Genomic DNA, 57,671 nt, shown 5'->3' with positions numbered 1-57,671 from the left:
ACAAGACCGCCGAGACCGTCGACGCCGACGGCTGGCTGCACACCGGCGATATCGGCGAGCTCGACGCCGAGGGCTTCCTCAAGATCGTCGATCGCAAGAAGGAACTGATCATCAACGCGGCCGGCAAGAACATGTCGCCGACCAATATCGAGAACACCGTCACCGAGAACACCCCGCTGGCGGGCACGGTGGTCGCCATCGGCGAGGGCCGCGCCTACAACACCGCGCTCATCTGCCTGGACCCCGACCTGGCCGCCGCCTTCGCCGAGCGCCACCAGCTAACCGACCGGAGCATTTCCGCCCTGGCGCAGGATCCGGCGGTGCTGAAATCCCTGCAGGAGGGCGTGGACGCGGCCAATGCCAAGCTCTCACGGGTCGAGCAGATCAAGAAGTTCGCGGTGCTGCCGGATGTGTGGCTCCCGGGCAGCGATAACCTGACGGCCACCGGAAAACTCAAGCGCAAACCGATAGCTACCAACTACGCCGCTACTATCGAGTCGCTGTACGGGTAGTAGGAGATTTTGATGCACGCGCGATTGCGGGACCGAGCGCTCGAGGAGCTGTACCGGCGCGCGGTCGTGGCGCGCGAGGACGTCCCGGCGTCCGTGCCGCCCTACCGCACCCTGCCGGAACCGCTGGTGGCCAGCGGTTTCGAACGCGGCACCAAGCTGAATGTGGATCTGTTCTTCGACTTCGTGCGCTCGGGCCGCCCGCCCTCGGCCGAGGACACCCACGAGGTGGTGCAGATCGCGCTGAGCCGGGTGCGCGACGGCGAATCCCTCGAGGATGTGCTAGGCCGCTACAGCCTGGGCGCGGAGTACATCTGGTCGCGGCTCAAGGACACCGCCACCGAGCCGGAACGCGATCTGCTCAATGACGCGGCGGTGTCGCTGCTGCAGTACGTCACGCTGCTCACCACCCGCATCGCCACCGCCTGCGTGGCGCGGGCCCACGATCCGCGCTGGGAGTTGATGGAACGCCGCCGCGCGATCGCCGACGCGCTGCTGACCGGCCGCGATCCCATCGAGTGGGCCGAGGAACCGGCGATCGCGGTCCCGGATGCCTTCCTGTTGGCCGTATTCCGGCTCGGGAGCACCCGCGGCGCGGACACCAGCGAACTGCGGCATCGCGTCGAGGCCATCCCGGGTGTGTTCCTGCGGCTCGACAGTGGCGGCTGGACCGCACTGCTGCCCCTGCAACCCGGTGACGACGGCACCGCGACGCTGGCCGCGCTCTCGGCCCGGCTGCCCGCGCACGGTCAGCTCGCCACCTTCTGGGTCGGCGTGGCCACCGCGGCCTCGCGCGCCGAGGTGCCCGCGGTGTTCGCCGAGGCCCGGGTGCTCGCCGAACTGGGCCGCTGTCTGGATCGCCCGCGGGCGGTGTGCCGGCGCGCGGACCTCATGTTCGAATACACCGTCGCGGCGGGCGGTCCGGCACGCGACGGTCTGGCGGCGGTGCTCGCACCGCTGGACGCGCAGCCGCTGCTGGCCGAGACCCTGGAAGTGTTCGTGGACACCGGGTTCAACCAGCTGGCCACGGCCCGGCTGCTCAATATCCACCGCAATACCGTCACCTACCGGCTGGCCCGCGTGCACGAGCTGACCGGCCTGGATCCGCATCGCCCGACCGACGCCATGACGCTGTCCGCGGCCCGCATCGCCCGCCGCCTCGAGTCCGCGTCGTTCGCACCGTAATCCACCGCGCCCGCCCGCGCGGTCGACCGCACGCCCGGTCGATCGCGCCACCGCTCGATTCCGCCCCGCCTGGTCGAATGCACAATCGCGCGCGTCGCGTTCTTGGCGATTGCCGGTAGCGACGCGCGGGGGCTGTGCGGTGTGCTCAACCCCGACGACGAGGTCGTGCGGTCCGCCACATCGGTGGTGCACACGCAGCGGCCTCCCTACATCCGCAGAGGTAGATCGTTGAGTAGCACCTTCCGTCCGCGTCGCTGCCGTCTGGCGCCGTGGGCCGTCGCCGGTTTCTCGGTGCTGGCCATGACCGTCACGTCCACCACGCCCGCCGGGGCCGCGCCCGTCTTCGGGCCGGTGCCGAACGCGCCCGCGAACTTCGGGCTGCCGTCCGGATACCAGCAGACCCCGGACCGGTACGGCGTGGGTTATCAACTGGGACAGATCGTTCCGCTCTCCGACGGCAACCAGTTGCAGGCCGAGATCCGCTATCCCACCGATCCGGTGACCGGGCAGCGGGCCGAGGGCGAGTTCCCGGTGATCGTCAACTTCACCACCTACGGCGCGGTGACCAGCGCGCTCACCGCGGCCATCACCGGGGTCATCGACGATCTGCGCATTCCGCTGCCGGATCAGCTCAGGGATGTGCGCCGCATCATCAACCAGGCGACCTCCATGCAGGACGTGCTGGTGCGCCACGGCTATATCGAGGTGACCGCGGATGTGCGCGGCACCGGCGGTTCGACCGGCGCGTGGAGCCCGGCCTCCAAGCAGGACGGCAAGGACGGCGCGGAGCTGGTGGACTGGGCCGCCAAGCTGCCCGGATCCAACGGCAAGGTCGGCATGTACGGCTACTCGTTCCCGGGCCTGTCGGCCATGCGGACCGCCGAGACCGTCGGCCCGGATTCGCCGTTGAAGGCGATCGTGCCGTTCGCGGTGCCCAACAACATCTTCGACGAGGTGCTCAATCACGACGGCATGATGAGCCCGCTGCTGCTGACGGTCATCTCCCTCATGGTCCCGTACCTGAGCCTGATCGGCCCGTTCCTGAGCGCGGTGGTGTCGCCCCAGCAGTTCCTGCGCTCGCTCGGCGATCACCTGAACGCCCTGGTGGGCGCGGACACCAGCACCGTGAAGCTGCTGTTCGAGGCCTACACCGGCGGCTCCACCGCCTACGACAACTCCTGGTGGCAGGACCGGCGTTTCGAGACCGACCTGCACAACCTGGTGGACAACGGCATCGCCATGTACCAGGTGGACGGCTGGTGGGATCTCTACCAGGAGGGCGCGGTGCGCAATTACGCGCAGCTGCAGAACCTTTCGGCCGGACGCGATCAGTTCGCGCCGATGGATCCGAACCAGAAGGCCGACGGTCGCTACCAATTGCTCATGGGCCCTTGGTATCACGTCGGCCTGGGCCTGGGCCCGGGCTCGCGCATGGACACCGATATGGTCACCCTCGCGTGGTTCGACCGGTGGCTCAAGGACATTCACAACGGCGTGGACGAGACCTCCACCCCGCTGCACGTCATCGACGCGATGAATACAGCCGCCGATACCGCCCGCTACCCGTTCGAGCAGGCCGCGGTCGCCCGCCGCTATTTCGACGGTGACCGCCTGGTGGCCGACAAGCCCGCTGCCACCGATGCCTCAGATCACTTGGACTACACCGGGATCGACAACATCTGCAATCGCGAGTCGCTGGGCCAGTACACCGCGGGTCTGCTCGATTTCGTCTTCCGCGTCTTCACCGTCTCCAACCCGTGCACCGAGTGGGTGCAGAACCCGACCGCGGGCCCGCGCTACACCATGGACCCGGTGACCGAGCCGACCGTGCTGGCCGGGCCGTCGAGCGTCACCCTGTACGCGTCCTCCACCGGCACCGATGCCGCCTTCCAGGTGTGGCTCGACGATGTCGCGCCCGACGGGAGCGCGGTGAACATCACCGGCGGTTCGCAATTGGCGAGCCAGCGCACCCTGGACCCCGGCAAGACCTGGAGCGCCGCCGACGGCACCGTGTACGCGCCCGAGCACACCGTGCTGAAGGAGAACGAGCAGCTGCTCGCGCCGGGTGACGTGGTGCGGATGGAGATCAAGATCCGCCCCGCCTTCCACCGCCTCGAGCCCGGTCATGCCCTGCGCCTGCGGATCACCTCGGGCACCTTCCCGTCGACGATTCCGAATCCCGCGGATCTGGGCCGCGTGCTGGGGACGTCGCAGCAGATCCAGCGCAATGCCGTCTATCCGTCGGCACTGGTAGCACCCCTGGCACCGGCGGATTCGTTCCGGCACTGATTGTCCGAGCCGGACTTTCCGGTTCGGCTCGAACAGGTTCGCGCGCCATCGACTCCAATTCCCGGACAGCTCGAGCTGAGTCTCGTCCAACCGTCCGGGACGCGGGAACCGCCTACCACGGCACCCGGCGCGCTGCCACCGAGCCTCGTGTGTCTCGGCATCGCCCGAGCGAGCCCGGCGCGCCGACCCCGTCCGGCCGCGGCGTCCCCGCCTACGCCGCGGCCGGTCCCCGTTCCCCGCGTGCGCGAGCCCCCAGCGCCCGCGCGGCGAGTTCCCTGTGGTGCGGGCGGATCCGGTCGGGCGGCGAGCCACAGCGGCCGACATGCACCTCTCGGGGTGCGGGACCAGCGTGCCCACTCACTCGTTCGTGATCGTCGCTCCTTTGCGCCGCCAACAGTCTGAGACAGACTTTTGGCAAAGTCCAGACGTCGTCGCGACCTACCCACGAAGATCGACGCCGTGACACACTGAGACACCCGAAATTTCGGAGGTCCTCCATGCTCGAACCGCGCCAGGGTGGATTGCGGCGATCGCGCCGCCGCACGTCCGAGCCGGACGATCGGCTGCCGACCCGCTCCGCCGTCCGCACCGCCAAGATCACCGCGCTGCCGGTGGCGTACGCGGCGCGCCGGGTGGGGGGTCTGGGACGACGGGCCGCCGGAACCCCTGCGCGCGAGGTCGAGCTCGATATCCAGGCGCGCACCGCGCAGCACATGTTCGAGGTGCTCGGGGAGCTCAAGGGCTGTGCGGCCAAGCTGGGGCAGCTGCTGGCACTCTACGCATTGGCGCTGCCGCCGGAATTGGGCGAGCCGTACCGCGAGGCGCTGACGCGGCTGCAGGATTCGGTGCCGGCCATGCTGCCGGCCGCGGTCGGGGATGCCATGGCCGCTTCTCTCGGCACGGAGTGGCGAGACCGGTTCGCCGAGTTCGAGCTCCGCGCCGCCGCGGCCGCATCGGTGGGCCAGGTGCACCGCGCGGTGTGGCCCGACGGCCGTCGGGTGGCGGTCAAGCTCATGTATCCCGGCGCACGCGCCGCGGTCACCTCGGATCTACGGCAGCTGCGCCGGCTCGCGCCACTGGCAACGGTTTTCGCGCCGGACACGGATATGCGGGCGCTGGCCGACGCCTTCGCCGAGTGCATCAGCGACGAGCTCGACTATGTGAAAGAGGCTGCGACGCAGCGGATCTTCGCCGCCGCCTTCGCCGACGACCCGGAGTTCGTCATCCCCGAGGTCGTGCACCAGGAGGGTGATGTCCTGGTCACCGAGTGGCTGGACGGCATCCCGCTGCACCGCGTCATCGCCTCGGGCGACCCGGCCGAACGCGATCGGTCGGGGCTGCTGGTGACCCGGTTCGTCATGTCGAGCTTCGCCCGGACGGGCCTGGTCTACACCGATCCGCATCCGGGCAATTTCCGGGTGCTGCGCGACGGCCGCCTCGGCGTACTCGACTTCGGCGCGTGCACGCCGTTCCCGGCCCGGTTCCCCGCCCTGTCCGGCGATATCGGCGACGCCGCGCTCAACGGCACCGACGCAGATCTGGAGGCGGCGCTGCGCAGGCACGGATTCGTGCGCCCCGAACGGGAATTCGACATCGCGGCCCTGATCGCCCTGATCGCCCCGATCCGAGATCTGTTCACGCAGCGCGAGATCCACCTGACCACGCCCTGGCTGCGCAGGCAGGTGCGCCGCACCACCGACCCGAGCCTGTCGAACGTGGCCCGCCACCTCACCATGCCCGCGGAGTACACGCCCATCGGCCGCACCATCCTCGCCGGGGCAGGACTGCTGTGCCAGCTCGGGGTGCGGGGTCCGCTGCGCGACGAATTCACCCGGCCGCTACCGGAATTGGCCGCCGCCGTGGAGCGCTTCCACCTCGGCCAGGGCCCGGCCGACGCGGGCCGCCCGTCCATCGTGGTGCCGCTGCGGCCTACAGGTGCATCCAGTTCGGCCACACCTGTGACCACGGTTTCTTCCGGCCCGAGCACACCCAGATGGTGACGTCCTGGGTGTTGCCCTTGAATCCGAGCCGGGTGTCGATCTTGCCGACCGGCGCGACGTGGTCGAACTGGCTGCGCAGCACCGCCTCGTAACCGCCGACCGCGATGACCGCCGAGGCGTCGTCGGGCGGGGTGCCGACATAGCCGAAGCCGCGGCTGGGACTGTAGATCGGCGGTAGCTCCGACCGGCCCAGTTCGTCGAGAGCGCCGGCCTGCCAATAGGTGTCGGTGATGATGACGGCGTGCTCGCGTTGCGGCGGCGGCAGTTCGCCGTAGGCGCGGATCACCTCGTCGGTGAGCTCGTGCCAGCCGAAGGATCCGTACACGCCGATATTGATGGCCGCCTCGGCGTCGTCCTTGGGTGGGCGCACCTGGTCCGCGGGCCGCCAGGGCGTCGAGTACAACGTGAAAGCCGTTGCGCCCACGGCCAATACGGCCACGAAGCCCAGCAGCACCCGCCGCCACACCGGTTTCAGCCGTTCGGCCGTCCCGGCCACGCCCACCGCGCCCGCCGCGATCATGACCGCGTACATGCCCGCCGCGTAGTAGATGCGCCCGCCCGTGATCAGGAACGCCGCGTACAACAGCAGCAAGGTGACACCGACAAATCGATACGGCCGCAACGTATCCCAGCGCAGCAGCACCCACAGTCCCCACAACAGCAGCAGCGCGCCGAGATACCCGGCCAGGCTCACCGACATCGGCACGAACAGCAGCCGCCCGCCCAGGATTCCCTGTTCGGCCCCGATCACCCCGCCCATCTTCAGCTGCGGCCAGGAATGCCGTGCCTGCCACAGCAGTTCGGGCACGGTCGCGATCACCACGATCGTCCCGCCCGCCCACAGCAGCGGCCGCCGCACCAGCTCGCGCGGCCCGCACAGCAGGCTGCTCGCCGCAACCGCGATCCAGAAGAACGGGATCAGCCACTTGACCTGCATGTCCACCGCGGTCAGCAGTGCGGCCGCGAGCAGCAGCCGGTCGTCGCGGGTGCGCACCCAGCGCACGATGAGCCAGGTGATGATCACCCACAGCGCGGTGTCCACGGCGTTGGTGGTGAGCATCGCGCCCTGCAACAGCAGAAACGGTGAGCTGGCGTAGCCGAGGGCGGCCAGCGCCTGCGCCCGGCGTCCGCCCTCGAATTCGCGGGCCAGCATGGCGCACAGCACGATCGCGGTCACCGTCAGCGCCACCGCGGGCAGGCGCAGCACCAGGAACGATCCGGGTGCGATGGTGTCCATCAGCCGGGCCAGCAGCGGCAGCACCGGACCCTGGTCGGCGTACCCGAACGAGGGCCGCCGCCCGGCCGCCAGGAAATACAGCTCGTCACCGAAGTACCCGTAGCGCGACGCCGACCCCACCAGCACCATCGCGGCCGGAACCGCGACCGCCGCCACCGTCCACCACGCCATGGGCGGCCGCTCCAAGGCCTTGGCATGGCGCCCCGGGCCGTTGGGCCGGGCCGGGCGATCCACCACATCGGTCACTGGGGCGCTCCTCGACGGCGGGTCATGGTGCGGACACACCAGAATCTACAGCGTATTTCCAGCAAATCCGGTACCCGGCGCAACTCCCGTGCCGGTGCGTATCCGGGCCTATACTCGATCCCGGGATGACTGCCGCGCAACGCGTTTGAGCGAAGGAGGCCGGCATGACCGAGCAAACCCCGGGCGCCAATCCCTACGGCACCCCGACCACCACCGGGCCGGAACCGATCCGCTCGTACCAGAACATCGTCAATTCCATCATCCGCAGCCTGCTGAAGGTGCCGCTGCTGGCACCGCAGGTCGGCAAGCGCCTGTGTGTGCTGCACGTCGTCGGACGCAAGTCCGGCAAGGTGTACGACGTACCCGTCGCCTACACCCGTCACGACGGCGATCTGCTCATCGGCACCGCGAAGCACCCGTGGGTGAGCAATATCCGCAAGGGCACCCCGATGCAGGTGTCCTTCGGTGGCCCGAAGCGCACCGCCGATGCCGAGGTGCTCACCGATGCCGAATCGGTGGTGCGCCTCGCCGAGGCCATCGCCCGCGACAACAGGCATTGGGCCGAGTTCAACGGCATGGGCATCGACGCCGACGGCAATCCGAGCAAGGCCGACGCCTACCAGAGCTGGCAGCAGGGCACCGTGATCATCCGGCTGACGGTGCGCTGAGCGCCGCACCGAGCGCGTGGCCGGGTCAGTCGACGCGGCGGGCCTGCACGTAGTCCTCGGCGTTCAGGCCCACCAGCACCTGCCGCACCAGCGGCGGGGCCCAGGAGGCGGAGGCGTCGTGCCCGAGCACCGGATCGGTGAGCACCACGGTGCGCCCGCGGGTCTCGAACTCGAAGGTGCCCGCGGCGCGAATGTTCTTCAGCCAGTCCACGTCCCGCCCGTAGGTCAGGGCGATGCGGTACCCGCCGTCGCGCTCGAACACCATGACCGGGGACCGGTACACCCGCCCGGATTTGCGGCCGCGATGGATCACGATGCCGAAGAACGGGGCGACCCGGGCCAGCACGCCCAGGATCGGGTTGCTGATCTTCCGGTTGATCCGGGCCAGAGCCTGCGGCAGCGGCATGGATTCGTCCTCCCTGACGAAAACGTTTGCGCCCCTGAGGCTACGCCGCCGCCGGTCCCGGCGCTGGGCATCGCTAGGGTGACGTTCGGGGCGCCGGATGGCACGGCGCGGCGGCGAGGAGAGCGATGTCGGAGATGATCGCGGTGTACGACGCGACCGGTCGTGAGATCGGCGCGCAGGAGCGCGCGGTGGTGTACGCCGAGGGCCTCTGGCACGCCAGCGCGGGCGTGCTGGTGCGCTCGCTCGACGGGTCGAAGGTGTACGTGCACAAGCGGACCGATACCAAGGCGGTCTTCGCGGGCATGCACGACTGCCTGGCGGGCGGGGTGCTGGGACCGGGCGAGGATCCGGCGGCGGCCGCGGTCCGCGAGCTGGGCGAGGAACTCGGCATCGAGGTGGGGCCGCACGAGGACGGTCCGCTGCCGCTGGCCGGCGCGTCCTGGGACGGCGAGTGGGCCGGGCGGCCGATGCGCTGCCATCTGTTCGCCTACGAGCTGCGCTACGACGGGCCGATCCGGCATCAGCCCGAGGAGATCGCGGACGGCTGGTGGTGGACCGACGACGAACTGCGCTCGCATCTCGAGGACCCGGCCTGGCCGTTCGTGCCCGACACCCGGGTGCTCATCCCGGATCTGCTGCGCTGAATCCGGCATCCGCACAGCCGATCCCGGACGAACGCCGACGGCCCATCGAACCCGCGCGATTCGATGGGCCGTCGTGCTACTGCGGCGCAGGCGTCAGTGCGCGCCCGTGCTGCCCGTGAACAGACCCTGGATGGTCTTGATCAGAACCGTTGCCAGGAAATCCGAAGCGGAACCGGACACGTGCTTCTCCTCATCTTTCGAACGACATGTCGAGCATGTGAATCATGCACGGTTCACATTCGCGAGGAGACTGTTTCCGCAGGAAATTTTTCCCCGGCCCGACCGGAGCTACACGGTAGAACGGGTTCCATCAGCAATTATATCGGTTTGATAAATATATGACTTAGATCACAGGACTATCCGGACGAAGCACTCGAACCGACCCAGGACGCGAACGCGCCGGGGTTGCGGGTCTGGAGCAGCACCCGGCCGGGACCGGTGAAATCGAACACCAGACCCTCCCCGGATTTCAGCGACTGGAGCGAACGGCCCGACACCGCGCGGCGGATGGTGAAGTTCATGGCGAGGTCGTAGGCGACCACGTGCCCGGTATCGATGGTGACCGGCTCCCCCGGCCCCAGGTCGATGACATCGATGGCCCCGAACACCCCCAGCACCACCTCGCCCTGTCCCTGCGCGCGCAAGCCGAATCCGCCCTCCCCGCCGAACAGATTGGCCAGCCCGCCCCACTTGGCCTCCACGGTCACACCGTGCGAGTTGGCGATCCAGCCGCCGCGGCTGATGAAGAAGGGCCGGTCCGGGGTGATCGACAGGGCGAGCATGTCGCCGGGCAGTGCCGGGGCCACGTCGACCCACCCGCCCTGTGCCGGCGCGGTGAAGGTGGACACGAAGAACAACTCCCCGGCCAGCACCGAGCGCTTGAGCCCGGCCAGGATACCGCCTTCGGCCTTGGCGGCCAAGGTGACTCCCGCCGAGTGGGCCACCATGGCCCCGCTCTCCACGCGCATGGGTTCGCCCCCGGCCAGGAAGCAGCGGGCAATGGTCGAGGACGGATTGTGCCGCAATTCCACCTTCATGCCGCGACCATAACAGTGCCGACCGACGCGGGGGCGAACCTCACGAATGCGCTATTTGCCGCCCTCGGTGAGCGCGACCGGCTGTGCGGCGTGAGACCTTCCGGTCACGTCGACGCCCTGGGACTTCAGCAGATCCAGTGCCTTGGTGACGTATTCGACGCTGTAGGCCGAGGCGTCGGGATCCTTGGTGAGGACGGTCTTGCCCTCCTGGTTGCGGGTGGTCTCGGCGATGGCGACGGTGCGGTCCCAGGCGCTCTTGTCGATCATCCCGATCCCGTTGGGGGACGGCCAGATCAGCTTGTTCACCTCGGTGATCTGCCACTGCTGGTGACTCGCGCCGAGGGTCGATCCGGCGGCGACGGTGAGGTCGCGGCACTTGTCGACATTGTCGCGGCAGTACGCCCACCCCTTCAGGGAGGCGGCGATGAATTTCACCGTCTGGTCGGAGTATTTGGTGTCCTTCAGCTTCTCGGTATTGGCCCAGATGGCGTCCTGGAGCATGGCCACGCCCTGGTCGTTCCAGTCCAGGGTGGCGAAATCGGCTGCGGTGTAGAGCTTTCCGGTGGCCGGGTTCTTGACCTCGAGCAGCTGCGCGTACTCGTTGTAGGACATGGCCTGGGCGGCGTCGATGTCGTGGGCGAGGAAGGCGTTCATATCGAACTGCTGCTGCACCAGGGTGACGTCCTTGGCCGGGTCCAGGCCCGCCTTGGTCATGCCCGCGAAGAGCTCGAACTCATTGCCGTAGCCCCAGTTTCCGACCTTCTTGCCCTTCAGGTCGGCCGGGCCGTTGATGCCCGCGCTCTTGAACGACACCTGTTTGGTGCCCGAGCGCTGGAAGATCTGGGCGACGTCGGTGATGCCCGCGCCCGCCTCGCGGGAGGCCAGGGCCTTGGGCACCCAGGCGATGGCGTAGTCGGCCTGGCCCTGGGCGAGCACGGTCTGCGGGACGATATCGGTTCCGCCGTCGAGGATCTGGACGTCGAGGCCCTGTTCCTTGTAGAAGCCCTGGGAGACTGCGGCCAGGTAGCCCGCGAACTGGCCCTGCTTGAACCACTGCAGTTGCAGCTTGACCTTGGTGAGTCCGTCGGCGGTGGTGGAGTTGTCGGTGGTGCTGCATCCGGACAGCGCGGCGATGGCCAGGGTGGCGGCGGCCAGTACTGCCCGGACCCGGAATCTACGGCTGGTACTTCTCATTTCGTTCTCCCAAGGATGGTGCGGGGTCTGCGGGTGAGTTGTTCGAGGAACAGCACGGCGGCCAGGAACACCAGGCCGAGGATCATGGCGGCGACCACGTAGGCCCAGGCGCGCGGGTAGGCGGTATTGGCGGCCGCGGAGGTGATGCGGCTGCCCAGCCCGTGCTGCAGGCCGCCGAAGTACTCGGCGATGATGGCCGCGATCACCGCACCGGGCGCGGCGATGCGCAGGCCGGTGAACAGGTGCGGCAGCGCGGCGGGCAGTCGCACGGTGCGGGTGATCTGCCAGCCGGTGGCGGCGTAGGCATGCATGAGGTCGGCGTGCACGGCCGACACCTGACGCAATCCCCGTGCGGCGCTGACGAAGACGGGGAAGAAGACCACGATGGTGGCGACCAGGCGACGCGGCAGGTCGGTGGTGGTGGAGTACATGGAGTTCAGCAGCGGGGCCAGCGCCACGATGGGCACCGCGGCCGCGCCCGCCGCGAGTGCCCCCAGCACGCCGTCGACCACCCGGAACCGGACGGCCACGATGGCCGCGGCGATGCCGAGCACCGCGCCCGCCAGCAGACCGGCCAGCGCGTTCTTGCCGGTGGCGAGGGCCGCCTCGAGGATGGCGTGGTGATTGTCGCCGAAGGCTTTCGCGATGGCGCTGGGCGCGGGCAGCAGGAACGACGGGACGCCCGCCGCGACGGTCAGCACCTGCCACAGCACGAGCAGGACGACGCCGAAAAGCACTGGCGGCAACCAGGTTCTGAGGACGCGGGTCATCGCATGTCCCGTCCTGCGGTGCTTTTCGGCGTGCCTGCGCCGCCGTGCCCCTCATGCAGGGCGGCGCGGACCGCGGCCACGGCGGAGAAGAACTCCTCGCCCGACCGCACATCGTCTTCGCTGTCGCGGTCCCAGCCACCGGTGGCCAGTACCTCGGTGATGCGGCCGGGGCGCGGGGACATGACCACCACGCGGCCGGAGAGGAACACCGCCTCGGGGATGGAGTGCGTCACGAAAAGCACCGCCGCCCCGGTCTCTTCGGCAATGCGCAGCAGTTCGCCCTGCATGCGTTCGCGGGTCATCTCGTCGAGGGCACCGAAGGGTTCGTCCATGAGCAGCAGCGGTGGCTTGCGGGCCAGGGCGCGGGCGATGGCGACGCGCTGCTGCATGCCGCCGGAGAGCTCGGCGGGAAAGCGGCGCGCGAAATCTCCGAGCCCGGTGATCTCGAGCAATTCCGCGCTGCGGGCGCGCCTTTCCTTCTTCCCGACCCCGTGCAGTTGCAGCGGCAGTTCGACGTTCTCCTGCACGGTCCGCCAATCCAGCAGTCCGGCCTGCTGGAACGCGATGCCGTAATCCTGGTCCAGGCGGGCCTGCCGGGCCGTCTTCCCGTGCACCACAACGGTTCCCGAGCTGGGCTGCTCCAGGTCGGCGACGATGCGCAGCAGGGTGGACTTGCCGCAGCCCGACGGGCCGATGAGGGAGACGAACTCCCCGGCGGCGACGGTGAGGCGCACGTCCTCCAGGGCGGTCACCGCGCCTGCGGTGAAGATCTTTCCGACGTCGCGCAATTCGACGGCGGGCACGGCCTGCGCCGTAGCCGGATCCGGGGTGGACACGGATGCCTCCACGGTCACGAGGTACCTCCGGGTAGCAGAGCGGTGTTCAACGCGCGGCCCCCGCCGGGTGGCCGGGCCGGGCGTAGCGGCGCAGCAGCAGTTCGACCAGCGAGACCAGTGCCGTGAGCACCACTCCCAGCAGGGCCGCCGCGATCACCGCGGCATAGAGCCGCGCGGCATTGCCGGTGGACTGCTGGGAGAACACGATGATCTGGCGGCCGATGCCGCCCGCGGTGCCGGTCGAGATCTCGGCCACCACACTGCCGATCACCGCCGCCGCGGCACCGAGTCGCAGCGCGGGCAGCAGGTGCGGCACCGCCGCCGGGAAACGCAGATGCAGCAGCGTCGACCACCATCCGGCGGCGCAGCTGTGCAGCAACTCCACCGAAGCCCGTGCCGGAGCCTGCAATCCGCGCAGGGTGCCGATCGCGACCGGGAAGAACACCAGGTAGGACGCGATCACCACGATGCTCATCCACGGCTGCCAGGGCTGCCCGCCGATATTGATCTTCCCGCCCCACCCGGCCACCAGCGGAGCCAGCGCGATCAGCGGAACGGTCTGGGAGACAATGACATACGGCAGCAGTCCGCGCTCGACGAAGGCGAATCGCTGCATGAGCACCGCCAGCGCGATGCCCACCACCGTCCCCAATCCCAGTGCCAGCAGGGCGAGTTCGAGGGTGAATCCCGCCGTCCGCGCCAGCGTCGCCCCGACGGTGCCCTTCCCGTCCCGCTCCCCCAGCACGGTCAGCACCGCCCAGGCGTGCGGCAGTGCCGCGTCGGTGGTGCGCGGCAGCACCCGCTGGTTCCCGATGCTCACCCCGTTGGCCGGGACCAGCGCCTTCACCAGTTCCCACACGCCGATCACCAGAACGAACGCCGCGATCGGGTACAGCAGCCGCCACCCGGGCATCCCTCGCCAGTGGAATCGGCGTGCCGCCGCACCTGCCTGTGGCCCAGCGTCTTCCGCGGCCCCGGCCACCGTCGGGGCCGTCATCGCACACCTCTCACGAGCCGGTCACCGTCGCTTCGATCGGGTGGGCCAGGCGGGGCAGCACGGATTCGCCGTAGGCCTCGAGGGTCGAGGTCTTGGCGTCGTGCTGGAGGTAGACGGCGAACTGGTCGACGCCCATGGCCTCGAGTTCGCGCAGGCGGGTCAGGTGGTCGTCGGGGGTGCCGAGCAGGCAGAAGCGGTCCACGATCTCGTCCGGGACGAATTCGGCGTGGGTGTTCCCGGCGCGGCCGTGCTCGTTGTAGTCGTAGCCGCGGCGGCCCGCGATGTAGTCGGTGAGCGCCTTGGGAACGTCGGAGTCCGAGCCGTAGCGGGCGACGATGTCTGCGACATGGTTGCCGACCATGCCACCGAACCAACGGCATTGCTCGCGAGCGTGTTCGAGCGCGCCGATGGTGCCGTCGGTGATGTAGGCCGGGGCGGCCACGCAGATGCTGACCGCGCCCGGGTCGCGGCCGGCGCGCTCGGCGGCGGCGCGCACGCGGGCGATGGTCCAGGCGGTGATGTCCGGGTCGGCGAGTTGCAGGATGAAGCCGTCGGCGACCTCACCGGTGAGATCCAGTGCGCGCGGCCCGTATCCGGCCACCCACACCGGCAGCCGCGAGGCGGCTGCCCACGGGAAGCGCACGGTGGTGTCACCCACCTTCGCGCTGCGGCCGTTGCCCAATTCCTGGATGACGGCAATGGATTCGCGCAGAGTCGCCAGGTTGGCGGGCCGCCCGCCCAGGGTGCGGACGGCCGAGTCGCCCCGGCCGATGCCGCAGATGGTGCGGTTGCCGAACATGTCGTTGAGGGTCGCGAAGGTGGAGGCGGTGACCGTCCAGTCCCGGGTGGACGGGTTGGTCACCATCGGCCCCACCACGACTTTCCTTGTCGCGGCCAGGATTTGGCTGTAGATGACGTAGGGCTCCTGCCACAGCAGGTGCGAGTCGAATGTCCACACGTGCGAGAACCCGTGCGTCTCCGCGATTCTCGCCAGTTCCACCACCCGGGACGCGGGCGGCGTGCACTGCAGCACCACACCGATATCCATGCGGCACTCTCCCCTCGTTGTCCGGATGTGTCAGATGAGGTTCTGGGACAGCCCGCGTTTGAGGAACCGGCCGTGGCCGGCGCTGCCCAGGTACTGCCCGGCGTCGACGATGACCCGCCCGCGTGAGAGCACGGTGTCGACGTGGCCGGCGATCTCGAAGCCCTCGTAGGCCGAGTGATCCATGTTCATGTGATGGGTCTTGCCCAGCCCGATGCTGGTGTGGCCGTTGGGGTCGTAGATGACCACGTCGGCGTCCGCGCCCGGGCTGATGATGCCCTTGCGCGGGTACATCCCGAACATGCGCGCCGGTGCGGTGCAGCACACCTCCACCCATTTCTCGAGGGAGATGCGGCCGTCCTCGACGCCCTGGAACATCAGGTCCATGCGATGCTCGACCCCGCCGATACCGTTGGGGATCTTGCTGAAATCGCCGAGCCCGAGTTCCTTCTGGTCCTTCATGCAGAACGGGCAGTGGTCGGTGGCCACACTGGTGACGTCGCCGGTGCGGATGTAGCGCCACAGCTCGTCCTGATGCCCTTCGGCGCGGGCCCGCAGCGGCGTCGAGCACACCCATTTCGCGCCCTCGAAACCCGGTGCGCCCAGGTTCTCCTCGAGCGACAGGTAGAGGTACTGCGGGCAGGTCTCGCCGAAGACGTTCTGTCCCTTGCCTCGTGCCTGCGCGATCTGCTCGAGGGCCTGCTTGGCCGAGACGTGCACGATGTAGAGCGGGGCACCGGTCAGCTGCGCGAGCATGATCGCGCGGTGGGTGGCCTCTTCCTCCATCTGCCACGGCCGCGTGACGCCGTGGTAGTAGGGCGCGGTCTCACCGCGTGAAATCGCCTGCTCCACAAGCACATCGATGGCGATTCCGTTCTCGGCGTGCATCATCAGCACCGCCCCGAGATCGCCCGCGGTCTGCATGGCGCGCAGGATCTGGCCGTCGTCGGAGTAGAAGACGCCCGGGTAGGCCATGAACAGTTTGAAGCTGGTGACGCCCTCGGACACCAATTCGCTCATGCCCTTGAGGGATTCGGCGTCCACCGATCCGACGATCTGATGGAAGCCGGAGTCGATCGCGCACTTCCCGGCGGCCTTCTCGTGCCACAGGGCGAGGCTGTCCTGCACCCGCTCCCCCGGCTTCTGCACCGCGAAGTCCACGATGGTGGTGGTGCCGCCCCAGGCGGCCGCGCGGGTGCCGGTCTCGAAGGTGTCGCTGGCCTCGGTGCCGCCGAAGGGCAGCTGCATGTGGGTGTGGCCGTCGACGCCGCCCGGGATCACGTACTTGCCGGTGGCGTCGATGACCGTGTCGGCGGTGGCGGCGAGGTCACTGCCGAGCGCGGTGGATCCCGGTTGCACCACGGCCGCAATGGTTTCGCCGTCGATCAGGACGTCGAGTGGCTGAGATCCATTGGCGGACACCACGATTCCGCCGTGAATGAACGCAGTGCTCACGGCTCGACCAGCTTCCCGTAGGCATCCGGCCGCCGGTCCCGGTAGAAGGCCCACCGGTCGCGCACCACCTTGATCAGGTCCATGTCCAGATCCCGCACCACCAGCTCGGGCGCGGTGTCGGAGGCGACCTCACCCACGAACTTGCCCTCCGGGTCCACGAAGTAGCTGGTCCCGTAGAAATCGTCGTCCCCGTACTCCTCGATCCCCACCCGGTTGATGGCCCCGATGTAGTACTCGTTGGCCACCGCCGAGGCGGGCTGCTCCAGCTTCCACAGATAGCTCGACAGCCCCCGCGAGGTGGCCGAGGGATTGAACACGATCTCGGCCCCCGCCAGCCCCAGCGCGCGCCAGCCCTCCGGGAAATGCCGGTCGTAGCAGATGTAGACCCCGACCTTGCCGACCGCGGTGTCGAACACCGGCCACCCGAGGTTGCCCGGCCGGAAGTAGAACTTCTCCCAGAACCCGTTGACGTGCGGAATGTGATGCTTGCGGTACTTCCCCAGGTACGTCCCATCGGCATCGATCACCGCCGCGGTGTTGTACAGCAGACCGGGCTGCTCCTGCTCGTACACCGGCAGCACCATCACCATGCCCAACTCGCGCGCCAGCGCCGCGAACCGCTCGGTGGTGGGCCCCGGCACCGACTCCGCGTAGTCATAGAACTTCGTGTCCTGCAACTGGCAGAAATACGGCCCGTAGAACAGCTCCTGAAAACAGATCACCTTGGCCCCGGCCGCAGCCGCCTGCCGCGCATAGTCCTCATGCGCCTTGATCATGGACTCTTTATCGCCGGTCCAGTTCGTCTGCACCAGCGCCGCTCGAACAATCGCCATGCCTTGTGATACTGCACCTGAATCGAATCCGCTTGTGTTACAAGTTGATGGAAACAGTTTCGTGACCGTAAATCCTCCGGCTCCCCCCTCGGAGCCCTCCGACCTGGCACGCAGAATCGCACTGTGACAACCGAACTCGGACCATCGCACGCGCCCGGGAACGATGACACCGCGGGCGCAACCTCCGACCCCGGCGCGACAGACACCGCCGCCGCGCTGGTGGCCGACGCCCACGACCGCACCGCCGCCGGTATCGCCGCCGCGGTCAGCCACCGGATCCGCTCCGGCGCGCTGGCCCCCGGCACCCGGCTGCCCACCGTGCGCGAGGTCGCCCGCGAATTGAAGGTCTCCCCCGCCACCGTCAACCAGGCCTGGCGGGCCCTGGCCGCCGCGGGCGCCATCATCGCGCGCGGCCGCGCGGGCACCTTCGTCGAGCAGACCCCGCACCCGCCGCACAGCCCGGCCGTCGGCCGCTATCAGCGCCTGCATCCCCAGACCGACAGCACCTTCCGCATCGACCTGTCGCGCGGCACGCCCGACCCGGCCCTGCTCCCCGACCTGACCGCCGCCCTGCGCGCCCTGGGCGACGACGGCCGCATCGACGATCTCTCGGCCACCTACCTCGGCGACGCCGTCCTCCCGGAACTCGAGGCCGCCGTCCGCGCCGACTGGCCCGCCCGCGCCGAACGCTTCACCGTGCTCGACGGCGCACTCGACGCCATCGACCGGCTGCTGACCGCCCACATCCGTCTCGGCGACCCGGTGGCGGTCGAGAATCCCTGCTTCCCGCCGTTCCTGGACATGCTGGCCCAACTCGGCGCCCGCCCGATACCCGTCGACCTCGACGAATCCGGCATGCGCCCCGACAGCCTGGCCACCTGCCTGTCCACCCGTCACCCGGTCCTGGTGCTGCTGCAACCCCGCGCCCAGAACCCCACCGGCGCCTCACTTTCCGCGCGCCGCGTCCGCGAACTGGCCGACTTCCTGGCCGACGCGGCCGTGATCGCGGGCGGCACCCCGATCATCGTCGAGGACGACCACAGCTCCGGCATCACCCACACCCCCCTCCGTTCCCTGGCCACCCGCCTCCCCACCCGCACCGTCCACATCCGCTCCTACTCCAAATCCCACGGCGCCGACCTCCGCCTGGCCGCCGTCGGCGGCCCCGCGAACCTCCTCGACCCCGTCATCGAACGCCGCATGCTGGGCCCCGGCTGGTCCAGCCACCTCCTCCAACGCGTCCTGCTCCACATGCTCACCGACGACACCGCCCACGCCACCGTCACCACCGCCCGCACCACCTACCGCACCCGCTCCGAAGCCCTCCGAAAATCCCTCTCCCACCACAACATCCACCTCCCCCTCGGCGACGGCATCAACCTCTGGTTCCCGGTGGCCGACGAAAGCGCCGCCATGATCTCCCTGGCCGCCGCCGGCATCAAAGCCGCCCCGGGCACCCCCTTCGAAGTCACCGACCACCCCCGCACCGACCACCTCCGCCTCACCGTCGCCGCCCTGCCCGACGCCGAAATCCCGGACGTGGCACGCCATCTCGCCACCGCCGCGACGGCCGCACCCACCTACCGCCGCATCCGGCGTGGCTGACGCCGCTCCCACCCAGCGCGGGGGCGAGGCGCTGAGGGGCCGCCATGGTATTTGTCGTGCACATCCGCTATCGGCCACTCACCACTGCCAGCCCCAGGTGACCACGGTCCAGGTCTGCAGGGTGAACGGGAGATCGCAGTTGGCCTGGGAATGGGTTGGGCCCCAGGCCACATTGCCCCAGCGGTCGTAGCTGGACCACCAGTTCCACCACGACCAGCAGGTGATGTGGACCTGATGCCAGACCCCGAGGCCGCACTGGGAGTATGCGCTGGTGCCCCAGACCGGGGTCACCGAGCAGTATCCCGGCGGCTGGGCCTGTGCCGTCTGCGCCCCCATCAGGCCCCCGGAGGCGACCAATGTCGCCGCGGCAATCCCGACCATCGTGCGCTTCATCGCGTTCATGACAACCTCCACTGGGCGTGGGGCTCGATTCGCCCCGACCCGTGCAGGTCCCACGCAGATTTCCGACTCCGATGACCGCCGGGCGGCAGCCATTCCTTGTGTGATGCCCATCACTGCAACCGCACGGTCCGTTACAGTCGCGCCGAGCCCGCCGATGCCCCCACCGATGATCGACATCGAACGACGTTCCAAGGAGGGGTACATGCGCACCATCACCCGAAGCGTCACCCGAGTGGCCACCGCCGCCGCCATCGCCACCGCGGCCCTCGCGGTCACCACGGGCACCGCGGCCGCCGACGAATGGCCCGTCCAGCAACCCAACAGCCCGATCTACGTTTTCGAGGCGCACGACTTCCTCACCCCGTCGGATCTCGACTACTGGAACCCCCTCGTGGACCGCTCCCGCCTGACCTCCCCCTTCGGGAACAGCACCCGCATCGTCTGCACCGGCTTCCACGGCGTCACCACCAGCTGCTTCCAGGCCGACGCCGACGGCAACCCCCACCAGCTCAAGGCCCTCCCGATGAACTTCCCCAACTTCACCGGCTACGTCGCCCCCGGCGGCGGCGTGAAGCACTGGGTCTACCCGGGGTTCGTCCCCGGAAGCTGATCCGAATACGAGAGAGCCCGCCTCTCGAGGGAGGCGGGCTCTTCGGCTTCTTTCAGAACAGCACCGTCGGCTTACAGGTACTGGCCGGTGTTCGACTCGGTGTCGATGGCGCGGCTGGCGCTGGCGTTCTTGCCCGTCACCAGGGTGCGGATGTAGACGATGCGCTCGCCCTTCTTGCCCGAGATGCGAGCCCAGTCATCGGGATTCGTGGTGTTGGGCAGGTCCTCGTTCTCGGAGAACTCGTCCACGATCGAATCGTAGAGATGCTGGATGCTCAGGCCCGGGTTGCCGGTCTCGAGGACGGACTTGATGGCGTACTTCTTGGCCCGGTCCACGATGTTCTGGATCATGGCGCCGGAGTTGAAGTCCTTGAAGTACAGGACTTCCTTGTCACCGTTGGCGTAGGTGACCTCCAGGAAGCGGTTGTCCTCGCTCTCGGCGTACATGCGGTCCACCACGCGTTCGATGGTGGCCTGCACGCACTTGCTGCGATCGCCGTCGAACTCCTCGAGGTCCTCGGAGCGCAGCGGCAGGGTGTCGGTCAGGTACTTGGAGAAGATGTCCTGTGCCGCTTCGGCGTCGGGCCGCTCGATCTTGATCTTCACGTCCAGGCGGCCGGGCCGCAGGATCGCGGGGTCGATCATGTCCTCGCGGTTGGAGGCGCCGATCACGATCACGTTCTCCAGGCCCTCGACACCGTCGATCTCCGAGAGCAGCTGCGGCACAACGGTGGTCTCCACATCGGAGGAGACACCCGAACCGCGGGTGCGGAAGATCGAGTCCATCTCGTCGAAGAACACGATCACCGGGGTGCCCTCGGACGCCTTCTCGCGAGCCCGCTGGAAGATGATCCGAATGTGGCGCTCGGTCTCACCCACGAACTTGTTGAGCAGCTCGGGACCCTTGATGTTGAGGAAGAACGACTTGGCTTCCTTGGCATCCTCACCGCGCGCCTCGGCGATCTTCTTGGCGAGGGAGTTGGCAACGGCCTTGGCGATCAACGTCTTACCGCAACCGGGCGGACCGTAGAGCAGCACACCCTTGGGCGGGCGCAGCGCGTACTCGCGGAACAGCTCCTTGTGCAGGAACGGCAATTCGACGGCGTCACGGATCTGCTCGATCTGGCGCGAGAGGCCACCGATGTCGTGGTAATCCACGTCCGGCACCTCCTCGAGGACCAGGTCCTCGACCTCGGCCTTGGGAATCCGCTCGAAGGCGAACCCGGCCTTGGTGTCGACCAGCAGCGAATCGCCCGGCCGCAGTTTGCGAATCGGCCGATCCGGATCCTCCAGATCGTCCACGTCGACCAGCGCGGACAGCGGCCCGGACAACCAGACCACCCGCTCCTCGTCGGCGTGCCCGACCACCAGCGCACGGCGCCCGTCGTCGAGAATCTCACGCAGCGTGCCGATCTCACCGATGGAGTCGAAACCGCCCGCCTCGACCACGGTCAGCGCCTCGTTGAGACGCACGGTCTGCCCGTAGTGGAGGGTGGTGGTGTCGATGTTCGGCGAACACGTCAGCCGCATCTTGCGTCCGGAAGTCAACACATCGACCGTCTGATCGTCGTACACGCCGATGAGGACGCCGTAGCCCGAGGGTGGCTGGCCGAGGCGGTCCACTTCCTCACGGAGAGCGACCAGTTGCTGGCGCGCTTCCTTCAAGGTGTCCATCAGTTTGGTGTTGCGAATCGTGAGCGAATCGACGCGCGCTTCCAATTCCCGTGTGCGATCCGGCGTGTCGGCGAGTTGCCTCCGGAGTGCAGCGGCCTCGGCGCGTACTGCCTCGAGTTCCCTCCAGGCCGCCGAGTCCGAATGTTCGATGGGGCTCATGATGCTGCTCCTCCCAGTCCCGGTCTATCAACGCTACCGGGCTCTAACCGTTCCCGCTTTCCGACATGGTTTCGTCGTGATCACATCTAGGCTGCGGCCGACCTGCCCGGCAGGCATGTTAGCCTGCCCTAACCTGTTTCCGGCGAGTTAATTGCCGGCCGAGCCGAAAGGTGCCGTTGATGCTCCTTCCCACCAGTCGTACTCCTGGTATGCGCAACGTCACGCGGACGCTTCGTGTTTCCGGGCGCACCCTCCGTGTTTCCGTGGCTACCGTCGCGGCCCTCGCGGCCGTTACGGCAACTCTGACCGGATGCAGCTCCGACGACAAGGGTTCTACGTCCTCGAATTCGGCCACGTCGACGGTCGCCGCCGCGCCCGCGCCGACCGCGGAATCCCTGCAGAGCGTCCTCACGGCCTTCGCCGACCCGGCCGAACCGGCTGCCGACAAGGCCAAACTAGTCGTCGACGGCGACAAGCGTCTCGGAAACATCGACACCATGAACCAGGGTCTGGCGCACTACCAGGTCGGGTTCACCGTCGGTGAAATCAAGCAGGACGGGACCAAGGCCGATGCCAAGGTGTCGGTGACCTCGCCGCACGGCACCATGCCGGACGTCCCGATGACATTCCAGTACAGCGATCGCGCGTGGAAGCTCTCCGACGCTGGTGCCTGCACCATCCTCGGCATGGCCCGCGCCGCCTGCCAGTAGGAAATTCTCTCGATTCACGAAAGGCTCGACCGTTCATGCTCGCTCGCTCCATCCGTCTGTCTCTGGCCGTCGCCGCGGCCGTCGCCGCGCTCACCTCGGGTGCGGGCCTGGCCGCCGCCGACACCGCCGCACCCTCCGCCGAGGAGTTGCAGTCCACCCTGACCCGCTTCACCGACCCGTCGGTTCCGGCCGCCGACAAGGCGAACCTCATGGTCAACGGCGGCGCGCGCACGGCCAATATCGACAAGATGAACCACGGCCTGGCCAATTACGGCACCATCGGCTGGACGGTCTCGGGCGTGGCGGCCAACGGCGACAAGGCCGATGCCTCGGTCGCCATCTCCTCCCCGCACGGCACCATGCCGGGCGTGCCCATGAGCTGGCAGCACACCGACGCGGGCTGGCAGCTCTCGGAGGGCACCGCGTGCACCATCCTGGCGATGGGCAAGGCGCCCTGCTGATCGGGCGGAAACGCTTCACGCCGACCTGAATACATGAGTCCGCCCCCGTCACGAGGTGACGGGGGCGGACTCGTTGATCGGCGAAATATATCTTTCGCCAGGGGTTTTCGGCGGGCGTCAGCCCTTGGAGGGGCGGCGCTGCGGCTTGGGGGCGGTGACGCCGTCGGCGAGGCGGCGGGCCTTGACCAGGAAGGCGGTGTGGCCCTGCATGCGGTGTTCGGGGCGCACGGCCAGGCCGACCACGTGCCAGGGGCGGACCATGGATTCCCAGGCGGTGGGCTCGGTCCAGCAGCCCTGGCGGCGCAGGGCTTCGACCACTTCGGAGAGCTGGGTGGTGGTGGCCACGTAGGCGAGGAAGACGCCGCCGGGGATGATCGCCTTGGCGACAGCCTCGAGGGCGTCCCAGGGCTTGAGCATGTCCAGGACCACGCGGTCGACCTGCTCGCCGGAGTATTCCGCCACGTCACCGAGGGTGAGTTCCCAGTTGGCCGGACGTTCGCCGAAGAAGCGCTCGACATTCTTGACGGCGTGCTCGGCGTGGTCCTCGCGGATCTCCCAGGAGATGACCTTGCCCTCGGGGCCGACCGCGCGCAGCAGCGAGCAGGTCAGCGCGCCCGAACCCGCGCCTGCTTCCAGGACCTTGGCGCCGGGGAACATGTCGCCTTCGTGGACGATCTGGGCCGAGTCCTTGGGGTAGATCACCGCCGCGCCGCGCGGCATGGACAGCACGTAGTCGGTGAGCAGGGGCCGCAGGGCCAGGTAGGGCGTGCCCTTGGCGGAGTTCACCACGCAGCCCTCGTCGGCGCCGATGAGGTCGTCGTGGTTGATGTGGCCGGCGTGGGTGTGGAACTCCTTGCCCGCCTCCAGGATCACCGTGAACTTGCGCCCCTTGGCGTCGGTCAGCTGTACCCGGTCACCGATCTGGAAAGGGCCGGTCCGTCTGGCAGTCATGAATCTCCGTTCTGCGTGTCGTCGCGATGTCGTGCGTCGCTGATCTATTGCTGCTGTTATTGCTGCCGTGAATGGCACGCACCTTGTCGGTGCCTGCGTTTAGCCTGCCAGGTATGTCGGTTGACGTGATCGCTACCCCTGAGACAGAGCGGTTCGGCCCGCGCGGGCCCGCGCTGTCCCCTTCGCGGGCAATCGATTTCAAGCAGTGTCCGTTGAAGTATCGGTTGCGGGTCATCGATCAGATACCCGAGCCGCCCTCGAAGGCCGCCGTGCGCGGCACCGTGGTGCACGCGGTGCTCGAGGCCCTGTTCGGCCTGCCCGCCACCGAGCGGGATGTCGAAGCCGCCACCGCGCTCATCGCCCCCGCGTGGGCCGGGGTGCGCGAGTCCCGGCCCGAGGTCGAGGGGTTGATCCCGGACACGGACCTCGACGACTTCCTCGCCGAGGTCCGCAAGCTGGTGGGCGTCTACTTCCGGCTCGAGGATCCGAGCGGTTTCGAACCGGAGTCGTGCGAGACCTTCATCGAGGCCGAGCTGCCCGACGGGACGCCCCTGCGCGGGATCGTGGACCGCCTCGACCGCTCGGCCGAGGGCGAACTGCACGTCATCGACTACAAGACCGGCCGCGCCCCGGGCCTGGCGTACGAGACCAAGGCGCTGTTCCAGCTGAAGTTCTACGCCCTGGTCCTGCTGCGCACCCAGGGTGTCGCACCGGCCGAGTTGAAGCTCATGTATCTGGCCGACGGGGTGACCCTGACCTACAAGCCCGATCCCGAGGAGCTGTTGCGCTTCGAGCGGATCCTGTCGGCTGCGCTTCGAGCGGATCCTGTCGGCGCTGTGGGCGGCCATCGTCACCGCCGCCGAGACGGGCGAGTTCCCGCCCAGTCCGGGCTGGATGTGCCAGTACTGCGATTTCAAGCGACTATGCCCCGAATTCGGCGGCACGCCACCGCCTTTCCCGTCCGGGCCGGACGAATCCGAGCCCGTCGCACCCTGAGACCGGATGCGCCCGCCCAGGCCGGGCGGGCGCGATTCGATCAGAACGCGCGGCAGGAGCGGATGTCGGTGGCCAGGATGGCCTTGGCACCGAGGTCGGCGAGCTGGTCCATGAGCTCGTTGCCGTTCTTGCGCGGCACCAGCGCGCGCACGGCGACCCATTCGGGATCGGTGAGCGGGGCGATGGTCGGCGACTCCAGACCGGGGGTGATCTTGACGGCCTCTTCGAGGAGCGCCTTGGGGCAGTCGTAGTCCAGCATCAGGTACTGCTGGGCGAAGACCACGCCCTGGATGCGGGCGACCAGCTGGTTGCGGGCCTTGTCGCGCTGGTCGGCGCCCTTGGCCTCGATCAGCACGCCCTCCGAGGAGCACAGCGACTCGCCGAAGGCGACCAGGTTGTGCTGGCGCAGGGTGCGCCCGGAGCCGACCACGTCGGCGATGGCGTCGGCGACGCCGAGCTGGATGGAGATCTCGACCGCGCCGTCGAGGCGGATCACCTCGGCCTCGATGCCGCGCGCCTTCAGGTCCTGCAGCACCAGATTCGGGTAGGAGGTGGCGATGCGCTTGTCGTAGAGGTCCTCGACCTTCCATTCGCGCCCGGCCGGGGCGGCGTAGCGGAAGCTGGAGCGGCCGAAGCCGAGCGCGAGCCGTTCCTGCACGGGCGCACCGGAATCCAGCGCCAGGTCGCGGCCGGTGATGCCCAGGTCGAGCTCGCCGGAGCCGACGTAGATGGCGATGTCCTTGGGCCGCAGGAAGTAGAACTCGACCTGGTTGGCCGGGTCCAGCACGCTCAGCTCACGGGAATCGGTGCGCTTGCGGTAGCCCGCCTCGGACAGGATGGCGACGGCGGATTCGGACAGGGCGCCCTTGTTGGGGACGGCGACGCGAAGCATGGGAGGTCCTTTCGGAACGGAAGGGGAAGACGTGGACGACAGGGGGACGGGCGGACGGCGCGCCGCACGTTCGTGGGGCGCGCCGGGCACATCACAGATGTCGGTACACGTCCTCGAGCCGCAGCCCGCGGCCCACCATCAGCACCTGCACCCAGTAGAGCAGCTGCGAGATCTCCTCGGAGAGTTCCTCATCGCTCTGGTACTCGGCCGCGATCCAGACCTCGCCGGCTTCCTCGAGCACCTTCTTGCCCTGCGCATGCACGCCGGCGTCCAGGGCGGCGACGGTGCCCGACCCCTCGGGGCGGTTGGCGGCACGATCCTGCAGCTCGGCGAACAGGGCTTCGAAAGATTTCACGGGGAGTGATTCTTTCAGACGGGCGCACACTCCCCGCAATCGGTTATACGGTGAGCAGTTCGGCGAGTTCGGCCACCGCCCCGCGCAGCTGTTCGGCGAAGTCGTACATCTGCTGCGCGACGTGCTTGGGTGTGGCCAGGTAGAGGTTCCAGCGGTCGGGCAGCAGCACATAGGCGATGCCGATGCACTTGGGGCTGGTGGAGCCGAAACCGAAGAACTGGATGTTCACCGAGGGCGCGGAGCTGGTGGACAGGTAGTCGTCACGACTGATGGTCCAGCCGGGGCTGTCGTAGAAGGCCATCGGCGCGGTCGCGCCCAGCGCCTCGCCGCGCCGGCGCTGGATCCACTGCAGCTCCCACAGGTGCTGTTCGGGGGCCTCGCCGCGCTGGCATTCCTGGGCGCGGCGCACATGTGCCTCGGCGGCGGTGCGGGCGGCCACCAGCTTGCGGTCCCGGTCGATTTCCGGATCCTCCATGGCGGCAACGAAATCCAGCATCTCCTGGGTGATGACGCGCATGGCCTCGGTGCGCCCGTTGCGGAAGCCGCGGGTGGCGATGGATTCGTAGGTCGCGCCGTTGAGTCCCTTGCTGCGCCGGTGCGCGAGCTGGTAGCTCAGCTGGGCGAAGGCGTCCGGGGAGATGCCCAGGCTCTTGGCGCGCTTGGTGCCGAAGTCGAACGACACCGTGGTGGTGGCGTTGTCGGCGGCGTACTGCGCGAAAGAGGCCGCGGCGGAGGCGATCTCGGATCGGGATTCGGGTCCCAGGGTGAACTCGACAGGCTCGGTGGCGGGCAGTCCCTGCGGCTGCGCGCCGGACTGTTCGGCGTGCGCGGCGACCGGTGCTTCGAGGAGGGTGTCGACGAAGGACAGGATGGTGGTGCCGTCGAGCCCGCAGTGCTCTACATTGATGCCCGCCGCGCCGTCGGCGAAGACGATGAACGACACCGCCTTGTCGAACCAGCGGTTGCCGCTGTCGCCGTGCAGCAGTTGGTCGCAGGCGTGCAGGGTGTCGCGAGGGGCGAAGTCCTCCAGGCAGATACAGAACAGCGCCGTCTCGATGGTGTCGAAGGCGGCGGCATTGGCGGGCCGCAGTCCGGCGTAGATCGGGGCCCAATCCGCGCGCGCGAGCGAAGTCAGGTGTCCGGGCGAGGCATTGGTGGAGGCGCGCCGCGCTCCGGCCTTCATGACGGCGTGCAGCCCGCCCACGAGATCCTCGGGGGTGTAGGGGATGCCATTGGGCCCGATGACATCCATCCGGAACATGTTGCCGCGGTAGAAGACCACGATGTGCCGGGCATTCGAGTGCCCCGGCCATTCCGGGCTGTAGGGCACCCGCACGGTGTCCTGGAGCGCGCCGGGAATGCGGGTCTCGGAGAACAGGAACTTGTTCTGCGCCATATTGAGTCGCTGCCCGCGCTGGGTGGCGGGCGGAATCTCCCCTTTGTCCAGACGCAGCTTGTAGTTGACGGCCGCGGTGATCAGGGCGGCGGCCCGCTCGCTCTGGTCGGCGGTGGTCGAGGCCGCCAGCACGGTGTCGTCGCGGAAGAGGAAGAAGAAGTTGGCGTTCAACGCGATTCGGTCGCGTCGGCCCAGGTAGCGGGACGGCCAGAATTCGTCGAGCCAGCTGCCCACGCCCGGAGTCGCGTCGAACCGTTCCAGGTCGGCGTGCAGGGTGCGGGCGGGGCTGTCGGGGCGCAGCAGGTCCTCGACGGTGGCCGCGGTGGCGGCGTACTGGTCGGAGGTCAGCAGCGGTGCGCACCAGTGCAGGAATCGGGTGCAGCTCTCCTCCAGCGTGGGCAGCGGGACGCGGGGCAGCTGCTCGTCGTATGCGAAGGTGCTGTCGCTCAAGGGGTGTCCTCGGTGTCGATGGGTCAGGGGCAGCCTGGCATTTTGCACACGGATAACCGCCCCCCGTGCGGTTCCCGCCCCCATTCTTGCCACCGAACCGGTCGGCGCGCCAGGAATTCGGGCGAATCCCGGATCGCCGGGAAGCGAGGTGCTTTACTGCGCTACAACAGTTTTCATGCGAGCCACTCGCCCTTGGACCCGGGTTGGCACAGTGTCTTCAGCCGCAGCGTCACCTCGTCGCCGGACAGATAGGCTCCGGTCTGCTCGAAGCCGCCGATGGTGTGGGTGTCGTAGTCGCCGTACCCGATGCGCAGGAAATCGTCGCCGCTGATGCCGTGCAGGGTCCAGTCGAAGGCGACGCGCGCCCGCGCGACGAAGGTGCGCAGCGCACCCAGGTGATAGCCGCGTGCCACGAATTGGGCGGGGACACCGCGCAATCCGATCTTCAGCGGGCGGGCCAGGGCGTCCTTGCCGCCCAGATCCACCACCAGTCCGAGGTCCGGGTGCCGATACGGCTCGACCCGGCCGCCGCGCAGGGCGGCGAGCAGATTCCTGGCCATGTGCTTGCCCTGGCGCATGGCGTGCTGCGCGGTGGGCGGGCACACCTTGCCCACCCCGGCGGCCCGATCCGGGACCGCGGCCGTGTCGCCGAGCGCCCAGACCCCGCGCAATCCCGGCACGCTGAGATCGGCCTGGACGACGATCCGCCCGCGATCGGTCTCCGCGCCCAGATGCCCGGCCAGCGGGCTGGGCGCGACACCGGCCGTCCACAGCACCGTGCGTGAGGGGATGCACCGTCCGTTGGTGAGGGTGACACCGTGCGCGCTGACCTCCTGCGCCGACGCGCCCGAGATGAGCTCGATGCCGCTGGCGGCCAGGATCTTCTTCGCGTCCGCGCCCAGGCGTTCCCCGAGTTCGGGCATGATCCGGTCGCCGTGGGTGACCAGATGCCAGCGCACCATGCCCGATTCGGTCGGCGGGAAGTAGCGGCGGGCGGCCGCGCGGCAGACCTTGTTGAGCACCGCGGTGGTCTCGGTGCCCGCGTAGCCCGCGCCGATGGTGACGAAGTTCAGGCGTTCCCGGTCGACGTCCTCCTCGCCGCCCACCGCGGCCACGTCGAGCTGGCGCAGCACGTGGTCGCGCAGGTACATGGCCTCGGACAGGGTCTTCATGCCGAATCCGTGCTCGCGCAGGCCGGGGACGTCCTGGATGCGGGTGATGCTGCCAGGCACCAGGACCAGGTGGTCGAACTCGAAGGCGTATTCCTCACCGGAGTGCCGTCGCACGATGACGTGCCTGGTCTTCGGGTCGACGCCGACGGCCAGGCCGGGCAGGATCTCGGTGCGGCGCAGTATCCGCCGCAGCGAGACCGACACCGAGCGCGGATTGAGCGTGCCCGAGGCGACCTGCGGCAGCAGCGGCAGATACAGCAGCCCGGCGTCGGGGGTGACCAATTGGATGAACGCCTCGTCAGGCTTCAGGCGGCGCTCCAGATAGCGGGCGCACTCGACACCCGCGAAACCACCGCCGACGATTACGATCTTCGCTGGTGCCACCGATTCACCGTAACAATCGCCCGGCGGTTTCAGGTGGATCCGGGAATTCGTTCCGATATTGGTGGTGCTCAGTGCTCGGCGGCCGTGCCCGATTTCGGGCGGGAAATGTAGAGCTGCGCGTAGAGCCAGCCGTCCGATTCACAGTCGGCGGTGTCGATTCCGCTGTCGGCCAGCGTATTCAGCACCCGCGCCTGTTCGTCGGCCGAGGCGAAGCGGCGCTGCCGGTACACCCCGGGCGCGCGTTCGGTGTGATAGCCCAGTGCGGCGAGGTGGGCGGCGATGGGTTCGAAGGCGAACATGCGCAGCACGAAATGCGCCATCCACGGCAGTTTCCCGCCGTGTGCGCGGGCCACCCGCAGCAGGGTGCGTTCGGAGATGTAGCCGACGCAGCCGGTGGAGACGGCCAGATCCGCCCCGGCCAGGACGCGGCGCTGGGCCTCGGTGGGGTCGGCAGATTCCAGGTCGGCGTGCACGGTGTCCTGGAGGAATCCGGCGGCACGCGCGTAGTCGAGGGCAGGGCGGGAGGCGTCCATTCCGATGAATCGGACACCGGGTAATCGGTCCCGGCCGCCGAGTAGTTCGCGGTCGCGATCGATGAGTTTCGCGGTGTCGCCGCCACCGCGGTAGTGCTCGGCCAATTCGGCCATGCCGGTGTCCAGGCGCAGCAGGGCCGCGTTCACGCCGTAGGAGCAGCCGATATCGAGCACGGCGGGCGCGCCGATCCCGGTGGCGGACCGATACTCGGCGAGCAACCGCTGAATGTGCGGTTTAGCCAATTCCGGTATCTGATAGTCCAATTCGGCCATCCGCGCGTAATACTCGCGCGGATCGGGCCGTTCGTAGATGTCGTCGAACGACGCTTTCCCGGTGGAACTGTGCAACGAAACCGGCACGCGCTGGTCCCCTCTCAGTCGAGCAGTGAATCTCTGTCCGGCAGTGAATCTCTCAGTCCAGCAGCGAGTCGCCGCGAACCTCGCCGACCGCCAGGTGGTCCGCCGTCACCCGCCCGAACAGCTGCCGGGTCCGCTCGGCCGTGCCGATCAGCCCCGGCGTATCGCTGTAGGCGAATATCGCCGAATGCCGTTGCACCGTCCCGCCAACGGGCGCGACCCGATGCAACGAAAACCTCCCCTGGAACAGCTGCAGATCCCCCGGCCGCAACTCGAGCCGCCGGACGAAGCGCTCCCCGTGCCCGTTGAGCACCGCGTTCACATCCGCGAAGTGCTCCGCCACCCGCGACCGGATGTTCGGGCAATACTCGAACACCCCACCGCATTCCGGCTCCTGGGTGAGCATGGAGACGGTGAACTCGTTGGTATCGAAGTGCCAAGGATGCGACATCCCGGGCGCCACCACATTGAGGCACAACCCCGCCAGCGGATCGGTATACACGTGTAACTCCGCCAGCCCGAAGCAATCCGCCACAAACCGCTGAAACCGCTCGTCCACATACAGCCGATGAATCAGCGCGTCCACGGGTATGAGATCCCTTGCCACAAAGGCGTTCCCCCGCCGCAACACGATCCGCCCCGGATGGTCCACCGGCAGATCCGCGTCCAGCGGAATGTTGTAGGCGTTGACATTCTCCACGGTGTAGTACGCATGCGGAGCCAGCCCGACCCCTTCACTCCGCAAGGTACTCAACAACTCCGGCCGAACGAACCCCCGCAACACGCAGCAACCGTCCGCCGCGAGCGCCGCCCGCGCCTCCCCCACGACCGCGTCCCACCGCTCACTCCCCGGCGAATCCAGGGGATATCGACCGATATCCACGCCCGGCGCGGACTCCACTCCGGCCCCCTCGGATTCGCACGCGTCTGCCCAACCCCCAACCGCAACCATGCCGCCCATTGTTGCCGCCCGGCCAGCCGACACGCCCGGGATATCACCCGATTGTGAATACTCACTTTTCCTGTGCCCCAGGATTTTTGATGCGGCATCGATCGCGTCGATTTCGCGATAAAATGCCGAGTCCGGTCCCACCGCGACTCAGGAAGGCCCGACCGTGGCCGACGACGAGCCCGGCACCTCACGGCTGCCGTGGTTGCAGAAGTCCTGGAAATGGGCGGTCGCCGCGACCGGCCTCCCCGGGCTGTACGCCACCTGGCTGCACGATTTCGCGGCCCAGCACCCGCTGCGGGCCGGTGTGCTGTTGCTCGCATACTGGGCGGCCATCACCACGGCCGGATTCGTCTGGAAGGCCGCCAAAGACCCCATCGACCAAGCCCGCCAGGGCATTGCGCACCGGCTGACCCTCACCACCGGAAACATCCTGTTCCGCCCCGGACGCCGATACCGTAAGCACTTGCTCACGACCCTCGATCGCATCGGCAGTACCGGAGCCTTCGACCTCGAATCGAACCGGCCCTATTTCGACGACGTCTACGTCAGCGTCGAACTCGCGCGCAGCAGTCCCGACGCCGTGCCCTCCGATATTCTCGCCGAGGGCCACCGCCCACGCGTCGAACGACGGATCACCGAATTGCTGGGCCCCGACAGCACCGGATTCAGCGTGGTGCTCGGCGCGGCCGGATTCGGCAAAACGACACTGTCCCAACACCTCGTGCGCGAACTCGCCCGCACCCGCCGGTTCCCGCCCCGCCGCGCCGGGCGCGGCCGCCCGCCCGCCGGACGCGGCCGTGTCCCCATCCTGATCCCCTTGTCGCAGTGGGCCTCCCGCGTCGCCGCGGACCCACCGGTGAGTTTGCCGGAAGTCGCCACGGCGGGCCTGGCCGACCCGGACAGCCCGATGGCCTGGCTCCGCTCCCGGCTGGACGCAGGACGCTGCGTCATCGTCGCCGACGGCCTGGACGAGATTCCCGAGGTGGACACACGCACGGCGGTCATCGCTTGGCTCATCGCCGCGCGAATCGGCCGCTCCGCAATCAATTCCGTCATCCTGACCTCGAGACCGGATTCCTACCGCAGTACACCCGTCACCGCTACGCCGGTGGACGTGGCCCACATCCGCAAGCTCTCGCCGCAGCTCACCGACCACTTCATCGACGCGCGGTTCCGCGCGTTCGCGCTGGCCGACCACGGCTTTCACGCCCGGCTGTTCGCACAGCAGATCCGGGCGCCAGCGCTCACCGTGCTGACCGTCAATCCGCTGCTGCTCACCCTGATGATCACGCTGTACCGCGCCACCCTGGATCGAACGAGCTTGCCGGTTCTGCCCACCAATCGCGTCGAGGTGTACCGACGGGTCTTCGATCTGCTCGTTCGCCGCCGAGTAACCTCGAACATGGAAGCCGAGCAGAAATTCGACTTCCTGCGCCGCACGGCCCTGACCATGATGATCGCGCGGGTCACTCGAATCGCGATCGCCGATATCGGCTCACCTGGGGAGGCCGGTCCCGGCAACCGGCGCGCACTGGTCGACGCCCTGAAGTCCGACGGCCTGGTGACCGAACCGGTACCGGGCACACTTGCATTCACCCACAAGACGTTTCAGGAGTATCTGGCCGCGGTCCACATTCATAAGCAAGGACTGGCGCGGATTCTGCTCGACCAGGTGGCGTCGGAAGGCGACTGGTGGCGGGAGACGATCCTGTTGTTCAGCGGACTGGGCCCCTACGACGGTCGCGCAGCCGCGGAGCCGATCATCGAGACCTGTCTGCGACACCGAACCTCGGCCACGGCGCTGTCGACCGCGCTCGCGGTCAACGATCAGGGCAGAGACATCCCGGAATTCCTAGCATTTCGCCTATTCCAGACGGTGGACGACGCCGCCGACGCCGAAGCCGACACCCGATTTCGCCGGACGGTCGCACGCGCCTTGCTCGACAATCATCTCAATCGCCCGGTGGCCCAACCGATTACTGCCCGCATCCATCGCCTCTTCGTGTTGGATCACGGTGGCGATCCGGTGCCCGACGCCCCATATCCGAACGATTTGGGACAGCCCGCATATGGGATACGAGCGGCCGACGCGGTGGATATCGTGGCCTGGGTCAACAATTTGGTGGACTCCGCCACCTACCGCCTGCCCACGATAGCCGAGATGACCGAGCTCGACTCCCCCACGGAGCGCTCCCCCGGCGGCCGGAATCCGGAGGTGCGAACAATTTGGATCCATTCCGATTCAGGACTTCCCCAAAGGTTGCGAAAGTCGCTGTCGAACCTGGAGGTGGACACGGTCCAGAGCAGCCCGCTCACGACCACACTCGAGCGGATGCTGCACACCGAAGATCCCGGGTACTACGTACGCCACCACCCCGAACTCGGGGGGCTGCTCGACATCTACCCCGAGCTCCAACCGCTGGGTGAGATCGATCTCGCACTAACCGAGACGATCGCGGCGGCACTCGGGCCCCGATGGGACGGATTGGGGACATCTCGGAGGCAACCAACCAGAGCCGCTTCTCTCACCAGCGTTCTTGCGACGGCCATCGCAGCGGATCCCGGACGGATCCCGCCCGATCCGGCCGAAACTGGTCATGTGCTTGTCGAATTGGCTGCCCGCCTACCTCGGACCGACGAACCACTACTCCTCGATCTATACGACCTTGTCAACGAATTCGGTTTGTCGATGTTCGCCGATGCTATGTCCCGACTGTTCGCTGCTGATTCGTCGACCGACAATTCGCGCACCGACACCTGGCACGAGGCTTTCCTCCGACGCGCCCGAGTCGACGACCCCGATTTCCCCCTCCAACTTGCCTTCGCGGTTGTCGGATCAGCCTCAATCGAACCTGGCCAGCGTGCGAGAGCGGTTACTGCGCTCCGTATCCTGGCAGCAGTCCACTCGGACCCGAACCAATGGTCCACTCGCAAGTTACCATCGATACCCGCCGATCTTCTCGGTCTCTGGGACGGTATGAAGGCAGCCAATCCCGGGCGTAGTGGAGCCAAGGCACCGCTGGTAGAGCAACTCACCGACCTCGCGAAGTCGCTGGCCACGCGAGTTTTCCGCCGCTTCCCGGCCCCGATCGAGGGCGAAGCTGCGCGCCTGCGCGATATCGCACTGCTGCTCGCCCCGCGTTGCAGTCGCGAGCCCGAGCTTTTCACCCGTTGGATCGATCTCGCCACAGCGGCCGAGGACGTCCGCCGCCGATTCGGCGACCGCCATGCACCGGACGAGATGGTCGTCCTCGTCCCGGATGAGTGAGCACGACAGTTCATTTCACTTGCGCTACAACCTGATTCGGGAGTGTTGACAACGGTCCGGTACCGGGTACACCGGTAGTGAGAGGACCGCGTATGAGTAGTCGGCAATCGTGGGAGACCATTACTCGGGCGTTGAATCGGGTGTCCGGGCCGGGGAGACGCGGGTCCGAGTGGACCACGTACTTGTGTCCGGTGCATGAGAGCGATGGCCGGCGGCATCGGCCTTCGCTGGGGGTGGTGTACAACCTGCAGCGGCAGCGGACTGTGATCAGGTGTTTTGCCGGGTGTTCGGATGAGGATGTGCTCGATCGGCTCGGGCTGCGGGTGCGGGATCTGTTCGATGGGCAGCGGCCGCAGCAGGCGGCGGTGACGCGGGCGAACGCTGAGCCGGGGGTGGCGGATCGGGCGATATTGGCCGCGGGGCTGGCTCTTTCGGTGCACAAGCGGGACTTCGGGCCCGCGATCGGGAGGTCGCGACGGGTAGCGGCCTATATCTATCGGTGGCCGGATGGGAGTGCGGCCGGATGTGTGTTCCGGGTGCGGACGCTCCACCGGCAGGGGTATGTCAAGACGTTCTATCGGCAGCGTCGAACCGAAACCGGTTGGGAGTTGGGTGGATTCGGTCGTTTGCCGTTCCATCTGCCGGAGGTGATCGAGGCAGTGCGGGATGGGCGGGACATCTTCGTGTGCGAGGGTGAGGCGGACGTGCTCACCGCCACGCACGCGGGGCTCACGGCCACCTGTAATGCGGGCGGGGCGAACGCGTGGCACGCCGAGCACGCGGAGTGGCTGCGGGGCGCGCACCGGGTATGGGTGGTGGCCGATCGGGATGCGCCGGGATATCGGCATGCGGCCAAAGTGGCGGAGTCGCTGAAGGATTCGGTCGACGAGTTGCGGGTGGTGCAGGCGCGGGACGGGAAGGATCTCACCGATCATTGCAATGCGGGGCATCAGATCTCGGAGCTGGATCCGGTTCCAGTGCTCGACGAGCATTATCGCCGGATGTGAATCAGCGCAGCATCATTGAGACGGATCGGCGCAGAATTCACTCGATCCGCCGATCAACCGGTATCGACCTCTCAGGCTGTGCGGCCCAGCTCGGTAGCGGTGTGGTCGAGCTCAGCCGCGGCGCGGGAGAGCTCCGCCGCGATGCGGGACAGTTGCGCGACCGGACTGCCCTCGTGCGCGACCTGCACGAGGTCACGCTCGATCAATGAACGCAGGTAGGCCGACACAGACATGCCGAGGTTGACAGCCCGGTTTCCGGCGCGGCGGTACATGTCGTCGGTCATCTTCACCGAGCGCGGCTTGAGCGCAGCGTCGACGTCCTGGCCGACCACTACGGGCAAATCGACCGGCTCGTCGGTGAATACCAGCCGATCCAGCAGGTTGTCGACTTCTTCAGGTGTGGTGGGATCGTTGAAGTCACTCATCGGTGTCCTCCCATTTCTCGAACTCGTTGAGCCGGTCACCGCTCAATGCCCGTCCCGCGACCAGATAAAGGTCGCTTCCAGCGATGCGCGCCAGGATCTCCACGGGGCTCCCGCTTGCAGTGCGCATCCACATGACAACGTACTGACTATCGGTGGAACGCAGCCACACGCGTTGCTGCCCGGCGAGCCAATCGAGGAGGGCGTCGACGACATCGTCGATATCCACTCCTGCAACGCCGAGCAGGTAAGCGAAGCGGTAGTGCCAATCAATAGCCACCCCTCGAGAATACCCGGTATTACCGCCGAGGTAAGCCGGGTTCCAGACCTGCAACCAATTCACCTTGACGAGAGCAAGGATGGGCCGGGCAGGGGCGGTGTTTGAATCAAGACGAGACTGCGCGCTGGTAGCGGGTGATCAGGGTGCGTAGGGCAGCTACCAGGTCCGGGGAGTCGATGATGTCGAAGTCGGCATCGAGGAGGCCCAGGTAGAGGGCGAGCATTTCGGGGTGGTCGGAGCCGGGGGTGAAGGCGCAGCGGTGCTGGTCCAGTTCTTCGATGTCGATGGGGACCGGGATGCGGGCGCGGACGTGGGCTGCGGGGGCGTGGACTATGACGCGGGCGCGGAAGCGCCAGGGGGCCTGGGCGATTCCGCGTTCGACGAAGGCGGCGATGTCGCGGTCGGGTGGGAGGGGGCGAGGTGTGAAGCGTGGGCCGGCCGGGGTGCGCGGGTCCATGCGGTCGACACGGAAGGTGCGCCAGTCGGTGCGGTCCAGATCCCAGGTCAGCAGATACCAGCGCTGGTTGTGGTTGACGAGGCGATAGGGCTCGACCGAGCGCCTGGATGATGATCCGGTGTGAGTCGCGTAATCGAAACGCAGGCGTTCATGGTCGCGGCACGCGGCGGCGATGGTGGTCAGCATGTCGGGACTCACCCGCGGACCGCGCATCGGAACCGGCAGCGCGTGCTGGAAGGCGCTGACCCGGTGCCGCAGCCGCGACGGCAGGATCTGCTGGAGTTTGGTCAGTGCGCGCAGGGAGGTCTCCTCGATGCCGAGGATGGAACCGCTTGCGGCGGTGCGCAATCCGATCGCCACCGCGACGGCTTCGTCGTCGTCGAGCAGTAGTGGCGGCAGCGCGCCGCCGGTGCCGAGACGGTAGCCGCCGTCCACGCCGGGGCGGGCCTCGACCGGGTAGCCGAGTTCCCGCAGCCGATCCATGTCCTTGCGGATGGTGCGCGCGGTGACCTCGAGCCGGGCGGCCAGTTCGGGTCCGGTCCAGTCGCGGCGCGATTGCAGCAGCGACAGCAGGCGCAGCAGGCGGGCGGAGGTTTCCAGCATTGCTCGATGGTATTCCGGAATCGCGGAACGAACCGTTCCGCAATGGCTCCTACCGTGGGTACCGAGCGCAAGATGAAGAGCCTCGGAAGAGATCTTCCCAGTGAATGGAACACCTTGATGAGTACCGAGATTCACCCCTTCACCCTCGATATCCCCCGGTCCGACCTGGATTACCTGCGCGAGCGCCTGGCCCGCGCCCGCTGGGCCGCCCAGCTGCCCGGCACCGGCTGGGAGCGCGGCATCCCCGCATCGAACCTGCGCGAGCTGGCCGACCATTGGCGCACCGAATTCGATTGGCGGGCACAGGAAGCCAAGCTCAATGCCTTCCCGCAGTTCACCACCGAGATCGACGGTCAGCAGATCCACTTCCTGCACGTCCGCTCCGCACGTCCGGACGCGCGACCGCTGCTCATCACCCACGGTTTCCCCAGCTCGGTCGCCGAATTCCTGACTCTGATCCCGCTGCTCACCGATCCGGCCGAGGGCCCGGCCTTCCACGTGATCGCCCCCTCGCTGCCCGGCTACGCCCTGTCCACGCCGCTGTCGGGTACCGGGTGGACCATGGCCCGCACCGCCCGCGCCTGGATCGAGCTCATGGCCCGCCTCGGTTACGACCGCTACGGCGTGCACGGCGGCGATGTCGGCGGCGGGGTCTCGGGCCTGGTCGCGGCCCTCGACGGCGAGCACGTGACCGGAGTGCACGTGGTCACCGACCCGATGACCGCCGCCAATGTCGCCACCTTCCTGCCCGGCCTGGCCGACCGGCTCGACCCCAACGACCCGACCGACAAGCTCATCCTCGACCGCATGGACGCCTTCCGCCGCGAGGGCTCGGGCTACCTGGCCATCCAGAATTCCCGCCCCCAGACCATCGGCTACGGCCTGGTGGACTCGCCCCTGCTCCAATTGGCCTGGATCGCAGAGAAGTTCGAGAACTGGACCGATCTCCCCATCGACCGCGACCAGCTCCTCACCACGGTCAGCCTGTACTGGTTCACCGGTTCGGGCGTGAGCGCCGCCCACACCCTCTACGAGCAGGCTCATTCCACCGAGTGGGGCGCTCCCCCGTCGGTCCCCCAGGGCTTCGCGGTCTTCGGCGCGGACGAGACGGTCCGCCGCGTCGTCCCCGCCCCCGCCGACGCCCACTGGACCGAATTCGAACGCGGCCTGCACTTCCCGGCCATGGAGGATCCGGCCAACCTGGCCGCCGACCTGCGCGCCTTCTTCGGTACGCTGCGCTGATCCCCGAAACCCGTTACCGGCCCGGCGTTCCCGTCGGGCCGGTGGCATGCCGGGAATCGAGCACCGTCACAAGCTTTTTCGACGCGACGCACCGATAGGCGTCCTCGACGAGCTCGGCGATCTCGGTCCAGTCCGGCCGCACGTCCAGGTAGACGCCCAGCCAGCCGCGATGTCCCACGTAGGGCGGCCGGAAGTAGCGTTGCGGTTCGCCGGTCACCAGTTCTTCCTGGACGCCCGGTGCTGCGGCGCACCAGAATCCGCGCCGGTCGTCGTGGTGGTGGTCGGCGAACATGACGAACATCTTCTTGCCGCCCGCGAACCAGGCGGGCTCGCCGTGGCTGACCCGCTCGCTCACCTCCGGCAGGCCGGTGCACACCTCGCGCAGCCGTTCCAGCACGCTGTCCATACCCGCAGGCTATGTCACCCGGCCGGTTCGGGCTTGGATGAATGGGAACCGCGGTTCAGGAGGCGACGCACATTCAAGAGACGGCGCACATCCAGGAGGCAGCGAACGCTCAGGAGATCGCGCGTACCCGGACGAGCTCTTCGAGGTGCCCGACGGTGAGGCCGACCAGGCTCTCACGGAAGGTCCGCCCCGGCGCGTCCGGCACCGGCACCTCGCACGGCACCACCAGCAGCGCACACCCCGCCGCCTGCGCCGCGATCGACCCGGTCGGCGAATCCTCGATGGCCACGGCGTTTCCCGGGACGACACCGAGCAGTTCGGCCGCTCGCCGGTACACGTCCGGTGCGGGCTTGCCCTGCGGCACCTCGTCCGCGCACACGGTGGCCCCGAAGAACTCCCGCCCGATGGTGTCGAGCCCGTACTCCGTGAGTGACCGCTTGGTATTGGTGACCAGCGCCATCGGAATCCCGGCCGCCCGCAGCGTTTCCAGCGCCTCGCGCGCACCCGGCCGCCACGGCACCTCCCCCTGGAACAGCTCGATCACCCGGCGCTCCATCCACTCCGAGCCGTGCGCGACGGTCTCGGGTGTGTGCTCGATTCCGAGCCCCTCGAACAAGATTCGGAACGCGTTCGGCCCGGAGGCCCCGATCAGCGCGTGCCGCACCGCATCGTTGAGCTCGTGCCCGTACTCGGCCGCCAGCTCCCGCAATGCCATGTCCCAGAGCTTCTCCGAGTCCAGCAGCGTCCCGTCCATATCCCACAACACCGCGTCCAACCGCGCCACCGACCGCACTCCTTCCACAAAACCGGAAACCGGCCCCACCGTGGGTGGAGCCGGTTCAGCCTAGTGCGAGGCCGGGATTCGGGCCGCTCAGACTCCCGAGGCGGCGATCAGCAGCCGCCCGGTCGAGGAATCCACCTGGATCCACCGGTTCTCGGTGCTGACCTGCCCGTTCTTCGACACATAGGTGAGCGCCACCACCGCACGGTTGTCACCGTTGGGAGTGACCGCCCCCACACTGACCGAGGAGATCCCGCCCCAGAACGAGGCGTAGCTGTTGAAGCCACCGGTGGCCGACTGGTAGCTCGGCGACAGCATGGACCACGCCCCGTTCACATTCCCCGGCAGCATGCCGTAGTAGCTCTGCACGAAGGACGCCACGGACGCCGGTGCGGGCGGACCGAACGGCGTGGTCGATGGCGCGGGAGTCGTGCTCGGGCGCGCCGAGGAGCTCGGAGCCGCCGAGGACGACGGCGCCGGCGTGGTCGTCGTGGTGGGGTTGGTCGTGGTGGTCGGCGCGTGCGTCGCCCCGCTCGCCTGCCCCGCGCGAGTGGGCTGCCCGGCACCGCCGTCGGCGGGACCGATATTGTCCGGCACCGAGGTCACCGGCGCGGTCGTGGTGACGGTGACGCCACCGACCGCCTGCGGCTGGTTCTCGCCGCCACCGCCATTGCGGCTCACCGCGATCGCGATCACTGTGGCCGCGATCAGCGCGCCGACGATTCCCACCGCGACCAGCACCAGCTGTCGCGGATTCTGTGTGCCGCCAGCGGTTCTCACGCCGCCGGCCCCGGTCGGCGGCGGCCCGGCCGGTGTCGCGGCGCGCGGCCCGGACGCCGCCCCCTTGCTCATGTCCACGTGCACGGTCGCGTCGTCGGCATTGCCGGGAACACCGGTCCGCGACGTGGACAGCACCGTGGTCTGCGCCGAACTGTCCACGGCCGCAACCTCTGCCACCGGCGGCAGCACCCGGGGGGGCTGGATCGGCGCGGCCGGGGCCCGCCCCTCGGCGACCGCCTGTAGTCGTTCGGCGGCCTGGGCCATGGTCGGCCGGTCGGCGGCCTCGGCGGCCAGCAGATCCGTCAGCACCGGCCCGAGCGTGCCCGCGTGCGTGGCCCGCGGCACCTGCGCCCGCGCCACCGAGTGCAGCACCGCGAGGGGGTTGTCGCCCTCACCGAACGGAGGTTTGCCCTCCACCGCCGCGTAAAGCGTTGAGCCCAGGGCGAATACATCCGATGCGGGTTCCGGGTTCTCACCGCGCGCCACCTCGGGCGAGAGGTAGGCGGGCGTGCCCGCCAGGAATCCGGTCGAGGTGACGGTGACGTCCCCGGTGGCCCGCGAGATGCCGAAGTCGGTGATCTTCACCGTGCCGTCGTCGGCCACCAGGATATTGGCGGGCTTGACATCCCGGTGCACGATCCCCGCCTTGTGCGCAGCGGCCAGGGCGTCGGCGACCTTGGCTCCGATCCGCCCCACCTCGGCCGGTTCGAGCTTGCCCTTCTCGCGCATCAGCGCCGCCAGACTGACGGCGTCCACGTATTCCATGACCAGCCAGGGCTGGCCGTCCTCCTCCGCCACGTCGAAGACGGTGACGGCATTGGGGTGATGCAGTCGCGCCGCGATGCGCCCCTCACGCATCGCCCGCATCCGGGCCTCCACGGCCTGCGACCGGGTGAGCCCCGGTGTCAGCAGCAGTTGCTTGACCGCGACGGTGCGCCGCAGCCGAACATCGGTCGCGCGCCACACGACCCCCATAGCACCGGTGCCGATCGGATCCGTTAGTCGGTACCGCCCCGCAATCAGCCGGTCTGCGCTCATGTGGTTGTGCCCCTCCTGCAAGCTTTCGCGCCGAGCGACCTGCAACTCTGCGCGAAAGCCCGGAAACCTGGTGAAGATATTAAGCGTTGAAGTACTTGGCCTCCGGGTGCAGCAGCACGAACGCATCCGTCGACTGCTCCGGATGCAACTGCAACTCTTCCGACAGCATCACGCCGATCCGACCGGCGTCCAGCAGTTCAACCAGTTTGGCCCGATCCTCCAAGTTCGGGCAGGCCCCATAGCCGAACGAATACCGTGCGCCACGGTATCCGAGTTTGAAGTAATCCAGCACATCGGCGGGATCCTCATCTGCGACCGAATGTCCTTCCAGTGTGAGTTCTTCCCGGATCCGGCGGTGCCAAAACTCGGCGAGTGCCTCGGTGAGTTGCACGCCGATGCCGTGCACCTCGAGGTAGTCGCGGTAGTTGTTCTCCGCGAACAGCACATTCGCGAAGTCGGCGATCGGCTGACCCATGGTGACCAGCTGGAACGGCATCACATCCACCTGACCGGTTTCGATCGCGTCCGTGCGCGAGCGAATGAAATCGGCGATGCAGAGGAACCGGTCGCGTTGCTGACGCGGGAATGTGAACCGGAAGCGTTCCGGCGCATCGGGTTTGGGCTCGGTGAGAACAATCACATCGTCGCCCTCGGAGACGGCCGGGAAATACCCGTAGACGACGGCCGCGTGCTGCAGCACGCCCTCGGCGATCAGCCGGTCCAGCCAATACCGCAGGCGCGGACGGCCTTCGGTCTCCACCAGCTCCTCGTAGGAGGGTCCCTCGCCGCCGCGCTGGCCGCGCAGGCCCCACTGACCCAGGAACAGCGCGCGCTCGTCGAGCAGCCCGGAGTACTCGTTCACCGCCAGGCCCTTGATGATTCGCGTGCCCCAGAACGGCGGCGTCGGCACCGGCAGATCCGCCGCCACATCCGAGCGCGCGGGCACCTCGACGGGCACCTCCTTGGCCTTGCGCTCCTCGGCGATCCGCTTGGATCGCTCGTGCCGGGCCTTGCGCTCGGCCACCTTCGCGGCCTCGGCGAGGGCCTCGGGCGAGTTCGGGTCCAGGCCGCCACCGCGCTTGCGGGTCATGATCTCGTCCATCAGATGCAGGCCCTCGAAGGCGTCACGCGCGTAATGCACGTCGCCCTCGTACACCTCGGTGAGATCGTTCTCGACATAGCCGCGGGTCAGTGCCGCACCGCCGAGGAGCACCGGGAACTGCCCGGCGACCCCGCGGGTGTTCATCTCCTCGAGGTTCTCCTTCATGACCACCGTGGACTTCACCAGCAGCCCGGACATGCCGATGACATCGGCCTTCTTGTCCACCGCGGCATCGAGGATCGCCGAGATCGGTTGCTTGATACCGATATTCACGACCTCGTAGCCATTGTTGGACAGGATGATGTCGACCAGGTTCTTGCCGATGTCGTGCACGTCGCCCTTGACGGTGGCCAGCACGATGCGGCCCTTGCCCGAGTCGTCGGTGGCCTCCATGTGCGGTTCCAGGTGCGCGACAGCGGTTTTCATCACCTCGGCCGACTGCAGCACGAACGGCAGCTGCATCTGCCCGGACCCGAAGAGCTCACCGACGGTCTTCATGCCCGACAGCAGCGTCTCGTTGATGATCTGCAGCGGCGGAACCTCTTTCATGGCCTCGTCGAGGTCGGCCTCGAGGCCGTTGCGCTCGCCGTCCACGATCCGCCGGGCCAGCCGCTCGAACAGCGGCAGCGCCGCGAGTTCCTCGGCGCGCGAGGCCTTGTACGAGGCCGCCGAGACACCCTCGAACAGGGCCATGAGCTTCTGCAGCGGGTCGTAGTCCTCGGTGCGCCGGTCGTACACCAGATCCAGCGCCGTCTCGCGCTGTTCCTCCGGAATCCGTGCCATGGGCAGGATCTTCGACGCGTGCACGATCGCCGAATCCAGTCCGGCCTGGACGCATTCGTGCATGAACACGGAGTTGAGCACCTGCCGCGCGGCCGGGTTCAGGCCGAAGGAGATGTTCGAAAGACCCAGCGTGGTCTGCACATTCGGGTGCCGCTTCTTGAGTTCACGGATGGCCTCGATGGTTTCGATGCCGTCGCGCCGGGACTCCTCCTGGCCGGTGCCCAGGGTGAAGGTCAGCGTATCGATGATGATGTCGGACTCGTCGAGCCCCCAGTTGCCGGTGATGTCGGCGATGAGCCGCTCGGCAATGGCCACCTTGTGCTCGGCGGTGCGCGCCTGGCCCTCTTCGTCGATGGTCAACGCCACCACGGCCGCACCGTGTTCGGCGACCAGCGCCATGGTCTGCTGGTAGCGCGACTCGGGGCCGTCGCCGTCCTCGAAGTTCACCGAGTTGATGGCGCAGCGCCCGCCCAGATGCTCCAAACCGGCCTTCAGCACCGGGGTTTCGGTGGAGTCCAGCATGATCGGCAGGGTGGACGCGGTGGCCAGGCGCGAGGCCAACTCGGCCATGTCGGCGGTGCCGTCGCGGCCCACGTAGTCCACGCACAGGTCCAGCATGTGCGCGCCGTCGCGGGTCTGATCCTTGGCGATGTCGAGGCACTTCTGCCAGTCCCCGGCCAGCATGGCCTCGCGGAAGGCCTTGGAGCCGTTGGCATTCGTGCGCTCGCCGATCATCAGGATCGAGGCGTCCTGCTCGAACGGGACCGAAGAGTAGATCGAGGAGACGCTGGGCTCGTGCACCGGTGCACGCTTGGCCTGCTCGACCTCGCGCACCGCCTCGGTCACCTGGCGGATGTGCTCGGGCGTGGTGCCGCAGCAGCCGCCGACCAGCGACAGGCCGAACTCGGAAACGAACTGGCTGAGCGCGATCGCGAGTTCCTCTGCGGTAAGCGGGTATTCCGCACCCTTCGCCCCGAGAATCGGCAGACCGGCATTCGGCATCACCGACACCGGCAAGTGGGCGTGCTTGGACAGATGCCGCAGATGCTCGCTCATCTCGTCCGGCCCGGTGGCGCAGTTCAGCCCGATCATGTCGATGCCGAGCTTCTCCAGCGCGGTGAGCGCGGCCCCGATCTCGGAACCGACCAGCATGGTGCCGGTGGTCTCCATGGTCACGTGGGTGATGATCGGAATCCGGCGGCCCGCCTTCAGCATGGCATTGTGGCTGCCGGTGACCGCGGCCTTGACCTGCAGCAGGTCCTGGCAGGTCTCGATGAGGATGGCGTCCGCGCCGCCGTCGAGCATGCCCAGCGCCGCCTCGGTGTAGGCATCGCGCAAAGAGACATAAGGGGCGTGACCCAGGGTCGGCAGCTTGGTGCCCGGCCCCATGGACCCCAGCACATACCGGGGAGCCCCGTCCGCGGACGGTCCCATCTCGTCGGCGACCTCGCGCGCCAGCCGGGTGCCGCGCTCGGACAGATCCCGGATCCGATCCGCGATGTCGTAGTCGGCCAGGTTGGGCAGATTGCACCCGAAGGTATTGGTCTCGACGGCATCGGCCCCGGCCTCGAAATAGGCCCGGTGAATGTGGCGCAGCACGTCCGGCCGGGTCTCGTTGAGGATCTCGTTGCAACCTTCTAGGCCACGGAAATCGTCGAGCGTGAGATCCGCGGCCTGCAGCATCGTGCCCATCGCACCGTCCCCGATCACGACACGCCGTTTGAGCGTGTCCAAGAGGGTGGTGTCGAATTCGGCGCGGCTGCGTACAGACATGTACTAAAGAGTAGTGGGAAGCACGGACAATCCCCGCCTCGGTGTGGCTCTGTCCAATTTGCCCTCCGCTTCGCTCCGGGCGGGTTCGCGGCGCTGGAGGTCTCGTTCTTCCCTCCCTCCGCTCCCCCCGCTCCACTCGGTCCAGAACGAGCGGCTCCATAGACCTGCGCCTTGCGCCGCGAACCTCCGGGTGAATGGAGCTGATCGTGGCCAATCCCGCGATTGCGCGTCGCATGCACACCGGCCGGTGACACACCGTAGGCTGACCGGGTGAACGCCAGTGAATCCCCGGTGCCACCCGAATCGGACCTGCCTACGCTGCGGGATCCGGTGCTCGTGGCAGCTTTCGAAGGCTGGAACGATGCCGCCGACGCCGCCAGCGGTGCGGTCGAGCATCTGGAACTGATCTGGGACGCGCAGCCGCTGGCCGAGCTCGACTCCGAGGACTACTACGACTATCAGGTCAACCGGCCGACGGTGCGCCAGGTTGACGGGGTGACCCGCGAGATCCAGTGGCCCTCGGCCATGTTGTCGGTGTGCTCGCCCCCGGGTAGTGAGCGGGACGTCGTGCTGTTGCGCGGAGTCGAGCCGAATATGCGGTGGCGCAGTTTCTGCAACGACATCCTCGAGTTCGTCGAGCAGTTGGGGGTGACCACGGTGGTGATCCTCGGCGCCTTACTGGCCGACACCCCGCACACCCGGCCGGTTCCGGTGACCGGCACGGCGTACAGCAAGGAAGCCGCGGAGCGCTTCAACCTGGAACAGACCCGCTATGAGGGACCGACCGGCATTACCGGTGTGCTGCAGGACGCGTGCGTGCGCGCGGGTGTCCCGGCCATCTCCTTCTGGGCCGCGGTGCCGCACTACGTCTCCCAGCCGCCCAACCCGAAGGCCATCATCGCGCTGCTGCACCGGGTCGAGGACGTGCTCGATGTCGAGGTGCCGCTCGGCGGGCTGCCCGAGCAGTCCGAGGAGTGGGAGGGCGCGGTCAACGAGATGACCGCGGGCGACGAGGAGATCGCGGAGTACGTGCGCTCGCTCGAGGAGCGCGGCGACGCCGAGGTGGACATCAACGACGCCATGGCCAAGATCGACGGCGATGCCATCGCCGCCGAGTTCGAGAAGTACCTGCGCCGTCGCGGCCGCGGCGGCTTCGGCCTCTGAACCGCCCGGGCCCCGGAAACGCCGGGGCCGCCACCCTCTGACCGTTTCGGGGTGAATGTCCCGAAGTAGCCCGAAAACCATTGCCGCACCTGCGCTCTACGCAGGTGCGGCGGTGTTTCGGGAGCTAGTGCTCGACGGTCCAGACCTGGGCGGAAGCCTCGTGTGCCAGTTTCGCGATCAGGATGTCGCGCGGAATGGTCTGGCCCGCAAGGTGATCGAGCGACGGCACCACCACGTGGTGGGCGTCGGCCCGTTTGAGTTCGGCGGTCAGCTCCGCGAACGCGGTGCCGTCGCCTGCGGTCGATTCATGGAACGTGGCGGCGAAACAGAGACCGGCCGATTGGGCGAGGCCGCACATCGCGTTCTCCAGCTCTTCGCTGCGGCCATCGGTCAGATCGTCACGCACGTACCCATAGATCAACGCTTCCACCCGAACCTCCGTTGGATTGGGGATCGCTGTTCTGACGTGTGCCCTGGTAAACAGCTTGGCGTTCTCGCGAATGCAATTGCAGATGTCAACCCACTGACATCCGGATGCCCTATCCGGGTCCATCCGTCGTTAACTGGTGAGATACTACAGAGCGTGTCCGCCGGTGACGATCGACCTGTCTGGGCTGTCCGAATGCGTGCCGAACGTGATGCCAGGGGGTGGTCGCAAGCCGATGCGGTGCGGGCCATGCGGGCCAAATCCAGTCACAATCTACCGACGGACTCGACGCTGCTGCGCAATTGGCGGCGCTGGGAGTCCGGGGAATCCCGCCCGGACGACTTCTACGCCCCGATCATCGCGGCCGCCTTCGACACGGTGACCGCGGCATTCTTCCCCAAGGCCAGACCCAACCGGGACGATGAGATGCTCTCGGCCACCGGGATGGACACGCTGGAATTCATTGGGCGCCTGCGAATGTCCGATGTGTCGGCTTCCACCCTGGATGCCATCCGCATCACCGCCGACCGGCTGTGCTCGGAGTATCCGTGCGCGGATCCGCACGAGCTGCATGCGGAGGGCACGGCCTGGCTGCGGCGCATCACCTCCCTGCTGGACGGCCGACTTACTCTCGCGCAGCACCGGGAGGTACTGGTCCTGGCCGGATGGGTTGCCCTACTGGTCGGTTGCGTGGATTACGACCTGGGCTGGCGCACGGCCGCCGAGGCCACCCGCCGGGCCGCCCTGTCCCTGGGGCAGGAGGCCGAGCATGCCGAAATCATCGGCTGGGGAGCCGAAATGGCCGCTTGGTTCGCGTTGACGCAGGCCAATTACAAGGGGGCCATCGAGACCGCCGAGGCCGCGCACGCCAGCACCGGCCGCCTCGGGGTCGGCGTGCAGCTGGCCGCCCAGCGGGCCAAGGCGTGGGCACGGCTCGGTGATCGGCGCGAGGTGGAAAAGGCCCTCGCACAGGGTCGTTCGATCCTGGACACCATCGAGCACCCGGTCAATCTGGACAATCACTTCGTGGTCGACCCGCAGAAGTTCGACTTCTACGCCATGGACTGCTGCCGGGTAGCCGGTGACGATCGGCTGGCGGAAAACTTTGCCCGCCAAGTCATCCTGACCGCCACCCGGCCCGACGGCAGCATTCGCAAACCCATGCGGGTCTCCGAGGCGCACCTGACGCTCGCGGTGGTGGCGGTGCGCGATCGCAATCTGGAGCTCGCCCTCGACGAGGGCTTGCAGGCCTTCTCCGGCAAACGGCGTTCGCTGCCTTCGCTCATGTGGATCGCGGGCGAGACGGCGCGGGAGATGATCGAACGCTTCCCCGGCGATCCGCGCACCCGCACCTACCTCGATCAGCTGCGTTCGCTGGCCGCGGGCTGAGTACGACACGCCGCGGACACGGTGTCCGGAATCGTTGTGCGCCTCAGAATCCGAGGCCGTTGCGCACGGCATCGATTGCGGCATGGGTGATTCCGGGCACGGCCAGATTGCCGCTGCGCCGCCATCCCAGCGAGAGGAAGATTCCGACCGGTATCTGAAACGCCAGCAATGCGAGGACCACGCCCGCGGTGATCGGTCCCGATCCCGCCACCGGCAGATGCCACAGCCCCCACAGCGCCGAGCACAGCGCCGCGGTCCAGCGGGCCCCTGGTTCGCCGTCGCGGTGCAGATAGGAATCCAGCGCGCCGCGAAAGAAGACCTCCTCCAGCACGAAAACCACCGGCACGTACATCAGCAGCGATGCCAGGCCGATCCCCAGGCTCGCCCAGGGCACGGGACGCGGCGCGGCCTGCCCGCTCAGCAGGAATCCCCCGACGAACATGCCCGCGCCGAGGATTCCCGCGGTGGCCAGGCAGCCGCGGACGCGCCGCCATCCCGCGCGCCCCAGGGCACGTATCGACCAGGCCGCCACGAAGGCGCCCAGCAGTGCCGCGGCGTCGTAGCCGAGCACGGTCCCGTCGGGACCGTTCGGTTTGCCGGATGCGATCGCATCGCCGACCGTCCCGGCCAGGTCCAGGCCCGGCAGCACCGCCAGCGCGGCGAACATCAGCCATACCCAGCGGTCGACCGGCGGTGGTGTACCGCGCACCCACAGCTCGCGGACCGGCCGCCGCGCCAGCACCAGCGGAAACAGCAGGGTGAACGGAATCCCCAGCAGCAGATAGACATTCGCATCGAGATGGAAGGCGAATCCCAGGCCGATGTACACCCCGACCACCCCGCAGGCCACCACCGCCCGACCGGCCCGGGCCACCCGGCCGGACCGCGGACCCGGCCCCCGCTGCGCTGCTACGACACGGTCGGGCTGCGACATCGCTCCCCCTTCGACGAGTCCGGTTCACCCCGAGTATCCAGGCGCTTCCTGAGGTAATCGTTGGGTACGCTCCAGCTCATGGACTTCAGCCTGTGGACCTGCGCTGCCCGAGGGCATGAGACCTATGCCCCGACCGAGCCCGAGCTCGCGGCACGCCTCCACGTCGCCACCCCGGCGGGTGAAGCCTGGCGGTGCCTGCGCTGCGGCGATTTCGTCCCGGGCGAGCCGCGCGGCGGCGGGCACGCCGACGACGCGCCCGAGGTGCCGCGCGGGCGCCTGCTGCGCGACCGGATCATCATGCGGCTGCTGGCCGCCGAGCGCGTCGGGCGGGCGCTGGTGCTGGTGCTGCTGGGCGCGGGGGTGCTGACGCTGCGCGGCTCACGGGAGCAGTGGAAGGCCAACTGGGACAAGGATCTTCCACTCATTCGCCAGCTGGCGGATCAGATCGGTTTCAATCCGGACCATTCGAAGATCATCCGGGGCATCGACAAGGCGTTCACCTTCTCCCCCACCGTGCTCACCTGGGTGGCGGTGGCGCTGTTCGCCTATGCCACCATCCAGCTGGTCGAGGCGGTGGGGCTGTGGCTGGTCAAGCGCTGGGGCGAGTACTTCGCGGTCATCGCCACCAGCATCTTCCTGCCCCTGGAGATCTACGAGCTCACCGAGAAGATCACCTTCCTGCGCGCCGCGGCCCTCATCGTCAACCTGGCCGCGGTGATCTGGCTGCTGTGGAGCAAGTCGCTGTTCGGCCTCAACGGCGGTGCCGCGAAGTACTACGCCGAGCACCACTCGGAGAGCCTCATGACGGTCGAAAGGGCGGCCGTCGCAGCACAATCCGAGCAGCTCACCGAGAAGATCGGCACCCGGCGGACACACTGATCGGATCGGGCCGCGGCAGCGCCGGACTCACTCCGGCACGCCCAGGCCGCGGGCCAGCACCGGCCAGGACTTGTAGAGCTCGTCGCGGAACACGGCCCAGGAGTGGGTGCCGTTGGGCGGGAGGTCCACGGTGACGGGGATGCCGAGTTCGGTGAGCTTGGCGGCCAGGTTGCGGGTGCAGTAGCCGGTGGCGGCTTCGATGGTGCCGTCGTAGATCATGTGCGCCAGGAACCCGCCCACGCCCGGGTCGAGGACGTATTGGCCGTCGACGACGTAGTAGACGCCGGGCAGGCCGTTGCCGGCGGACACGAACAGTTCGAGTCCGCGCAGCCGGTCGGCGTGCAGGTACGGGTCGTTGTCGGCCCACATCGGGTCACCGGGCGGGCCGTACATATTGTTCGCGTCGCCGCCCTCGCTGGCCACCACGATGCGCGCGAACGACTGGCCGACCGGGTCGCTGGTCTGGACGCAGCCGCTGTAGGTGGCCGCGGCCCGGAACAGTCCGGGTTTGGTCACGGCCAGGTTCAGGGCGGGGGTCGCCGACATCGACACCGCGGCAATGGCATTGCGTCCGTTGGTGCCCAGGGCGGCGTCGATCAGGGGCGGCAGTTCCTCGGTGAAGAAGGTCTTCCACGTGTTGACGCCGAGCGTGGGATCCGGTGCGCGCCAATCGGTGTAGTAGCTGGCCAGGCCGCCGGTGGGCACCACGACATTGATGTCCTTGGTGCCGAGGAAGTCGAAGACCTCCGGCACCTGGGCCCGCCAGTTCTTGGCGTCGGTTCCGGCGTTGGTGCCGTTGAACAGGTACAGCGTGGGCCGGGGCCGGGAAGTGTCGGCGGGACGCAGCACATCCAGGTGCACCGTCTTGTCCATGGCCGCCGAGTACACCTCGAGCGCGAGGTTGCGGTCGTCGACGACCTTGACGCTCGCGATCCTGGAGCCGTCGCGGGTCACAGGATCGGTGAGCGCCCCACCGGTTTCGACGATCGGATCGCCGGGCTCGGCGTGCGCCGCGACCGGGACGGCGGCCGCGACCGCCACACATCCGACGAACACCGCGTTCCGCAGTCGATCCCGCACAGCCACTCCCACTCCTCGCACCAGGTGAGATGGACTCTGCCATACGGGCTTCGATGTAACCCGGGCAACTATTCATAAAAGTCGCGGCGTGACGCCCCGATAACTCCCGTCACGCCGCGACGACCCCTCGCCCCGGATCAGGGGGTGACGATATTGAAGTTGGGGTCCGGCTTCTCCATGACATCCTTCAGCTGCTTCAGCTTGGCCGGATCGCCGCTGACCTTGATGTTTCCGGCCTGGATCTCCTTCACGATGTCCTTGGCCCCGGTCATGGTGGCGATCAGCTCGAGCCGCGACAGGGTGAAGGTGGCATCCGGGGCCGGGCCCTTGAAATCGGCGGGAACCACGTAGTGGATGAGCACGCCGTTGCGCAGCTCGGTGCGGTAGGTCTGATTCTGGTCGGTAATGATCCAGTCATTGACCAGGTGCAGGTCCCACGCCTTGGGGCCGTTGACCAGGAAGGCCGCAGAGTCGAATACCTGGTCCACGCTCAGGGCGCTGATCATGCCGACCGAGCTGGCCTTGGTGGGCGTGCCGAAGTTGCCGTTGCGCAGTTCGTAGGCGCCGGAGAGGAAGAAGTTGCGCCAGGTGGCGTTCTCCGAGCCGTAGGCGAGCTGTTCGAAGGCGCTGGCCTGCAGCATCTTCGCCTTCTCGTTGTCCGGGTCGGCGAAGATCAGATAGTTGAGAACCTGCACGCACCAGCGGTAGTCGCCGTCGGAGTAGGCCTTGCGGGCCACCTTCAGCACACCGCTCGCGCCGCCCATGGCGTCCACGTGGCGCTTGCCGGAGTCGACCGGCGGGTGCTCCCACAGGTGGGCCGGGTTGCCGTCGAACCAGCCCATGTAGCGCTGGTAGACGGCCTTGACGTCGTGGCTGACCGAGCCGTAATACCCGTGGTTGTACCACTTCTGCTCGACGGCCGGTGGCAGCTGGATCATTTCCGCGATCTCGATGCCGGTGTAGCCCTGGTTGAGCATGCGCAGGGTCTGGTCGTGCAGGTAGGCATACGTATCGCGTTGCAGCGACAGCCATTCGGTGAGCTGGTCCGAGCCCCAGGTGGGCCAGTGGTGCGAGGCGAAGGCGACATCGGAGATGTCGGCGAACATATTGATCGTCTCGGTGAGGTACTGCGACCACACGTGCGCGTCACGCACCAGCGCGCCACGCAGGGTGAGCAGGTTGTGCAGGGTGTGAGTAGCGTTCTCCGCCATGCACATCGCGCGGAAGTCGGGAAAGTAGAAGTTCATCTCCGACGGGGCCTCGGTGCCCGGGGTGATCTGGAACTGCACGTGCACACCGTCGACCACCTCTTCCTGGCCGGTGTGGGTGACGTCCTTGTTCGGCGGAATCAGGCTGACGGTGCCGATCGAGGTGGTCATGCCCAGACCCGCACCGACCTGCCCCTTCTCGCCGCGCGGGAGCGCCGCGCCGTACATGTAGGCTGAGCGGCGCGCCATGGCGGTGCCGGCGAAGATGTTCTCGGCCACGGCGTGCTCCATGAAGCCCTGCGGCGCGATCACCGGAATGCGGCCGGAGACAGCATCTTCCAGGGTGATGACGCCCATGGCGCCGCCGAAGTGGTCGACGTGGGAGTGGGTGTAGATCATGCCCGTCACCGGCTTCCGGCCACGGTGCGCGAAGTACAGGTCCATGCCCGCCTTGGCGGTCTCCGTGGAGATCAGCGGGTCGATGACGATCACGCCGGACTTGCCCTCGATGATGGTCATATTCGACAGATCCAGGCCGCGGATCTGGTAGATGCCCGGAACCACCTCGTAGAGGCCCTGTTTCACCACCAGCTGCGACTGCCGCCACAGCGAGGGATGCACCGAGTTGGGGCAGTTGCCCTGGATGAAGCCGTAGGACTCGTTGTCCCAGACCGTATTTCCCTTGGCGTCCTTGACCAGGTCGGGCTCGAGCTCGGCGATGAAGCCCTTGTCGGTGTCGGCGAAGTCCTGCCGGTCGGCGAAGGGCAGCGAGGACTGCGCCTGCTTCTGCTGATCGACAATGTGACCGCTGGGGTCGACCGCGTCCTTGGCGGTCTTCTCCGCGGCCGAGCCGTTGTCGGCCTTGCCGCCGCACCCCGAGACAGCCGCGCCCACGCCCGCCGCCACCAGCGCCGCCGCGCCCGCCCCGAACACCCCGCGCCGGGACACGCGGAACCCGCCGGGCTTGCCGTCGTCACCGTTGTTCGTGAGGACTTCCTCGGTCATCGGCGCTCTCCTGTCTCCATGCGATGGACGTGCGCGGCAGAACGAATAGCCAATGATTCGCTGCCATTCTGCCCGCTGGCCACACTACACCACTATTGCAGTCTCACTGCACCATGATCGAGGGGTGGCACCACCCGCCCGCCACCGGACCCGCGAGTGCACGGTCCGGCCCGATGTGATCGGATTCCCCCTATGAGCGAGGGCAAAGGCTTATGAGCGAGAGCAAAGGCGACAGCCCACGGCGGCGGCGCAATCCGGAACAGACTCGCAAGGCGATCATCGAGGGCCTGCTGGCAGCGGTGCACGACGGTGAGTTCGACCCCACCACCCGCGGCATCGCCGAACGCGCCGGGGTGTCCGAGCGCAGTATCTTCGTGCACTTCCCCACCCGCACGGCATTGCTCACCGCCGCGGTGGACCTGCAGTCCGAGCAGGTCGAGGCGCTCATCGCCGACGTCGATCCGGGACTGCCGCTGGCCCAGCGCATCGACGCGGTGGTGCGCCAGGGCGAGGCGATCTTCACCCTGCAACGCGAACCCCGGGTGCTGGGCCTGATCGAATCGTTGCGCACGCCCGCGGTGGACACCCGGATGCGATTGACCGACAAGCGGATTCGCGACGCCCTGGCCCGCGTCTTCGCGCCGGAACTGGACCGCGCCGAGAGCGCGCGGCTGCTGGATCTCGTCGACGCCACCGTCGGCTGGCCCTACCGCCACCACCTCATGGACCGGCGCGGACTGTCCAAACGCGCCGCCTCCGACGCCGTACGCCAGGCCCTGACCGCGATGCTCACCCGCGCGAACTGAATCCGTGCACCGGCTCGGCGAGGAAGCCGCGGTCGGCATCCTCCTGGTAGGTGGTGTTGTCGAACTGCGGGCATTCGCCCGCAATTCCCGACGGCGGCCCCTCCCCGTCCCGTACCATCCCGGTCGGCCCAGCAGAAGGCGTTTACCGCGGTCTCCTGGAACGCGCCGACCTCGCAGCTGGTCAAGCGGCTCGACGGCGCACCGCATCTGGCCGATATTCCGGGCACCCTGTTCCTCGCGGGCGGGACGCCGGTGACCGCCAAGGGTGGAGCGCCCATCGCGGGCATCGGTGTGGCGGGCGCGCCCAGCGGTGATCTGGACGAGAAGTTCGCCCAGGCGGGCGTGGCCGCGCTGGGCGGCTGACGGGCTGGTACATCCCGGGCGAATCGGTCGCCGGGTGCCGGATCGGGCGCGCCGACACTCGGCACGATTCCGAACCGGTCGGCAGGGGGTACTAACCTTCTCCCGGTGACCGAGTCCGCTGATGGATTGCTGCCCGACCCGAGGGGGGTCGGGTCCGAGGAGTTTCCACATGCCGACCGGCTGCGCTTGTTCTCCTTCGCCACCGCCGAGAAACGGGCCGACTACCTGTGGGTGTTGCGGGCCTTCGACACCGCCCGCGCCGCGTACGTGGTGCTGCTGCACGCCTCCGATGTCGCCGACACGCTCAATCGTTGCCCGGGTGCGCCCGCGCTGACCGCGACCGAGGTCGGGCCGCTGCTCGAGCAGTTGCACCAGTGGGGAGTGCTGGAGCGCAGTTACGACGGGACGCGGGCGGCCACGCTGGCCGAATATCGGAACCGGCACTTCGTCTATCAGTTCTCGCAGGCGGGATATCAGGCATATCGGGCGGTTTCGGAGGTCCTCGACGCGCGGCTCGACGAGGCATCCCTGTCGCGTCTCGTCCTGCCGGAGCTGCTGGCCGATCTGCACACCCTGGCCGAGGCCAACAAGAGCGCCGACGCGCCCCGGGTGTACCGGGTGCTCAACCGCCTGGACCGGGCGCTCTCGGACCTGGCCGAGCGCGCCGCCCACTTCTACCTCACCCTCGGCGATCTGGTGCGCACCACCGAGGCCACCCCCGAAGCCTTCCTCGCGCACAAGGACGCGCTGCTGGCGCACATGCGCGAATTCTCCATGGATCTGGCTCGTTTCGCGCCGCGCCTGGCCACCGCCATCCGCGAGGTCGAGGCCACCGGCGTCGAGGACCTCATCGAGCGGGCGGCGCGCTGCGACGAGCGCGTGCTGCTGAATACCGATGAGCGCCAAGCCGATTGGCGGTCCCGCTGGCAGGGTTTGCGGGCCTGGTTCATCGGCGACGACGAGGGCGGGCTCACCGAATGCGAGCGCCTGCGCGAGGCCACCATGAGCGCCATCGCCGCCGTGCTGTCGCTGCTGCGCCGTGTCACCGAGACCCGCAAGGGCGGCGTCAGCCGCGAATCCGCGCTGCGCCATCTCGCGGGCTGGTTCACCGCCGCCCCCACCGCCGAGGCCGCCCACGCCCTCTACGACGCCGTCTTCGGCCTCGGCCGCCCCCGCCACCTGTCCATGTACCATCCGGACGCCGATGTCATCCCCGCCATCCGATCCTTGTGGGACGCACCGCCTTTGGAGATAGCGCGCACCCTCGCCGAAACCGGCCGCCCGCCCACGCCGGGCGCGCCCGCCCGCCTGCAACGCAATGACGCGGGCATCCGCCGCCTGCGTCAGGTCCAGCTCGACGCCCAGCGCGCCCGCGCCGAAGCGGCCCGCTCCCTCGCCTCCGCCGACCTCTACGACCGCGAGCTCGACGAGGGCGAAACCGAGGTCCTGCTCAAGCTTCTCGACGCCGCCTCCACCGCGTGGGTCCCGGTCAGCGGCCGCGTACCCGGCACATCCGGCTCGGACAACGGCGTCACGCTGACGGTGTCCGAACACACCGGTTCGACCCTGGTCCGCACCTCCAAAGGCGTACTGCACCTGAACAATCGACGCCTGGAAGTGCGCGAGACCGCCTCGCTGCGGGCACGCGGGTCCGGTGCGCGCGCAGGTCGCGGCGTACCGGAACCGACGACCGCCACCATCGAGGAGCCGACCTCACGCCAGGCCGATGGCGCGCCGGAATCGTCTGCCACCCGGCAGGTTCCACCCACGCCGTCGGCACACGACGTCACCGACGGCAGTGACAGCGAGCACGGCAGCGACGCGGGGACCCACATCGACAGCGGCAGTGGCGATCCCGGCAGCACCGGTGGAGATCCTCGCAGCGGCGGGGAGGTGGGCTGATGCATGCGCGGAGTATCGATTCGCTGGCGTTGGACAGTTATCAGCGCGCGGCGCGGGTGATCCTTGCCAACCATCTGGTGACGCGGACTTATCCGGATCGGATTGCGCTGCCGCTGCTTCGGCGGTGGGCGACGGAGTTGCGGGAGGACCCGGCCGAGCTGTTCGGGTATCGGCTGGAGGTGACCGAGACGACGGCGCGGTTGTTCCCGGTGCTGGATCGGCTCGATGGCGGGCGGCCCGCACGAACCACGGGCGACCGGCTGTTCGATCGACGGCGTTACTCCTATCTGGCGTTGGCGCTGGCCGCGTTGGGGCGGGCCGGGGATCAGATCACCCTGTCGGAGTTGGCCGATCAGGTGGCGGCGTATACCGAGCGGGTGGACGGGCTGGAGCTCGCGCCGGATCGGGCCGCGGATCGGGATGCGTTCGTGGACGCGGTCGGCTGGCTGGCGGCGCGCGGCGCGGTCACCCTCGCCGACGGTGACGCCGGGGGCTGGGCCAGTGATCCCGAGGCCGGTGAGGCGCTCTACGACATCGACCGGTCGGTGGTGTTCGCGCTGTTCCGGCCGCCGCGGGCGCTGCAGCACCTGCAGAGTGTCACCGGGTTGCTGGGCGAGGAGGCCGGTGGCTCCGATACTCGTTCTCCCGCAATGGCTCTGGCGGCGCGGAAGGTGCGCCGGGCCCTGGTGGAGCAGCCGGTCGTCTACGCCGACGAGCTCACCGAACCCGAGCGGTCACTGCTGGCGCAGGAGAAACTGGTCACCGAGGTCGAGTATCTGACCGGCCTGCGGGCCGAGCGGCGCGCGGAAGGCGTTGCGCTGATCGACAGTTCGGGGCGGCTCTCCGATGTCCGCTTCCCGGGCACCGGCACGCTCGCGCAGGTGGCGCTGCTGCTCGCGGGCGAGATCGCCGATCTGGTGCTGGATCTCGACAATCCGGTGCAGCGCAGGCCCCGCCCTGACCGTCCGTTCACCGATCTGGCCGAGCAGCTCGACACCGCCATCCCGGTGACGACCGTCTTCGCCCCGCTGGCCGATCCCGTGGATGTCTTCGGCGCGCACGAGGATTCGGAAGAGGACGCCGAGGAACCCGAGATCCCGGATTTCCCGTTCGTCGAATCGTCCTGGATCCGCGACACCGTGCAGATGCTGACCGGCCGCTAC

The 57,671-nt window shown here is 68.1% G+C and carries 51 protein-coding genes and 1 pseudogene (2 of these 52 cut by a window edge); 21 read left to right on the top strand and 31 right to left on the bottom strand.

What is annotated here, in order from left to right:
- The 4 genes from NS2_RS02790 to NS2_RS02775 all read left to right on the top strand — a co-directional run.
- Nucleotides 1–512, top strand: partial view of an AMP-dependent synthetase/ligase gene (locus NS2_RS02790; protein ID WP_033085371.1) — the 3' end only. The gene continues 1,252 nt to the left of window position 1, outside the view; only the last 512 of its 1,764 coding nucleotides appear in the window; the start codon falls outside the window, past its left edge; it ends in the stop codon at nt 510–512.
- Between the two features lie 12 nt (nt 513–524).
- Complete coding sequence (locus NS2_RS02785; protein WP_052085946.1) at nt 525–1,694, top strand: PucR family transcriptional regulator; 1,170 nt, start codon at nt 525–527, stop codon at nt 1,692–1,694.
- Nucleotides 1,695–1,922: 228 nt separating this feature from the next.
- Nucleotides 1,923–3,983: a CocE/NonD family hydrolase gene (locus tag NS2_RS02780; protein ID WP_147207066.1), complete on the top strand. Its 2,061-nt coding sequence runs from the start codon at nt 1,923–1,925 to the stop codon at nt 3,981–3,983.
- A gap of 497 nt (nt 3,984–4,480) precedes the next feature.
- Nucleotides 4,481–5,983, top strand: a complete 1,503-nt coding sequence (locus NS2_RS02775; RefSeq protein WP_052085947.1) for an ABC1 kinase family protein — start codon at nt 4,481–4,483, stop codon at nt 5,981–5,983.
- On the opposite strand, the gene NS2_RS02770 is transcribed toward NS2_RS02775, so the two are convergent.
- Entirely contained in the window at nt 5,913–7,466 is a 1,554-nt protein-coding gene (locus NS2_RS02770; RefSeq protein ID WP_228102776.1) for a glycosyltransferase family 39 protein, read from the bottom strand. The two genes, NS2_RS02775 and NS2_RS02770, sit on opposite strands and share 71 nt — an antisense overlap.
- 164 nt (nt 7,467–7,630) lie before the next feature.
- On the opposite strand from NS2_RS02770, the gene NS2_RS02765 reads away from it, so the two are divergent.
- The gene (locus NS2_RS02765; protein WP_155239616.1) at nt 7,631–8,134 is read left to right on the top strand and encodes a nitroreductase family deazaflavin-dependent oxidoreductase; all 504 of its coding nucleotides are present in this window, start codon (nt 7,631–7,633) and stop codon (nt 8,132–8,134) included.
- A gap of 25 nt (nt 8,135–8,159) precedes the next feature.
- Here NS2_RS02765 and NS2_RS02760 read toward each other — a convergent pair whose 3' ends face one another.
- The gene (locus tag NS2_RS02760; protein ID WP_033085373.1) at nt 8,160–8,540 is read right to left on the bottom strand and encodes a nitroreductase family deazaflavin-dependent oxidoreductase; all 381 of its coding nucleotides are present in this window, start codon (nt 8,538–8,540) and stop codon (nt 8,160–8,162) included.
- Between the two features lie 125 nt (nt 8,541–8,665).
- Between NS2_RS02760 and NS2_RS02755 the strand changes: the two genes are divergently transcribed.
- Nucleotides 8,666–9,184 carry an NUDIX hydrolase gene (locus tag NS2_RS02755; protein WP_033085374.1) on the top strand — a complete coding sequence of 173 codons (519 nt, stop codon included), beginning with the start codon at nt 8,666–8,668 and terminating at the stop codon, nt 9,182–9,184.
- A gap of 356 nt (nt 9,185–9,540) precedes the next feature.
- Here the strand turns inward: NS2_RS02755 and NS2_RS02750 are convergent, their stop codons facing one another.
- The 8 genes from NS2_RS02750 to NS2_RS02715 form a co-directional block, all read right to left on the bottom strand.
- The gene (locus tag NS2_RS02750; protein ID WP_036549738.1) at nt 9,541–10,221 is read right to left on the bottom strand and encodes a TIGR00266 family protein; all 681 of its coding nucleotides are present in this window, start codon (nt 10,219–10,221) and stop codon (nt 9,541–9,543) included.
- Nucleotides 10,222–10,272: 51 nt separating this feature from the next.
- Complete coding sequence (locus NS2_RS02745) at nt 10,273–11,415, bottom strand: ABC transporter substrate-binding protein (protein WP_033085376.1); 1,143 nt, start codon at nt 11,413–11,415, stop codon at nt 10,273–10,275.
- Nucleotides 11,412–12,185: an ABC transporter permease gene (locus tag NS2_RS02740; RefSeq protein WP_033085377.1), complete on the bottom strand. Its 774-nt coding sequence runs from the start codon at nt 12,183–12,185 to the stop codon at nt 11,412–11,414. Before NS2_RS02740 ends, NS2_RS02745 begins: the two co-directional genes overlap by 4 nt.
- A complete protein-coding gene (locus NS2_RS02735; RefSeq protein WP_045436058.1) occupies nt 12,182–13,039 on the bottom strand; it encodes an ABC transporter ATP-binding protein in 858 nt (285 codons plus the stop codon). Before NS2_RS02735 ends, NS2_RS02740 begins: the two co-directional genes overlap by 4 nt.
- 28 nt (nt 13,040–13,067) lie before the next feature.
- The gene (locus NS2_RS02730; RefSeq protein ID WP_033085378.1) at nt 13,068–13,934 is read right to left on the bottom strand and encodes an ABC transporter permease; all 867 of its coding nucleotides are present in this window, start codon (nt 13,932–13,934) and stop codon (nt 13,068–13,070) included.
- A 94-nt stretch (nt 13,935–14,028) separates the two neighbouring features.
- Nucleotides 14,029–15,066 carry a TIGR03842 family LLM class F420-dependent oxidoreductase gene (locus NS2_RS02725; protein WP_033085379.1) on the bottom strand — a complete coding sequence of 346 codons (1,038 nt, stop codon included), beginning with the start codon at nt 15,064–15,066 and terminating at the stop codon, nt 14,029–14,031.
- Nucleotides 15,067–15,096: 30 nt separating this feature from the next.
- Nucleotides 15,097–16,518, bottom strand: coding sequence for a dihydropyrimidinase (gene hydA / locus NS2_RS02720; RefSeq protein ID WP_033085380.1), 1,422 nt, complete (start codon nt 16,516–16,518; stop codon nt 15,097–15,099).
- Entirely contained in the window at nt 16,515–17,351 is an 837-nt protein-coding gene (locus NS2_RS02715) for a nitrilase-related carbon-nitrogen hydrolase (protein WP_033085381.1), read from the bottom strand. Before NS2_RS02715 ends, hydA begins: the two co-directional genes overlap by 4 nt.
- Nucleotides 17,352–17,474: 123 nt before the next feature.
- Between NS2_RS02715 and NS2_RS02710 the strand changes: the two genes are divergently transcribed.
- Nucleotides 17,475–18,956 carry an aminotransferase class I/II-fold pyridoxal phosphate-dependent enzyme gene (locus NS2_RS02710; RefSeq protein WP_231993032.1) on the top strand — a complete coding sequence of 494 codons (1,482 nt, stop codon included), beginning with the start codon at nt 17,475–17,477 and terminating at the stop codon, nt 18,954–18,956.
- 78 nt (nt 18,957–19,034) lie between these two features.
- Here the strand turns inward: NS2_RS02710 and NS2_RS02705 are convergent, their stop codons facing one another.
- Nucleotides 19,035–19,358, bottom strand: a complete 324-nt coding sequence (locus tag NS2_RS02705; protein ID WP_033085382.1) for a hypothetical protein — start codon at nt 19,356–19,358, stop codon at nt 19,035–19,037.
- 202 nt (nt 19,359–19,560) lie between these two features.
- Here NS2_RS02705 and NS2_RS02700 point away from each other — a divergent pair, with 202 nt between their 5' ends.
- The gene (locus NS2_RS02700) at nt 19,561–19,968 is read left to right on the top strand and encodes a hypothetical protein (protein WP_033085438.1); all 408 of its coding nucleotides are present in this window, start codon (nt 19,561–19,563) and stop codon (nt 19,966–19,968) included.
- A gap of 71 nt (nt 19,969–20,039) precedes the next feature.
- Here NS2_RS02700 and arc read toward each other — a convergent pair whose 3' ends face one another.
- Nucleotides 20,040–21,800, bottom strand: a complete 1,761-nt coding sequence (arc, locus tag NS2_RS02695; protein ID WP_033085383.1) for a proteasome ATPase — start codon at nt 21,798–21,800, stop codon at nt 20,040–20,042.
- Between the two features lie 263 nt (nt 21,801–22,063).
- Between arc and NS2_RS02690 the strand changes: the two genes are divergently transcribed.
- Both NS2_RS02690 and NS2_RS02685 read left to right on the top strand, forming a co-directional pair.
- The gene (locus NS2_RS02690) at nt 22,064–22,510 is read left to right on the top strand and encodes a WKL family lipoprotein (RefSeq protein WP_033085384.1); all 447 of its coding nucleotides are present in this window, start codon (nt 22,064–22,066) and stop codon (nt 22,508–22,510) included.
- A 35-nt stretch (nt 22,511–22,545) separates the two neighbouring features.
- On the top strand, nt 22,546–22,971 hold the full coding sequence (locus tag NS2_RS02685; protein WP_033085385.1) for an MTB12 C-terminal domain-containing protein: 426 nt from the start codon (nt 22,546–22,548) through the stop codon (nt 22,969–22,971).
- A 117-nt stretch (nt 22,972–23,088) separates the two neighbouring features.
- Here the strand turns inward: NS2_RS02685 and NS2_RS02680 are convergent, their stop codons facing one another.
- On the bottom strand, nt 23,089–23,922 hold the full coding sequence (locus tag NS2_RS02680; RefSeq protein ID WP_033085386.1) for a tRNA (adenine-N1)-methyltransferase: 834 nt from the start codon (nt 23,920–23,922) through the stop codon (nt 23,089–23,091).
- 71 nt (nt 23,923–23,993) lie between these two features.
- Here NS2_RS02680 and NS2_RS37105 point away from each other — a divergent pair.
- A pseudogene (locus NS2_RS37105) lies at nt 23,994–24,602 on the top strand (RecB family exonuclease); the annotation flags it as partial.
- Nucleotides 24,603–24,958: 356 nt separating this feature from the next.
- On the opposite strand, the gene hisG reads toward NS2_RS37105, so the two are convergent.
- The 7 genes from hisG to NS2_RS35765 all read right to left on the bottom strand — a co-directional run bounded on the left by hisG (nt 24,959) and on the right by NS2_RS35765 (nt 31,784).
- Nucleotides 24,959–25,810, bottom strand: coding sequence for an ATP phosphoribosyltransferase (gene hisG, locus NS2_RS02670; RefSeq protein ID WP_033085387.1), 852 nt, complete (start codon nt 25,808–25,810; stop codon nt 24,959–24,961).
- Nucleotides 25,811–25,901: 91 nt separating this feature from the next.
- Nucleotides 25,902–26,165 (bottom strand): phosphoribosyl-ATP diphosphatase, encoded by a 264-nt coding sequence (locus NS2_RS02665; protein WP_033085388.1) that lies wholly within the window; start codon nt 26,163–26,165, stop codon nt 25,902–25,904.
- Between the two features lie 43 nt (nt 26,166–26,208).
- Entirely contained in the window at nt 26,209–28,011 is a 1,803-nt protein-coding gene (locus NS2_RS02660) for a choline/carnitine O-acyltransferase (RefSeq protein WP_033085389.1), read from the bottom strand.
- Nucleotides 28,012–28,184: 173 nt separating this feature from the next.
- Nucleotides 28,185–29,567, bottom strand: a complete 1,383-nt coding sequence (locus tag NS2_RS02655) for an NAD(P)/FAD-dependent oxidoreductase (protein WP_045436065.1) — start codon at nt 29,565–29,567, stop codon at nt 28,185–28,187.
- Between the two features lie 68 nt (nt 29,568–29,635).
- On the bottom strand, nt 29,636–30,460 hold the full coding sequence (locus NS2_RS02650; RefSeq protein ID WP_033085390.1) for a class I SAM-dependent methyltransferase: 825 nt from the start codon (nt 30,458–30,460) through the stop codon (nt 29,636–29,638).
- 52 nt (nt 30,461–30,512) lie between these two features.
- Complete coding sequence (locus NS2_RS02645) at nt 30,513–31,550, bottom strand: HalD/BesD family halogenase (protein ID WP_228102774.1); 1,038 nt, start codon at nt 31,548–31,550, stop codon at nt 30,513–30,515.
- Nucleotides 31,551–31,556: 6 nt separating this feature from the next.
- Complete coding sequence (locus tag NS2_RS35765; RefSeq protein WP_161789495.1) at nt 31,557–31,784, bottom strand: hypothetical protein; 228 nt, start codon at nt 31,782–31,784, stop codon at nt 31,557–31,559.
- Nucleotides 31,785–32,079: 295 nt separating this feature from the next.
- On the opposite strand from NS2_RS35765, the gene NS2_RS02640 reads away from it, so the two are divergent.
- Both NS2_RS02640 and NS2_RS02635 read left to right on the top strand, forming a co-directional pair.
- A complete protein-coding gene (locus NS2_RS02640; RefSeq protein WP_183121204.1) occupies nt 32,080–34,677 on the top strand; it encodes an NACHT domain-containing protein in 2,598 nt (865 codons plus the stop codon).
- Nucleotides 34,678–34,976: 299 nt separating this feature from the next.
- Nucleotides 34,977–35,684, top strand: a complete 708-nt coding sequence (locus NS2_RS02635) for a toprim domain-containing protein (protein WP_052085948.1) — start codon at nt 34,977–34,979, stop codon at nt 35,682–35,684.
- A gap of 71 nt (nt 35,685–35,755) precedes the next feature.
- Here NS2_RS02635 and NS2_RS02630 read toward each other — a convergent pair whose 3' ends face one another.
- The 3 genes from NS2_RS02630 to NS2_RS02620 are packed head-to-tail and all read right to left on the bottom strand — an operon-like array spanning nt 35,756 to nt 37,446.
- The gene (locus NS2_RS02630) at nt 35,756–36,109 is read right to left on the bottom strand and encodes a hypothetical protein (RefSeq protein WP_033085392.1); all 354 of its coding nucleotides are present in this window, start codon (nt 36,107–36,109) and stop codon (nt 35,756–35,758) included.
- On the bottom strand, nt 36,102–36,440 hold the full coding sequence (locus NS2_RS02625) for a hypothetical protein (RefSeq protein WP_143161344.1): 339 nt from the start codon (nt 36,438–36,440) through the stop codon (nt 36,102–36,104). Before NS2_RS02625 ends, NS2_RS02630 begins: the two co-directional genes overlap by 8 nt.
- 52 nt (nt 36,441–36,492) lie before the next feature.
- Nucleotides 36,493–37,446 (bottom strand): helix-turn-helix transcriptional regulator, encoded by a 954-nt coding sequence (locus NS2_RS02620; protein WP_033085394.1) that lies wholly within the window; start codon nt 37,444–37,446, stop codon nt 36,493–36,495.
- Between the two features lie 117 nt (nt 37,447–37,563).
- On the opposite strand from NS2_RS02620, the gene NS2_RS02615 reads away from it, so the two are divergent.
- On the top strand, nt 37,564–38,688 hold the full coding sequence (locus NS2_RS02615; RefSeq protein WP_033085442.1) for an epoxide hydrolase family protein: 1,125 nt from the start codon (nt 37,564–37,566) through the stop codon (nt 38,686–38,688).
- Between the two features lie 13 nt (nt 38,689–38,701).
- Here the strand turns inward: NS2_RS02615 and NS2_RS02610 are convergent, their stop codons facing one another.
- From NS2_RS02610 to metH, 4 genes are all read right to left on the bottom strand, one after another.
- Nucleotides 38,702–39,094, bottom strand: a complete 393-nt coding sequence (locus NS2_RS02610; protein ID WP_033085395.1) for an MmcQ/YjbR family DNA-binding protein — start codon at nt 39,092–39,094, stop codon at nt 38,702–38,704.
- 109 nt (nt 39,095–39,203) lie between these two features.
- On the bottom strand, nt 39,204–39,887 hold the full coding sequence (locus NS2_RS02605) for an HAD family hydrolase (RefSeq protein WP_033085396.1): 684 nt from the start codon (nt 39,885–39,887) through the stop codon (nt 39,204–39,206).
- A 78-nt stretch (nt 39,888–39,965) separates the two neighbouring features.
- Nucleotides 39,966–41,693, bottom strand: coding sequence for a serine/threonine-protein kinase (locus NS2_RS02600; RefSeq protein ID WP_033085443.1), 1,728 nt, complete (start codon nt 41,691–41,693; stop codon nt 39,966–39,968).
- Between the two features lie 79 nt (nt 41,694–41,772).
- Nucleotides 41,773–45,351 (bottom strand): methionine synthase, encoded by a 3,579-nt coding sequence (gene metH / locus NS2_RS02595; protein ID WP_033085397.1) that lies wholly within the window; start codon nt 45,349–45,351, stop codon nt 41,773–41,775.
- Between the two features lie 270 nt (nt 45,352–45,621).
- On the opposite strand from metH, the gene NS2_RS02590 reads away from it, so the two are divergent.
- Nucleotides 45,622–46,515: a PAC2 family protein gene (locus NS2_RS02590; RefSeq protein WP_033085398.1), complete on the top strand. Its 894-nt coding sequence runs from the start codon at nt 45,622–45,624 to the stop codon at nt 46,513–46,515.
- Nucleotides 46,516–46,639: 124 nt separating this feature from the next.
- On the opposite strand, the gene NS2_RS02585 is transcribed toward NS2_RS02590, so the two are convergent.
- Nucleotides 46,640–46,945, bottom strand: coding sequence for a hypothetical protein (locus tag NS2_RS02585; RefSeq protein WP_033085399.1), 306 nt, complete (start codon nt 46,943–46,945; stop codon nt 46,640–46,642).
- Between the two features lie 192 nt (nt 46,946–47,137).
- On the opposite strand from NS2_RS02585, the gene NS2_RS02580 reads away from it, so the two are divergent.
- Complete coding sequence (locus NS2_RS02580; RefSeq protein WP_202969053.1) at nt 47,138–48,331, top strand: helix-turn-helix domain-containing protein; 1,194 nt, start codon at nt 47,138–47,140, stop codon at nt 48,329–48,331.
- A 43-nt stretch (nt 48,332–48,374) separates the two neighbouring features.
- On the opposite strand, the gene NS2_RS02575 is transcribed toward NS2_RS02580, so the two are convergent.
- Nucleotides 48,375–49,265, bottom strand: a complete 891-nt coding sequence (locus tag NS2_RS02575) for a CPBP family intramembrane glutamic endopeptidase (protein ID WP_096490548.1) — start codon at nt 49,263–49,265, stop codon at nt 48,375–48,377.
- A gap of 78 nt (nt 49,266–49,343) precedes the next feature.
- Between NS2_RS02575 and NS2_RS02570 the strand changes: the two genes are divergently transcribed.
- Nucleotides 49,344–50,144: a DUF2127 domain-containing protein gene (locus NS2_RS02570; RefSeq protein WP_045436074.1), complete on the top strand. Its 801-nt coding sequence runs from the start codon at nt 49,344–49,346 to the stop codon at nt 50,142–50,144.
- Between the two features lie 27 nt (nt 50,145–50,171).
- Here NS2_RS02570 and NS2_RS02565 read toward each other — a convergent pair whose 3' ends face one another.
- The gene (locus tag NS2_RS02565; RefSeq protein WP_231993031.1) at nt 50,172–51,230 is read right to left on the bottom strand and encodes an alpha/beta hydrolase; all 1,059 of its coding nucleotides are present in this window, start codon (nt 51,228–51,230) and stop codon (nt 50,172–50,174) included.
- Nucleotides 51,231–51,361: 131 nt separating this feature from the next.
- A complete protein-coding gene (locus tag NS2_RS02560) occupies nt 51,362–53,437 on the bottom strand; it encodes an alkyl/aryl-sulfatase (RefSeq protein ID WP_081985581.1) in 2,076 nt (691 codons plus the stop codon).
- 212 nt (nt 53,438–53,649) lie between these two features.
- On the opposite strand from NS2_RS02560, the gene NS2_RS02555 reads away from it, so the two are divergent.
- The 4 genes from NS2_RS02555 to NS2_RS02540 all read left to right on the top strand — a co-directional run.
- Nucleotides 53,650–54,243: a TetR/AcrR family transcriptional regulator gene (locus NS2_RS02555; RefSeq protein ID WP_033085401.1), complete on the top strand. Its 594-nt coding sequence runs from the start codon at nt 53,650–53,652 to the stop codon at nt 54,241–54,243.
- A complete protein-coding gene (locus NS2_RS02550) occupies nt 54,244–54,606 on the top strand; it encodes a GlcG/HbpS family heme-binding protein (RefSeq protein WP_081985583.1) in 363 nt (120 codons plus the stop codon). It begins immediately after the preceding gene.
- Between the two features lie 105 nt (nt 54,607–54,711).
- The gene (locus NS2_RS02545; protein WP_373867303.1) at nt 54,712–56,508 is read left to right on the top strand and encodes a TIGR02677 family protein; all 1,797 of its coding nucleotides are present in this window, start codon (nt 54,712–54,714) and stop codon (nt 56,506–56,508) included.
- A protein-coding gene (locus NS2_RS02540; RefSeq protein WP_081985584.1) for a TIGR02678 family protein crosses the window boundary here: on the top strand, nt 56,508–57,671 show its 5' portion. 276 nt of this gene lie beyond the right edge of the window; 1,164 of the gene's 1,440 nt are visible here — the first part of the coding sequence; it begins with the start codon at nt 56,508–56,510; its stop codon lies beyond the right edge, outside the window. Before NS2_RS02545 ends, NS2_RS02540 begins: the two co-directional genes overlap by 1 nt.

It is taken from the genome of Nocardia seriolae NBRC 15557 (assembly GCF_007990715.1).
Lineage (GTDB): Bacteria > Actinomycetota > Actinomycetes > Mycobacteriales > Mycobacteriaceae > Nocardia > Nocardia seriolae.
Note: the sequence above shows the minus strand (reverse complement) of the source record. Positions and strands in the feature narration are given on the sequence as shown.

Excerpts from the sequence above, each read along its gene's own strand:
- NS2_RS02750 (WP_036549738.1), bottom strand. The coding sequence starts at position 10,221 with ATGAAGGTGGAATTGCGGCACAATCCGTCCTCGACCATTGCCCGCTGC.
- NS2_RS02600 (WP_033085443.1), bottom strand. The coding sequence starts at position 41,693 with ATGAGCGCAGACCGGCTGATTGCGGGGCGGTACCGACTAACGGATCCG.
- NS2_RS02555 (WP_033085401.1), top strand. The coding sequence starts at position 53,650 with ATGAGCGAGAGCAAAGGCGACAGCCCACGGCGGCGGCGCAATCCGGAA.
- NS2_RS02685 (WP_033085385.1), top strand. The coding sequence starts at position 22,546 with ATGCTCGCTCGCTCCATCCGTCTGTCTCTGGCCGTCGCCGCGGCCGTC.
- NS2_RS02785 (WP_052085946.1), top strand. The coding sequence starts at position 525 with ATGCACGCGCGATTGCGGGACCGAGCGCTCGAGGAGCTGTACCGGCGC.
- NS2_RS02630 (WP_033085392.1), bottom strand. The coding sequence starts at position 36,109 with ATGAGTGACTTCAACGATCCCACCACACCTGAAGAAGTCGACAACCTG.
- NS2_RS02725 (WP_033085379.1), bottom strand. The coding sequence starts at position 15,066 with ATGGATATCGGTGTGGTGCTGCAGTGCACGCCGCCCGCGTCCCGGGTG.
- NS2_RS02580 (WP_202969053.1), top strand. The coding sequence starts at position 47,138 with ATGCGTGCCGAACGTGATGCCAGGGGGTGGTCGCAAGCCGATGCGGTG.
- NS2_RS02775 (WP_052085947.1), top strand. The coding sequence starts at position 4,481 with ATGCTCGAACCGCGCCAGGGTGGATTGCGGCGATCGCGCCGCCGCACG.
- NS2_RS02765 (WP_155239616.1), top strand. The coding sequence starts at position 7,631 with ATGACCGAGCAAACCCCGGGCGCCAATCCCTACGGCACCCCGACCACC.
- NS2_RS02730 (WP_033085378.1), bottom strand. The coding sequence starts at position 13,934 with ATGCCCGGGTGGCGGCTGCTGTACCCGATCGCGGCGTTCGTTCTGGTG.
- NS2_RS35765 (WP_161789495.1), bottom strand. The coding sequence starts at position 31,784 with ATGGGGTCTTTGGCGGCCTTCCAGACGAATCCGGCCGTGGTGATGGCC.
- NS2_RS02680 (WP_033085386.1), bottom strand. The coding sequence starts at position 23,922 with ATGACTGCCAGACGGACCGGCCCTTTCCAGATCGGTGACCGGGTACAG.
- NS2_RS02700 (WP_033085438.1), top strand. The coding sequence starts at position 19,561 with ATGCGCACCATCACCCGAAGCGTCACCCGAGTGGCCACCGCCGCCGCC.
- NS2_RS02745 (WP_033085376.1), bottom strand. The coding sequence starts at position 11,415 with ATGAGAAGTACCAGCCGTAGATTCCGGGTCCGGGCAGTACTGGCCGCC.
- NS2_RS02755 (WP_033085374.1), top strand. The coding sequence starts at position 8,666 with ATGTCGGAGATGATCGCGGTGTACGACGCGACCGGTCGTGAGATCGGC.
- NS2_RS02615 (WP_033085442.1), top strand. The coding sequence starts at position 37,564 with ATGAGTACCGAGATTCACCCCTTCACCCTCGATATCCCCCGGTCCGAC.
- NS2_RS02740 (WP_033085377.1), bottom strand. The coding sequence starts at position 12,185 with ATGACCCGCGTCCTCAGAACCTGGTTGCCGCCAGTGCTTTTCGGCGTC.
- NS2_RS02760 (WP_033085373.1), bottom strand. The coding sequence starts at position 8,540 with ATGCCGCTGCCGCAGGCTCTGGCCCGGATCAACCGGAAGATCAGCAAC.
- NS2_RS02705 (WP_033085382.1), bottom strand. The coding sequence starts at position 19,358 with ATGAACGCGATGAAGCGCACGATGGTCGGGATTGCCGCGGCGACATTG.
- NS2_RS02620 (WP_033085394.1), bottom strand. The coding sequence starts at position 37,446 with ATGCTGGAAACCTCCGCCCGCCTGCTGCGCCTGCTGTCGCTGCTGCAA.
- NS2_RS02575 (WP_096490548.1), bottom strand. The coding sequence starts at position 49,265 with ATGTCGCAGCCCGACCGTGTCGTAGCAGCGCAGCGGGGGCCGGGTCCG.
- NS2_RS02715 (WP_033085381.1), bottom strand. The coding sequence starts at position 17,351 with ATGGCGATTGTTCGAGCGGCGCTGGTGCAGACGAACTGGACCGGCGAT.
- NS2_RS02610 (WP_033085395.1), bottom strand. The coding sequence starts at position 39,094 with ATGGACAGCGTGCTGGAACGGCTGCGCGAGGTGTGCACCGGCCTGCCG.
- metH (WP_033085397.1), bottom strand. The coding sequence starts at position 45,351 with ATGTCTGTACGCAGCCGCGCCGAATTCGACACCACCCTCTTGGACACG.
- arc (WP_033085383.1), bottom strand. The coding sequence starts at position 21,800 with ATGAGCCCCATCGAACATTCGGACTCGGCGGCCTGGAGGGAACTCGAG.
- NS2_RS02570 (WP_045436074.1), top strand. The coding sequence starts at position 49,344 with ATGGACTTCAGCCTGTGGACCTGCGCTGCCCGAGGGCATGAGACCTAT.
- hisG (WP_033085387.1), bottom strand. The coding sequence starts at position 25,810 with ATGCTTCGCGTCGCCGTCCCCAACAAGGGCGCCCTGTCCGAATCCGCC.
- NS2_RS02560 (WP_081985581.1), bottom strand. The coding sequence starts at position 53,437 with ATGACCGAGGAAGTCCTCACGAACAACGGTGACGACGGCAAGCCCGGC.